58 protein-coding genes and 2 pseudogenes (1 of these 60 running past the window's edge) are annotated in these 57,671 nt (G+C 50.0%); 53 read left to right on the forward strand and 7 right to left on the reverse strand.

From position 1 onward, the window contains the following. The first annotated feature begins 131 nt into the window (after positions 1-131). The 13 genes from ADA01nite_RS08455 (at position 132) to aroA (ending at position 13,611) form a co-directional block, all read left to right on the forward strand. Positions 132-908, forward strand: coding sequence for a CheR family methyltransferase (locus ADA01nite_RS08455; RefSeq protein WP_146809516.1), 777 nt, complete (start codon positions 132-134; stop codon positions 906-908). A 244-nt stretch (positions 909-1,152) separates the two neighbouring features. Further along, positions 1,153-2,313: a chorismate synthase gene (gene aroC, locus ADA01nite_RS08460; protein WP_146809517.1), complete on the forward strand. Its 1,161-nt coding sequence runs from the start codon at positions 1,153-1,155 to the stop codon at positions 2,311-2,313. Positions 2,314-2,316: 3 nt separating this feature from the next. Further along, positions 2,317-3,417, forward strand: a complete 1,101-nt coding sequence (aroB, locus tag ADA01nite_RS08465; protein ID WP_146809518.1) for a 3-dehydroquinate synthase — start codon at positions 2,317-2,319, stop codon at positions 3,415-3,417. Next, positions 3,417-3,791, forward strand: coding sequence for a chorismate mutase (gene aroH / locus ADA01nite_RS08470; RefSeq protein ID WP_146809519.1), 375 nt, complete (start codon positions 3,417-3,419; stop codon positions 3,789-3,791). The genes aroB and aroH overlap by 1 nt, the downstream gene beginning before the upstream one ends. 243 nt (positions 3,792-4,034) lie before the next feature. Beyond that, entirely contained in the window at positions 4,035-5,555 is a 1,521-nt protein-coding gene (gene trpE, locus ADA01nite_RS08475) for an anthranilate synthase component I (protein WP_146809520.1), read from the forward strand. After that, a complete protein-coding gene (trpD, locus tag ADA01nite_RS08480; RefSeq protein ID WP_146809521.1) occupies positions 5,548-6,573 on the forward strand; it encodes an anthranilate phosphoribosyltransferase in 1,026 nt (341 codons plus the stop codon). The genes trpE and trpD overlap by 8 nt, the downstream gene beginning before the upstream one ends. Next, entirely contained in the window at positions 6,563-7,375 is an 813-nt protein-coding gene (gene trpC / locus ADA01nite_RS08485; RefSeq protein ID WP_146809522.1) for an indole-3-glycerol phosphate synthase TrpC, read from the forward strand. The genes trpD and trpC overlap by 11 nt, the downstream gene beginning before the upstream one ends. Further along, positions 7,372-8,046, forward strand: coding sequence for a phosphoribosylanthranilate isomerase (locus ADA01nite_RS08490; RefSeq protein ID WP_146809523.1), 675 nt, complete (start codon positions 7,372-7,374; stop codon positions 8,044-8,046). The genes trpC and ADA01nite_RS08490 overlap by 4 nt, the downstream gene beginning before the upstream one ends. Continuing rightward, positions 8,024-9,229, forward strand: coding sequence for a tryptophan synthase subunit beta (trpB, locus tag ADA01nite_RS08495; protein ID WP_146809524.1), 1,206 nt, complete (start codon positions 8,024-8,026; stop codon positions 9,227-9,229). The genes ADA01nite_RS08490 and trpB overlap by 23 nt, the downstream gene beginning before the upstream one ends. Further along, positions 9,226-10,047 carry a tryptophan synthase subunit alpha gene (gene trpA, locus ADA01nite_RS08500; protein ID WP_146809525.1) on the forward strand — a complete coding sequence of 274 codons (822 nt, stop codon included), beginning with the start codon at positions 9,226-9,228 and terminating at the stop codon, positions 10,045-10,047. Before trpB ends, trpA begins: the two co-directional genes overlap by 4 nt. A 36-nt stretch (positions 10,048-10,083) precedes the next feature. Then, the gene (hisC, locus tag ADA01nite_RS08505) at positions 10,084-11,163 is read left to right on the forward strand and encodes a histidinol-phosphate transaminase (RefSeq protein ID WP_146809526.1); all 1,080 of its coding nucleotides are present in this window, start codon (positions 10,084-10,086) and stop codon (positions 11,161-11,163) included. A gap of 52 nt (positions 11,164-11,215) precedes the next feature. Next, positions 11,216-12,313: a prephenate dehydrogenase gene (locus tag ADA01nite_RS08510; protein WP_146809527.1), complete on the forward strand. Its 1,098-nt coding sequence runs from the start codon at positions 11,216-11,218 to the stop codon at positions 12,311-12,313. 14 nt (positions 12,314-12,327) lie between these two features. Next, entirely contained in the window at positions 12,328-13,611 is a 1,284-nt protein-coding gene (aroA, locus tag ADA01nite_RS08515; protein WP_146809528.1) for a 3-phosphoshikimate 1-carboxyvinyltransferase, read from the forward strand. Between the two features lie 292 nt (positions 13,612-13,903). On the opposite strand, the gene ADA01nite_RS08520 is transcribed toward aroA, so the two are convergent. Continuing rightward, complete coding sequence (locus ADA01nite_RS08520) at positions 13,904-14,086, reverse strand: aspartyl-phosphate phosphatase Spo0E family protein (protein WP_146809529.1); 183 nt, start codon at positions 14,084-14,086, stop codon at positions 13,904-13,906. 175 nt (positions 14,087-14,261) lie between these two features. Between ADA01nite_RS08520 and ADA01nite_RS08525 the strand changes: the two genes are divergently transcribed. The 13 genes and pseudogenes from ADA01nite_RS08525 to ADA01nite_RS08580 all read left to right on the forward strand — a co-directional run bounded on the left by ADA01nite_RS08525 (position 14,262) and on the right by ADA01nite_RS08580 (position 24,141). Further along, positions 14,262-15,296, forward strand: a complete 1,035-nt coding sequence (locus ADA01nite_RS08525; protein WP_146809530.1) for a hypothetical protein — start codon at positions 14,262-14,264, stop codon at positions 15,294-15,296. Positions 15,297-15,370: 74 nt separating this feature from the next. Further along, positions 15,371-15,961, forward strand: coding sequence for an RNA polymerase sigma factor (locus ADA01nite_RS08530; RefSeq protein WP_146809580.1), 591 nt, complete (start codon positions 15,371-15,373; stop codon positions 15,959-15,961). 3 nt (positions 15,962-15,964) lie between these two features. Beyond that, positions 15,965-16,594 carry an anti-sigma factor family protein gene (locus tag ADA01nite_RS08535; RefSeq protein WP_146809531.1) on the forward strand — a complete coding sequence of 210 codons (630 nt, stop codon included), beginning with the start codon at positions 15,965-15,967 and terminating at the stop codon, positions 16,592-16,594. Positions 16,595-16,656: 62 nt separating this feature from the next. Next, entirely contained in the window at positions 16,657-17,739 is a 1,083-nt protein-coding gene (locus tag ADA01nite_RS08540) for a tetratricopeptide repeat protein (RefSeq protein WP_146809532.1), read from the forward strand. A 229-nt stretch (positions 17,740-17,968) separates the two neighbouring features. Beyond that, a complete protein-coding gene (locus ADA01nite_RS08545) occupies positions 17,969-19,066 on the forward strand; it encodes a hypothetical protein (protein WP_146809533.1) in 1,098 nt (365 codons plus the stop codon). Between the two features lie 206 nt (positions 19,067-19,272). Continuing rightward, complete coding sequence (locus ADA01nite_RS08550) at positions 19,273-19,476, forward strand: IDEAL domain-containing protein (RefSeq protein ID WP_146809534.1); 204 nt, start codon at positions 19,273-19,275, stop codon at positions 19,474-19,476. Positions 19,477-19,570: 94 nt separating this feature from the next. Next, positions 19,571-20,032 (forward strand): DUF2487 family protein, encoded by a 462-nt coding sequence (locus ADA01nite_RS08555; protein WP_146809535.1) that lies wholly within the window; start codon positions 19,571-19,573, stop codon positions 20,030-20,032. A 183-nt stretch (positions 20,033-20,215) separates the two neighbouring features. After that, complete coding sequence (locus ADA01nite_RS08560) at positions 20,216-20,740, forward strand: ubiquinol-cytochrome c reductase iron-sulfur subunit (RefSeq protein ID WP_146809536.1); 525 nt, start codon at positions 20,216-20,218, stop codon at positions 20,738-20,740. A 6-nt stretch (positions 20,741-20,746) separates the two neighbouring features. Beyond that, positions 20,747-21,418, forward strand: coding sequence for a menaquinol-cytochrome c reductase cytochrome b subunit (gene qcrB, locus ADA01nite_RS08565; protein WP_146809537.1), 672 nt, complete (start codon positions 20,747-20,749; stop codon positions 21,416-21,418). 36 nt (positions 21,419-21,454) lie between these two features. Next, positions 21,455-22,228, forward strand: a pseudogene (locus ADA01nite_RS08570) (c-type cytochrome); the annotation flags it as partial. A 129-nt stretch (positions 22,229-22,357) separates the two neighbouring features. Further along, positions 22,358-22,567 (forward strand): annotated as a pseudogene (locus ADA01nite_RS23035) (c-type cytochrome); the annotation flags it as partial. Positions 22,568-22,638: 71 nt separating this feature from the next. Continuing rightward, positions 22,639-23,244, forward strand: a complete 606-nt coding sequence (locus ADA01nite_RS08575; RefSeq protein ID WP_146809538.1) for a DUF1405 domain-containing protein — start codon at positions 22,639-22,641, stop codon at positions 23,242-23,244. Between the two features lie 54 nt (positions 23,245-23,298). Beyond that, positions 23,299-24,141: a sporulation protein YpjB gene (locus ADA01nite_RS08580; protein WP_146809539.1), complete on the forward strand. Its 843-nt coding sequence runs from the start codon at positions 23,299-23,301 to the stop codon at positions 24,139-24,141. Between the two features lie 51 nt (positions 24,142-24,192). On the opposite strand, the gene ADA01nite_RS08585 is transcribed toward ADA01nite_RS08580, so the two are convergent. Further along, a complete protein-coding gene (locus ADA01nite_RS08585) occupies positions 24,193-25,050 on the reverse strand; it encodes a YitT family protein (RefSeq protein ID WP_146809540.1) in 858 nt (285 codons plus the stop codon). A gap of 123 nt (positions 25,051-25,173) precedes the next feature. Here ADA01nite_RS08585 and ADA01nite_RS08590 point away from each other — a divergent pair, with 123 nt between their 5' ends. The 15 genes from ADA01nite_RS08590 (at position 25,174) to ADA01nite_RS08660 (ending at position 40,356) form a co-directional block, all read left to right on the forward strand. Next, positions 25,174-25,518 (forward strand): nucleotide pyrophosphohydrolase, encoded by a 345-nt coding sequence (locus ADA01nite_RS08590; protein ID WP_218029543.1) that lies wholly within the window; start codon positions 25,174-25,176, stop codon positions 25,516-25,518. A gap of 50 nt (positions 25,519-25,568) precedes the next feature. Next, a complete protein-coding gene (locus tag ADA01nite_RS08595) occupies positions 25,569-26,111 on the forward strand; it encodes a tetratricopeptide repeat protein (protein WP_146809541.1) in 543 nt (180 codons plus the stop codon). 2 nt (positions 26,112-26,113) lie between these two features. Then, the gene (gene dapB, locus ADA01nite_RS08600) at positions 26,114-26,914 is read left to right on the forward strand and encodes a 4-hydroxy-tetrahydrodipicolinate reductase (protein ID WP_146809542.1); all 801 of its coding nucleotides are present in this window, start codon (positions 26,114-26,116) and stop codon (positions 26,912-26,914) included. 14 nt (positions 26,915-26,928) lie between these two features. Beyond that, positions 26,929-27,348, forward strand: a complete 420-nt coding sequence (locus ADA01nite_RS08605; protein ID WP_146809543.1) for a methylglyoxal synthase — start codon at positions 26,929-26,931, stop codon at positions 27,346-27,348. Beyond that, positions 27,345-28,061 (forward strand): bacillithiol biosynthesis deacetylase BshB1, encoded by a 717-nt coding sequence (gene bshB1, locus ADA01nite_RS08610; protein ID WP_146809544.1) that lies wholly within the window; start codon positions 27,345-27,347, stop codon positions 28,059-28,061. Before ADA01nite_RS08605 ends, bshB1 begins: the two co-directional genes overlap by 4 nt. A gap of 16 nt (positions 28,062-28,077) precedes the next feature. Continuing rightward, the gene (gene bshA, locus ADA01nite_RS08615; protein WP_146809545.1) at positions 28,078-29,220 is read left to right on the forward strand and encodes an N-acetyl-alpha-D-glucosaminyl L-malate synthase BshA; all 1,143 of its coding nucleotides are present in this window, start codon (positions 28,078-28,080) and stop codon (positions 29,218-29,220) included. Beyond that, positions 29,205-30,428, forward strand: a complete 1,224-nt coding sequence (locus ADA01nite_RS08620; protein WP_146809546.1) for a CCA tRNA nucleotidyltransferase — start codon at positions 29,205-29,207, stop codon at positions 30,426-30,428. The genes bshA and ADA01nite_RS08620 overlap by 16 nt, the downstream gene beginning before the upstream one ends. Beyond that, the gene (locus ADA01nite_RS08625; RefSeq protein WP_146809547.1) at positions 30,425-31,402 is read left to right on the forward strand and encodes a biotin--[acetyl-CoA-carboxylase] ligase; all 978 of its coding nucleotides are present in this window, start codon (positions 30,425-30,427) and stop codon (positions 31,400-31,402) included. Before ADA01nite_RS08620 ends, ADA01nite_RS08625 begins: the two co-directional genes overlap by 4 nt. Before the next feature lie 304 nt (positions 31,403-31,706). Continuing rightward, positions 31,707-32,564, forward strand: a complete 858-nt coding sequence (panB, locus tag ADA01nite_RS08630) for a 3-methyl-2-oxobutanoate hydroxymethyltransferase (protein ID WP_146809548.1) — start codon at positions 31,707-31,709, stop codon at positions 32,562-32,564. Continuing rightward, positions 32,561-33,430 (forward strand): pantoate--beta-alanine ligase, encoded by an 870-nt coding sequence (gene panC / locus ADA01nite_RS08635; RefSeq protein ID WP_146809549.1) that lies wholly within the window; start codon positions 32,561-32,563, stop codon positions 33,428-33,430. Before panB ends, panC begins: the two co-directional genes overlap by 4 nt. Continuing rightward, entirely contained in the window at positions 33,415-33,798 is a 384-nt protein-coding gene (gene panD / locus ADA01nite_RS08640) for an aspartate 1-decarboxylase (protein ID WP_146809550.1), read from the forward strand. Before panC ends, panD begins: the two co-directional genes overlap by 16 nt. A gap of 120 nt (positions 33,799-33,918) precedes the next feature. Next, positions 33,919-35,349 carry a tetratricopeptide repeat protein gene (locus tag ADA01nite_RS08645; RefSeq protein WP_146809551.1) on the forward strand — a complete coding sequence of 477 codons (1,431 nt, stop codon included), beginning with the start codon at positions 33,919-33,921 and terminating at the stop codon, positions 35,347-35,349. Between the two features lie 104 nt (positions 35,350-35,453). After that, positions 35,454-38,306, forward strand: a complete 2,853-nt coding sequence (dinG, locus tag ADA01nite_RS08650) for an ATP-dependent DNA helicase DinG (protein WP_170230202.1) — start codon at positions 35,454-35,456, stop codon at positions 38,304-38,306. A gap of 83 nt (positions 38,307-38,389) precedes the next feature. Further along, entirely contained in the window at positions 38,390-39,007 is a 618-nt protein-coding gene (locus ADA01nite_RS08655) for a redox-sensing transcriptional repressor Rex (RefSeq protein WP_146809553.1), read from the forward strand. 50 nt (positions 39,008-39,057) lie between these two features. After that, positions 39,058-40,356, forward strand: a complete 1,299-nt coding sequence (locus ADA01nite_RS08660) for an amidohydrolase family protein (RefSeq protein WP_146809554.1) — start codon at positions 39,058-39,060, stop codon at positions 40,354-40,356. A gap of 121 nt (positions 40,357-40,477) precedes the next feature. On the opposite strand, the gene ADA01nite_RS08665 is transcribed toward ADA01nite_RS08660, so the two are convergent. Further along, positions 40,478-40,666, reverse strand: coding sequence for a hypothetical protein (locus ADA01nite_RS08665; RefSeq protein ID WP_146809555.1), 189 nt, complete (start codon positions 40,664-40,666; stop codon positions 40,478-40,480). A gap of 114 nt (positions 40,667-40,780) precedes the next feature. Between ADA01nite_RS08665 and ADA01nite_RS08670 the strand changes: the two genes are divergently transcribed. The 4 genes from ADA01nite_RS08670 to ADA01nite_RS08685 all read left to right on the forward strand — a co-directional run bounded on the left by ADA01nite_RS08670 (position 40,781) and on the right by ADA01nite_RS08685 (position 44,809). Next, complete coding sequence (locus tag ADA01nite_RS08670; protein WP_170230203.1) at positions 40,781-41,260, forward strand: cell wall elongation regulator TseB-like domain-containing protein; 480 nt, start codon at positions 40,781-40,783, stop codon at positions 41,258-41,260. Positions 41,261-41,436: 176 nt separating this feature from the next. Then, the gene (locus tag ADA01nite_RS08675; RefSeq protein ID WP_146809557.1) at positions 41,437-41,958 is read left to right on the forward strand and encodes a hypothetical protein; all 522 of its coding nucleotides are present in this window, start codon (positions 41,437-41,439) and stop codon (positions 41,956-41,958) included. After that, positions 41,951-43,480: an AAA family ATPase gene (locus ADA01nite_RS08680; RefSeq protein WP_146809558.1), complete on the forward strand. Its 1,530-nt coding sequence runs from the start codon at positions 41,951-41,953 to the stop codon at positions 43,478-43,480. The genes ADA01nite_RS08675 and ADA01nite_RS08680 overlap by 8 nt, the downstream gene beginning before the upstream one ends. Positions 43,481-43,630: 150 nt before the next feature. Further along, positions 43,631-44,809, forward strand: coding sequence for a pyridoxal phosphate-dependent aminotransferase (locus tag ADA01nite_RS08685; protein WP_146809559.1), 1,179 nt, complete (start codon positions 43,631-43,633; stop codon positions 44,807-44,809). Between the two features lie 152 nt (positions 44,810-44,961). Here ADA01nite_RS08685 and ADA01nite_RS08690 read toward each other — a convergent pair whose 3' ends face one another. Together ADA01nite_RS08690 and ADA01nite_RS08695 are read right to left on the reverse strand one after the other, a co-directional pair. Further along, positions 44,962-46,110 carry a PP2C family protein-serine/threonine phosphatase gene (locus ADA01nite_RS08690; RefSeq protein WP_146809560.1) on the reverse strand — a complete coding sequence of 383 codons (1,149 nt, stop codon included), beginning with the start codon at positions 46,108-46,110 and terminating at the stop codon, positions 44,962-44,964. A 316-nt stretch (positions 46,111-46,426) separates the two neighbouring features. Continuing rightward, entirely contained in the window at positions 46,427-46,963 is a 537-nt protein-coding gene (locus tag ADA01nite_RS08695; RefSeq protein WP_146809561.1) for a hypothetical protein, read from the reverse strand. 293 nt (positions 46,964-47,256) lie between these two features. Between ADA01nite_RS08695 and asnS the strand changes: the two genes are divergently transcribed. From asnS to ADA01nite_RS08710, 3 genes are all read left to right on the forward strand, one after another. Further along, entirely contained in the window at positions 47,257-48,546 is a 1,290-nt protein-coding gene (gene asnS / locus ADA01nite_RS08700) for an asparagine--tRNA ligase (RefSeq protein ID WP_146809562.1), read from the forward strand. 100 nt (positions 48,547-48,646) lie between these two features. Continuing rightward, positions 48,647-49,375: a DnaD domain-containing protein gene (locus tag ADA01nite_RS08705; protein WP_146809563.1), complete on the forward strand. Its 729-nt coding sequence runs from the start codon at positions 48,647-48,649 to the stop codon at positions 49,373-49,375. Between the two features lie 29 nt (positions 49,376-49,404). Continuing rightward, a complete protein-coding gene (locus ADA01nite_RS08710) occupies positions 49,405-49,818 on the forward strand; it encodes a hypothetical protein (RefSeq protein WP_146809564.1) in 414 nt (137 codons plus the stop codon). Positions 49,819-49,944: 126 nt separating this feature from the next. On the opposite strand, the gene ppdK is transcribed toward ADA01nite_RS08710, so the two are convergent. Then, positions 49,945-52,635 (reverse strand): pyruvate, phosphate dikinase, encoded by a 2,691-nt coding sequence (gene ppdK, locus ADA01nite_RS08715; protein WP_146809565.1) that lies wholly within the window; start codon positions 52,633-52,635, stop codon positions 49,945-49,947. A 238-nt stretch (positions 52,636-52,873) separates the two neighbouring features. Here ppdK and ADA01nite_RS08720 point away from each other — a divergent pair, with 238 nt between their 5' ends. Together ADA01nite_RS08720 and ADA01nite_RS08725 are read left to right on the forward strand one after the other, a co-directional pair. Further along, complete coding sequence (locus ADA01nite_RS08720) at positions 52,874-53,659, forward strand: enoyl-CoA hydratase/isomerase family protein (protein ID WP_146809566.1); 786 nt, start codon at positions 52,874-52,876, stop codon at positions 53,657-53,659. Positions 53,660-53,701: 42 nt separating this feature from the next. Then, on the forward strand, positions 53,702-54,544 hold the full coding sequence (locus ADA01nite_RS08725) for a sulfurtransferase (protein WP_146809567.1): 843 nt from the start codon (positions 53,702-53,704) through the stop codon (positions 54,542-54,544). A gap of 66 nt (positions 54,545-54,610) precedes the next feature. Here the strand turns inward: ADA01nite_RS08725 and ADA01nite_RS08730 are convergent, their stop codons facing one another. Continuing rightward, positions 54,611-55,432: a serine/threonine protein kinase gene (locus ADA01nite_RS08730; protein WP_146809568.1), complete on the reverse strand. Its 822-nt coding sequence runs from the start codon at positions 55,430-55,432 to the stop codon at positions 54,611-54,613. A gap of 404 nt (positions 55,433-55,836) precedes the next feature. Between ADA01nite_RS08730 and ADA01nite_RS08735 the strand changes: the two genes are divergently transcribed. The 3 genes from ADA01nite_RS08735 to yfmF form a co-directional block, all read left to right on the forward strand. Next, positions 55,837-56,025 carry a hypothetical protein gene (locus ADA01nite_RS08735; protein ID WP_146809569.1) on the forward strand — a complete coding sequence of 63 codons (189 nt, stop codon included), beginning with the start codon at positions 55,837-55,839 and terminating at the stop codon, positions 56,023-56,025. Positions 56,026-56,294: 269 nt separating this feature from the next. Further along, positions 56,295-56,456 carry a hypothetical protein gene (locus tag ADA01nite_RS21980; RefSeq protein WP_170230204.1) on the forward strand — a complete coding sequence of 54 codons (162 nt, stop codon included), beginning with the start codon at positions 56,295-56,297 and terminating at the stop codon, positions 56,454-56,456. A gap of 63 nt (positions 56,457-56,519) precedes the next feature. Next, positions 56,520-57,671: the 5' portion of an EF-P 5-aminopentanol modification-associated protein YfmF gene (gene yfmF, locus ADA01nite_RS08740; protein WP_146809570.1), read on the forward strand. Its footprint extends 132 nt past the window's final position; the window shows 1,152 of its 1,284 coding nt (coding positions 1-1,152); it begins with the start codon at positions 56,520-56,522; its stop codon lies beyond the right edge, outside the window.

A 57,671-nucleotide genomic window follows, 5' to 3' on the forward strand; every position in this document is an offset into this window, starting at 1 on the left:
ATGATTTTCATGTCGGGGTTGCGGCTGAGACGCCATGGTGGTTTTCACAGAAATAATGAAGGAAAAAAAGCGCAGGTCGCGAATACTATCCTAGTAATGTTTGTGAGGAGTAGAAGGGGATAGATAGGACAATGGAAGACAGAGACTTTTTGCAGTTTATTGATAAAGTAAAACGCAAGACCGGTATCGATCTTGCACTGTATAAGGAAGCTCAGATGAAACGCAGACTAACCTCGCTGCGCGTAAAGAGAGGATACCATACATTCGAGAGCTTTTTTGAAGCGATGACGAAGAATCAGGAACTGTTTGACGAGTTTCTGGATCGCATGACGATAAACGTATCGGAGTTTTTCCGCAACCCGAGCCGCTGGGAAGTGCTCGAGAAGAAGATTTTGCCGCGTTTGCTGCAAGAAAAGAGCAAGATCAAATGCTGGAGCGCCGCTTGCTCGACGGGTGAAGAGCCGTATTCGCTGGCGATGCTTCTCTCTCGTTTTATACCGCTGCACGAAGTGGACATCACCGCAACGGACATTGATGAAGGCGCAATTGCCAGGGCCAAGCGCGGCATCTACACTGAACGTTTACTGCAGGATGTGCCGAAAGATTTGGTTGCCAAATATTTTAAAAAAGACGGTATTATGTACAGCATTTCGGATGATATCAAGCGCTTAATTAAATTTAAGCGTCACAATATGCTCGCCGACCCGTTTGATCAAAACTATGATTTAATTATTTGCCGTAACGTGATGATTTATTTTACAGAAGAGGCAAAGCATAATTTGTATCATAAGTTTGCCGCCTCTTTGCGTACCGGCGGCGTACTATTCGTCGGAAGTACAGAGCAAATCTTTCAGCCTCAGCAGTACGGATTTGAGCCGGAAGATACCTTTTTTTATCGCAAAATGTAGCTTCTGAATGAAAAATACACGCCGCGCGTGTTCCGGTATGGCGAGCGCGGCGTTTTTGCTGAATTTTGTCTAGGATTTTCCCGGCAGCTATACTATAATAGCATGTAAAAAATAAAATGAGCCGCCGAGAGACCGGACGGCTGTGTTTTATACCAAAAGAAACAGACGCAGGAAACGCCGGCAATACAAAAAGCAGTACAGTATCGTTGTTTTCCGGCGTAAATTAAAAGGGTGGAGGAAGATTATGCGCTATCTCACAGCAGGAGAGTCACATGGACCGCAATTAACGGCAATTATCGAAGGAGTACCCAGCAACTTGCCTCTTTCCATTGAAAAAATTAATGAGCAGTTGCTGCGCCGCATGAAAGGTCATGGACGGGGCCGCCGCATGCAAATCGAGAAGGATCAGGTAAAGATTGTCGCCGGCGTACGTCACGGTAAGACCACGGGTGCCCCGATTTGCCTTGTGGTAGAAAACAAAGACTGGACGCACTGGCAAACGATTATGAGTCCGGAGCCGGTGGATGAAGGGGAAGACAAACGCCGCGTCTCACGTCCGCGTCCGGGCCATGCGGATTTAAACGGTGCGCTAAAATACAACCAGCGCGACATGCGCAACATTCTGGAGCGTTCCAGCGCGCGGGAGACTGCAATTCGCGTAGCAGTTGGCGCAGTGGCGCGTCAATTATTAGAACAATTTGACATTACGGTCGCAGGTCATGTACTTCGCATCGGAGAGGTGCAAGCGAAACCTGTAGACGTAAGTCTGGAAGAAATGATTCGTATTACGGAAGAATCTCCGGTACGCTGTTTGGACGCTGACGCCGCGAAGAGAATGATGGACCTGATCGATAAGGCGAAAGCCGACGGCGATTCGCTTGGCGGCGTGGTAGAAGTGCGGGCAGAAGGTCTGCCGGTGGGGCTTGGCAGCCATGTGCAGTGGGACCGTAAGCTTGACGGCCGTCTTGCCCAGGCAATAATGAGCATTCAGGCATTCAAAGGCGTGGAGATTGGCATCGGATTTGAAGCGGCTGCCCGCCCCGGGTCGCAGGTGCATGATGAGATTATTCTTGATGAGCAGGGGAACTACTCTCGCAAAACGAATCGTGCCGGCGGATTGGAAGGTGGCATGACAACGGGAATGCCTGTTGTTGTACGTGGCGTCATGAAGCCGATCCCAACGCTGTATAAGCCGCTGAATAGCATTGACATTGATACGAAGGAGCCATTCGCCGCCAGCATCGAGCGTTCGGACAGCTGCGCCGTGCCGGCCGCCAGCGTCGTGGCGGAGGCAGTTGTGTGCTGGACACTGGCCGACGCGCTCTGTGAGAAATTCGCGGGCGATTCGCTGGAAGAAATGAAAGCCAACTATGATAAATACAACCGTCATGTAGAGGAGTTTTAATCGATGAAACAGTTGACGGTAGAGTTGGGGGAACGGTCATATCCAATCTGGATTGGACCTGGCGTAATCGAGCAACTGCCGCGTCTGCTCGAAGAAGCGGGCATCGACAGCGGCCGCAAGCTGTTCATCGTTACCGATGAGCATGTGGCTCCACTGTATTTGGACCAAACGAAGAGTCAACTGCAGGATGCCGGTTATATGGTATACCATAGTGTAGTGGAAGCCGGAGAGAAGGCGAAAAGCCTGGCTGTCTACGAACGGGTAATGACCGAGGCGCTTGAAGCTGGATTGGACCGCAAGTCGGCGTTTCTTGCCCTGGGCGGCGGCGTGGTTGGAGACCTGGCCGGATTTGCAGCGGCTACGTATATGCGCGGCGTAGCGTTCGTACAGATTCCGACGACGTTGCTGGCCCATGACAGCAGCGTGGGCGGTAAAGTGGCGGTAAACCACCCGCTCGGCAAAAACATCATCGGTGCATTCCATCAACCGCGTCTGGTCGCGTATGATACGGAATTTTTGAAAACACTGCCGCCGCGCGAAGTGGCTGCAGGATTTGCCGAAGTGATAAAGCACGGATTGATCTGGGATGAGACATTCGTGACGTGGCTTGAGCAGAATGCAGAGGGTCTGCAGCGTTTTGAGCATGATCTGCTGCAGGAAGCGCTGCTTCGTGCCTGCAGTGTGAAGGTGGCTGTGGTCTCCGAAGATGAGAAAGAGCGGGGTCTTCGCGCGATCTTGAATTTGGGCCATACGTTCGGCCATGCGTTTGAGGCGCTGTGCGGCTATGAGACACTGAATCACGGCGAAGCGGTCTCCATCGGTATGGTTGCCGCTGCCATGCTCGCAGAGAGATTGGGCATCGCAAGCGGCATCAGCGCCCGTACACGGCATATTCTTGAGAAATATCGGCTTCCGGTTATGCTGCCGCACGCAATGAACGCAGATGAGATTATCGAAGCAATGCGGCGTGATAAAAAAGGAGAAGGCGGCAAGCTTGTATTTGTGCTGCCGACTGCAATTGGCAAAGTAGAGATTAGAAAAGATGTGGCAGAAGAGCCGGTGCGTGAAGTGCTTCGCGCACTGCAAGAAGGAGGGGAGTCGTAATGGCAGTTCGTGGTATCCGCGGGGCGATTACCGTTACCGTAAACGAAGAGGCCGCTATTCTCGAAGCGACTGAAAAATTGATACGTGCTATGGTGGAAGTCAATGGCGTGGACCCGGAAGACATAGCGAGCGTTATGATTACAGTAACACACGATTTGGATGCGGCGTTTCCGGCGCGTGGAGCACGCGCACTTCCGGGATTCGAGCTGGTTCCGCTTATGTGTTCGAACGAGATTCCGGTGCCGGGCAGTCTTGAAAAATGCATCCGGGTAATGATGCTTGTCAATACGGAGAAATCAAGCCGAGAAATCCGCCATGTATTTTTAGAAGGCGCGTCGGTTTTGCGCCCCGATTTAAATTCGCAGGTAAAGTAGAGGGCGGAATGGTTGACAGCCGGATGAAAAGCCGCTATGCTGAGAATAACCAAGATAGATTGAGTTAGAGTTGAGAGCAGAGAGAAGATTTGAGTCTGAGAAGAGCAGAGCCTGAGAAGAGACGAAGATCTGTTGATTAAGTATGTACGGAACAGACATTTCGAATCCAGGGCTGTGTTAACCCTGGATTTTTTGCGTCCTCTTTAGGCCCTCTTCCCCGATGAGAGGAGAGGTACAACCAATATGTTTACCCCAACATTGGCGGAGGTGCGCGAGTTTGCCCGAAGCCACAATTTTATTCCCGTTTCTTATTCCCTTCTGGCCGATCAGGCTACTCCCATTCATTTGTATCAAAGTTTGCGCAGACCCGATTCGTTTTTGCTTGAAAGCGTAGAGGGGGCAAGCCGTCTCGGCCGCTATTCGTTTATTGGGCTTTCGCCGTTTCTTAAGTGCCGAACGGTCGAATCCGGTCTTGAGCTTTCCTATCGTTCGGGAGAGCGCGTACTTGTGGAAGGCAACCCGCTGGATGTGCTCCGCCGTCAGCTTGGACAATTCCGCAGTCCCAGCATAAAGGGCTTACCTCCGTTTACCGGCGGTGCGGTTGGACTGCTTGGGTATGAGACGGTGAGATTCATTGAAGAGCTTCCCCGGGCTGAGCATGATGAACTGCAACTTGATACGATGCATCTGCTGTTCGTGGACGAAGTTATCGCATATGACCATGTGAAACAGGAAGTAAAAGTGATTGCCAATATGCAGGTACACGAGAATATGACGGACGAAGAGTTATCCGCGCTGTACGAGAAGGCGTGCGGCCGGATTCGCGAGCTGGTGCGTGAGATTGCCGAATCAGAGACACGGGCGTTTGCCCGCATCGACAACATTCCCATGGAAGGCAAGGAACTTACCGTAACAAGCAATATGACGAAAGAAGCGTATATGCATAAGGTGAACCGGGCTAAGGAATACATAGCAGCGGGGGATATTTTCCAGGTAGTGCTCTCCCAGCGGTTTGCCGTTGAATATACAGCGGATCCGCTGCTTGTCTACCGCATTCTTCGTCTAACCAATCCTTCGCCCTATATGTATTATTTCGAAATTGACGGTGTAACGGTCGCCGGAACGTCGCCTGAGTTGCTGGTTAAGGTCACTGACGGAGAAGCGGAAACGCGGCCGATTGCCGGAACGCGTCGCCGGGGTGCGGATGAGGCGGAAGACGCGGTGCTTGCGGCCGATCTGCTGTCCGACGAAAAAGAATGCGCCGAGCATTTGATGCTGCTCGATTTGGGGCGTAACGACATTGGGAGGGTTGCCCGTTTCGGAAGCGTGGAAGTGACGCAGCAAATGGAAATCGAATATTATTCGCGGGTGATGCACATGGTCTCGCATGTCCGCGGTACGCTGGCTGAAGGAAAAGAGCCGTTTGATGCGCTTACTTCCTGCTTCCCGGCTGGAACGTTATCCGGCTCACCGAAAATCCGGGCGATGGAGATTATCGCAGAGCTGGAAGGAGAGGCACGCGGTTTTTACGGAGGTGCCGTTGGTTATTTCAGTTTTGGCGGCAATCTGGATTCATGCATTGTCATTCGGACCATTGTATTCCGAAACGGAAAAGCGTACGTACAGGCGGGAGGCGGCATTGTGGCCGACTCTGTGCCGGAGGATGAATATGAAGAGTCAAGAAACAAGGCGCGGGCTATGCTGCACGCGTTGAGCTTAGCTGAGAAAATGGCGAGCGTAGAGGAGATGAGAACCTATGTTTAAACAATTGCTCAGGCAAGTTGCAGAGGGAGAGTCGCTGACACGGGAAGAAGCGCGTAACGCAATGCGGCTGATTATGGAAGGCGAGGCACAGCCGATGCAGATTGCCGGATTTTTGACGGCACTGCGCATGAAAGGCGAGACGGTGGACGAAATCGTCGGGTTTGCGGAGACGATGCGCGAGAAAGCGGTCCGCCTGAATACGGATGGTGAAGGGTTGTTGGATACATGCGGTACGGGCGGTGACGGCGGCATTTCATTCAATATTTCTACGGCGGCAGCACTTGTTGCGGCGGCGGGCGGCGTCCGCGTCGCCAAGCACGGCAACCGGGCCGTATCAAGCAAGAGCGGCAGCGCGGATGTATTGGAAGCGCTCGGTGTGACCATTACGACGACTCCGGAAGCGGCAGAGCGCTGCCTCGAAGAGACGAATCTCTGCTTCCTGTTCGCCCCACAGTATCATCAGGCGATGAAGCATGCGGTCGAACCGCGCCGCCAGCTCGGCTTCCGTACCGTATTTAACCTGCTGGGTCCGCTTACCAATCCTGCCCGTGCCGATCGGCAATTGCTGGGCATTTATGATAGAAATCTCGGACTGAAGATAGCGGATGTGTTGAACGAGATGGGCGTCAAACGTGCGCTTGTCGTGGCCGGTGCGGACGGCTTGGACGAAATCAGTGTCAGCGAGCCGACATACATTGTGGAAGTGGATCATGGCGCAATTTCTTCGTATACGATCCATCCGGAAATGTTCGGCCTGTCTTCCCACCCGCTGACTGACATAGCAGGCGGGGATGCGCGGGAAAATGCGGGAATTATCCGCCGTATACTGGACGGAGAGCCGGGCGCATACCGTGATGTTGTCGTATTGAATGCAGCCGCCGCGTTCTATCTGAGCGAACAGGTCGGCTCCATCGCGGAAGGTGTCCGTTTAGTAGAGGAACTGCTGGACACGGGACGGGCAAAGCACAAACTAGCGCAGCTGATTCAAGTAACGGGAGGTGTCAGTCATGCTTTCTAAAATCGTAGAGCAGAAGCGTCGGGAAGTTGAGCAATTGTATGAACGCACTTCAATTGCGGATTTAGAAAAACAGATTGCAGACCTGCCTGCCTGTCTCTCGCTTAAGCAGAGATTTTTGCAGAGGAGGCGCAAAGTCGGCGTCATTGCCGAGGTAAAAAAAGCATCGCCGTCACGCGGATTGATTCGGGAGCCATTCGATCCGCTTGCCATTGCGCATGCATATGAAGAGGCCGGTGCGGAAGGGATATCCGTGCTGACGGACGAGGTGTTCTTCCAGGGCAGTCTGGACTTTTTGCGGCAGATTAAACAGACGCTTACGAAGCCGATTCCGCTTCTGCGCAAAGATTTCATGATTGATCCGCTGCAGCTATATGAAGCACGGGCGTATGGGGCGGACGTCGTCTTGCTCATCGCAGCTATCCTTGACCGCGAACAGCTGTACACACTGGCGAATGAAGCGCGCTCGCTTGGATTGGAAACGCTGGTAGAAGTGCACACGGCGGAAGAATTGGATACGGTATTGGATACAATTGAACCCGACCTGCTGGGCATTAATAACCGGGATTTAAAAACTTTTCAGACCTCTCTTGCCACGACGTTCACTCTGTTGGAACAGCTTCCGGATTCGTTTGTTACGATCAGCGAAAGCGGTATTCATTCACCAGAGCAAATCGCACAGTTGGCCGAAGCGAACATCGACGGCGTGCTGGTGGGTGAGCACTTTATGCGCCAGGCAGAAATCGAGAGTGCCGTATACGATTTGGTAGGGCCGATACGCAGTACGGAGGAGGCACGTTCATGAAGCCGCTGCTGAAAATTTGCGGCATTACCGATACGGAAACGCTGGTGGAGATGAACGCTGAAGAACTCATGGCCGACCAGCTCGGTTTTGTATTTGCCGAAAGCCGACGACAGATCGAGCCGGAGCAATGGAAGCGCCTTTCCTATCTTATACCGGATAAGGTAAAAGCGGCAGGTGTATTCGTAAATCCCTCCCTTAAAGACATTGAGGCAGTATTTGAGGCGGCTCCACTCCATATCGTACAGCTGCACGGCGAAGAAACGCCTGCGTTTTGTGAACAGGTACGCAATCGGTTCGGCTGTGCGGTGACCAAAACGTTCAGCATTCGGGAGAACGAGACGGACCGGCCGCAAGCGGAGCTTTCCGCCTACGTCGGAAGCATGGACTATATGCTGTTGGATACGGCGGTGGGAGACAGATACGGCGGTACCGGAAAAACATTTGACTGGAAGCGGATTGCCCCATACCTTGCATGGAGCCGTACACACGGCATTCCGCTGCTGGTGGCAGGAGGAATTGGTGCGGACAATATGCTTGATTTACTAGAACGACATCGCCCGGATGGTATCGATATTTCAAGCGGCGTAGAAACAAACGGACGCAAAGATATCGAGAAAATACGAAGAATTATCGAGAGGATGAGAGAGTATGAGCAGAGCGCAGTTGAGTAAGCAGAGCAAAGGAAGATTCGGATCGTTTGGTGGCAGGTATGTGCCGGAAACGCTGGTGAATGCCCTGGATGAACTGGAGGCAGCGTATGAAGATGCGCTGCAGGACAGGGCGTTTCAAGAGGAGTTAGCCGATTTGCTGCGGCAGTATTCCGGACGCCCCACCCCGCTGTATTTTGCGGAGCGGTTGACGGAGAAGCTGGGCGGCGCTCGCATTTATTTAAAGCGGGAGGACTTGAATCATACCGGCGCCCATAAAATCAACAATGCGCTGGCTCAAGGGCTGCTGGCAAAACGCATGGGCAAAAAAGAAATCATTGCCGAAACCGGCGCAGGCCAGCACGGCGTGGCGGCGGCAACCGTTGCCGCACGCCTGGGGCTCAAGTGTAAAGTGTTTATGGGTGAAGAAGATATGAAACGCCAGAAGCTCAACGTATTTCGGATGGAACTGCTGGGGGCGGAGGTCGTTCCGGTGTATTCGGGTACGCGTACATTGAAAGACGCGACCAGCGAAGCGATCCGTTTCTGGGTAAGCAAAGTGGATACGACGTTTTATATGATCGGATCTGTAGTCGGGCCGCACCCGTATCCCAAAATGGTCCGTGATTTTCAGCGCATTATCGGCGATGAGGCGCGGGCGCAAATTCTCGAATTTGAGAATCGTCTGCCGGACTATGTCGTGGCGTGCGTAGGCGGCGGCAGCAACGCAATGGGCATTTTCTATCCGTTCCTTCAGGATACGACCGTTTCGCTTATCGGCGTAGAAGCGGCGGGACACGGCATAGATACGGACAAACATGCGGCTACCATTACGAAAGGCAGCCAAGGTGTTATTCATGGAACAATGACGTATTTGTTGCAGGATGAGTTCGGACAGATTATCGAACCACATTCCGTCTCAGCCGGTCTAGACTACCCGGGTGTAGGACCGGAGCATGCGTATCTGCATGACAGCGGTCGTGCCACCTATCACGCAATAACGGATGAGGAAGCGTTGGACGCGCTGCGTCTGCTCTGCCGCGAAGAGGGAATTATTCCCGCATTGGAAAGTGCACACGCAATTGCCGAGACGATTAAGCTTGCACCGACGCTCACATCGGACGATATTATCGTCGTCTGCCTGTCCGGCCGTGGCGATAAGGATGTAACGCAGATTTACGAACGGGAAGGGGAGAAGCAGGCATGAGTAGTATAAAAACAGGAGCCGAGCGTATTGCGGCGGCGTTTGCAGAGGGCGAGCAGGCATTCATTCCATTTATTACAGCGGGGTATCCGGCTCCCGAATTAACGGTAGATATCGCACTTGCGATGCAGGAAGAAGGCGCGGCAGTCATTGAGCTGGGCGTACCGTACTCCGACCCGCTGGCAGACGGCCCAACGATTCAACATGCCTCGGCACAGGCGCTATCACACGGCGTTACGATCCGTCGCACACTGGAGATAGCAGCGGATATGCGCAGGTCGGGCCTTACTGTTCCGCTGGTGCTGTTTACGTATATCAATCCGGTATTACAGTATGGTCCGGAACGGTTGTTTAAAGAGATGGAGGCATCCGGTATAGACGGCATTCTTATCCCGGATTTACCGGTGGAAGAAGCCGGAGACATCGAAACGCTGGCGGAAAACTTCTCGCGTCCGTTGATTCAGCTTGTTGCCCCAACTTCTGAACAGCGTGTCGAAATGATTGCTTCACGGGCAAAAGGGTTCCTGTACTGCGTATCTTCGCTTGGCGTAACCGGCGCCAGGGATGCGCTTGATGAAGGAGTCACCCGCTTCCTTGCCCGTGTGCGTCAGCACGCTTCCGTCCCTGTGGCGGTAGGCTTCGGTATTTCGAGTGCCGAACAGGCACAGATGGTTGCCCCGTACAGCGATGGATTTATCGTCGGGAGCGCTTTGCTCGAGAAGATTCGCGAGGCAGAGCCGATGCTTACGAAAGAAGAGGCGAAAGAGGAAGGTTTTCGTATAGTAAAAAGATTTGTACAACAGTTGCGATCTAGGGTATGATGGATGAAAAAGTGAAAACAAACATGAGGTGAGAGCATGATTCCAAAAACCCGGATTGTCGACCTGCCTGTATACGAGCCGGGCAAGCCAATTGAAGATGTAAAACGGGAGTTAGGATTGACTGAAGTTATAAAGCTGGCATCCAACGAGAATCCGTTTGGTTGCTCAAAGAAAGTAAAAGAGGCGATTGTAGCCGAGCTTGACCAGTTGCAGATTTATCCGGACGGCGCTTGTCTGGAACTGCGCGGTTCGCTGGCCTCGTTCCTGGGTGTGAAAGAGCAGAAACTGATTTTCGGAAACGGGTCCGATGAGATTGTAATGCTCATCGCACGCGCCTATCTGGAAGCGGGAACGAATACGGTAATGGCGACGCCGACGTTCTCCGTTTACAAAACAAACGCCACCATTGAAGGGGCGGAAGTGATTGAAGTGCCGTGCATAGACGGTTCTCACGATTTGGATGCTATGCTGGCACATATCAATGAGCAAACGCGCGTTGTCTGGGTGTGTAACCCGAACAATCCTACAGGGAAGATGATTGCCGAGGACGAGCTGGTCCGCTTCCTTGAACGAGTGCCGACGCACGTACTTGTTGTGCTGGACGAGGCATACATAGATTACGTAAAAAATGAGGCGTTTCCAAAATCGCTTAATCTCCTCGAAAAATATAACAATATGATCGTACTGCGCACGTTCTCGAAGATTTATGGTATTGCGGCGTTGCGTGTCGGCTATGGAGTGGCTGCAGAAGAGATTGTTGACAAGCTGAACCGTGTACGTGAGCCGTTCAACGTAAACCATCTCGCACAGAAAGCCGCGCTGGCCGCGCTCTCGGATCAGGAATTCGTCGCGCAGTGCAAAGCGGCCAATGCCGAAGGCCTGGAGCAAGTGTATACGGAATTGGACGCACTCGGCGTACCGTACTACCGTTCCGAAACAAATTTCGTGTATATAATGCCCGAACGTGATCCAAGAGAGATTTTTCAGGAAATGCTCAAGCAGGGCGTTATCATCCGCGCGTTCCCGGAAGCGATTCGCGTAACGATCGGAAGCAAGGATCAGAACGAAAAAATGCTGGCTGCACTGAAGTCTGTACTGACTCCCACGAGAGGATAAATCCTTCGCGGGTCTGCGGTCTTTTTGGTAGAGTGGAGGAGAAGGCAGAGGTATGACTGAGATTGCGATTCTAGGAGTGGGGCTTATCGGCGGTTCGCTGGCCCTTTCACTAAAGAAAAACGAAGATGTACATATTACCGGATTTGATGTGGTGGAAGACAATCTGCGCATGGCGTGCTCACTCGGCGTAATCGATAGAGGAACGACTCATCTCGCCGAAGCCGTGGCGCAGGCTGATTTCATCTTTTTATGTGCTCCTGTAGGCAAACTGCAGGAGTTGATTTCGTTTTTGCGTTACACGCCGTTAAAGGAGGGCGCAGTCATTTCTGATACCGGCAGCACAAAAGTATCGGTAATGGAACATGCGTACGGATTTGCACAACGAGGCGTGTATTTCATCGGCGGACACCCGATGGCAGGTTCGCATAAATCGGGGGTAGAGGCCTCGCACGACCGTCTGTTTGAAAATGCGTATTACGTGCTGACGCCACCTGAAGGTACGCCGAATGAAATAGTAGAGCGTTTGAAAATACTGCTTGCACCGACCCATGCCAAAGTCGTAATAATGGATGCACAGAAGCATGACGAAGTCGTGGGAGCGATTAGCCATTTTCCGCATATTATTGCCTCCGCGCTGGTGAACCAGGTGGCTTCTTATAATGACGAGATGGATTGGTACCGCTGTCTGGCTGCAGGCGGATTCCGCGATATTACGCGTATCGCATCCAGCAACCCGGGTATGTGGCGCGATATCCTGCTGAACAACCGCCCGGTAATGAAGAAGCTGGCGGAAGATTGGAAACAGATACTAGATCAAATCTCCGAGCTGATTGAAAAAGCGGACGGAAAAGGTATCGAGCGATTCTTCGCAGAGGCTCGTGCTTTCCGTGACGGATTGCCGGAGAAGAAGAAAGGCGCCTTGCAGCCGTACTTTGACCTCTATGTGGACATTCCGGACGAGCCAGGGGTTATTGGTCGTATTACGACTCTTTTGGGTCAGGAAAATATTAGCATTACGAACATTAGCATATTGGAGACGCGCGAAGATATTCTCGGCGTCCTGCGCATTTCATTCCGCAGTCACGAAGATATGGAACAGGCGAGCCGTGTTCTGCAAGAAAAAGGCTACGGCGTATACGAGCGTGAGTAGGAGGTGCTTATAAAATGACGACGATTCAAGGGATAAAGCAAGTGCGGGGAGACATTACGGTCCCCGGTGATAAATCGATTTCACACCGTGCCGTAATGTTCAGCGCGCTCGCCGAAGGGACGACTACGATCGAAGGATTCCTTCCGGGTGCTGATTGTTTGAGTACAATCTCCTGCTTCCGCAAGCTCGGAATCACGATTGAGCAGGAAGGAGACCGGGTACGGGTAGAGGGCAAAGGATGGTATGGCCTGACGGAGCCGTCTGAGATTCTCGATATTGGCAACTCCGGTACCACGATTCGGTTGATGATGGGCATTCTTTCGACTCAGCCGTTTCACAGCGTACTGATTGGCGACGAGTCGATTGCAAGAAGACCGATGAAGCGGGTAACAGGTCCGCTGCGCCGGATGGGCGCAGATATCGCAGGACGGAACAACGGAGAATATACTCCGCTCTCGGTGCGCGGCGGTAAGCTTACAGGCATCGAATACCGATCGCCGGTCAGCAGTGCACAGGTCAAGTCTGCCGTACTGCTCGCCGGTCTTGCGGCGGAAGGAGAGACGACGGTGTATGAGCCGGAGGTATCGCGCGATCATACGGAGCGGATGCTGCGCTCATTCGGCGTAGATGTCGAGTCTTTCAACGGAGGCGTACGCGTGCGCGGTGGGCAGTCTCTGCAATCTCCAGGCCACATCCAGGTACCGGGCGATATTTCCTCGGCGGCATTTCCACTGGTCGCAGCAGTGATCATTCCGGGAAGTCATATTGTCGTGCGGAATGTGGGCGTAAATCCCACCCGCTCCGGCATTATCGATGTATTAAGAGAGATGGGCGCCGATTTGACGCTTGATAACGAGCGGGAAGTAAATGGCGAACCTGTAGCCGATATCGAAGTGAAATATGCCCCGCTCAAGGGCATCGAAATTGGCGGAGCGATCATCCCGCGCCTGATCGATGAAATTCCCGTTATTGCGGTTCTTGCTACACAGGCGGAGGGCACAACCGTTATTAAAGATGCGGCAGAGCTAAAGGTAAAGGAAACCAATCGAATTGATACGATAGTGGCGGAACTCAGCAAGATGGGCGCTCGCATTGAGCCGACTGAGGATGGGATGATTGTCTACGGCAGGACGCCGCTTCGCGGTGCCGTGTGCGACAGCCATGGAGACCATCGTATCGGTATGGCGGCGGCTATAGCAGGTTTGGCGGCTTCCGGTGAAACGATAATACAAAACGCAGATTCGATAAACGTCTCGTTTCCAGGGTTTTTTACAACCTTACGACAAATTAGCGAATAAATCGTTAAAAAATAAAATAAGTCTGAATAAAATATTGACTTTTCATAGAGAGACTATATAATGAAATTCATAGTATGGTTTCTCTCCACTCCTATCCATATATGGGAATTTTCCATACCGCTTCGCGTAACGTGCCGGGGCGGCTTTTTTTTGTATAGGAATATAGGAAAGTGTAAGCGAGGAAAAACGCCCGCGAGTTTTTCTTACTCTTTTCCATCAAAAAATCTTTCAATCTACGATAAAAGCGAAGCGAACCCGGAAATGACTTGAATCATTCCGGGTTCATCGTTTTTTAACAGTGAACTTTATCGCGTGTTGACATCCGCTGCTTCATAATCGTGTTAATCAAATGGTCGACTTCCTTGCTTGCCGCAAGCACTTTCTCATCGCGCAGATTCTTGTTGGCCTGTATATAAAGAGAGTGCATTGAACGCCTTTTTTCTGTGATTAATTGAATTAATCTTGTCTCTTCCACAGCCACTCCTCCTTATCCGATCACATGACCAGTCATATTCCGCATCTACATGTTCCATTGTAGTACGCTAAAGAATTCCAGAAAAGACCTAATTAATCGACAAATTTTAACATATTATTTTTCTGCGCATGTTTTTTTCGACCTCACATATGCATGTAAAAAGGAGGGCGATAGGATGGAAGTGATTGTGCGGGGCGCGACCCTGGTTAACCCGGAACGCTGTTTTGTAGCTGACGTTTGGATTAAGGAAGAAATAATTCATTATATCCATGAACATATCCCCAAAAAAGGACCGATAAAAGAGATAGACGGGAGCGATTATTATATGCTGCCGGGTTTTTTTCGTTTCGGCACTTCGCTTGGCAGCAACAGGACAAGCCTATCGGAATTTAAAACGATACAGGAGCAATGGTTCAAAAACGGTTATACCGCGTATGTGGACGATCTGACCATGCTCCATACGTCGGCCTGGCGAACGGTTCTTGGCTATGAATTGGCCATGCATCATAACAGTCGTCTTACGCATCGGGTGCGTCTGCGTGTGCCATATCGTTCGGTGAATGAAACGGTAATCCGCGCCGTGCTTACCCACCGTATTCCTATGATGGAGATGATTTTACTTCCGGAAAATTCGCTTTCCGCATCGTTTTGGTCGCTGCTTTTAATGGGCTTCTCCCGCTATCGGCTCTCCGTTAAACTGTCATTTGCGCGAGAATGCACGCTGCGAGAGAGAAAGCGGTGGCTTACGGATAATCTGCCGCAGGTTGTTTCCATGCTGGAATATCGTGGAATACCACTTATATTGGATGAACACCCGGAGATTGTAAAGGTCGTTTGCAATAATAAAAGCCCATACGGTGCGTATATCACATGGGAAGTTAATAGGGACTGCCCGGTGGTCTATGATAGAAAGCAATTTGGAGAGCTTGCACTATCCGCTGCAAATTTTCCATCGTCCGGGATAGATGAGCGGATGCTGCGCCGCATGGTAGAGGTTGGCTCCCGCTTGCCGGCGAGGCTGTTTGGCGCTTATCCGCAGAAAGGTGCGCTTGTAGCGGGCTCGGAAGCCGACTTTTTTCTTATCCCTAAAAATTTTTTTGGAAACCCTGCAACTTTTTGGACCCCTTCCTTCGTCTATACAAAAGGAAGAAGAAACAAATACTTACTTTTTACAGAAAAAGATGCAAATACATGTAATACAGCTCTCTGAATGTCTGGCTGTAATAAGACAGAAACGCCCGGCGCGGAAGAGAGCAGGAGTCAACGAGGGGGTAACGGATGTTAATCACTGATTCTCAGTTAATTCGCGAAATTAAAGACGGGCGGGTAGAGTGTTATGCAGAATTAATCAACCGATACGAACGAAGGATTCTTGCTTTTATTCTGCACATGCTCAAAAGCTACCATATGGAAGATATGGCGGAGGATTTAGCACAGGAAACGTTCTATAAAGCGTTCCGCAGTCTCCAGTCGTTCCGGGATGCGGAAGCATCTTTCTCCACCTGGCTTTATACCATTGCCCGCAATACCGTGCTGAGCGAATTACGAAAGAGCCGGAACTCGGAAGTTTATCTCGAAGATAGCAAGCAGCAACCGGCACGCATTTCTGTTGATAGGCTGCCGGAGCAGGAACTGCTGCGCATCGAACGAGTTCATCTTGTACGCCAGGCGATTAACAAGCTTCCAGAAAAACAGCGCACCGCCCTTGTCCTGCGGGAATATGAACAGCTTGATTATAAAGAAATTGCTGTTATTCTCGATTCGACGGTCAGTTCCGTAAAGTCGCTTTTATTCCGTGCTCGCCACAGCATTAAACAGCAGCTTGAACCGTATATGCTTGATGCTTCGTTCGATGAAGCGGAAGGAATGGGGTAACCGATGGACTGTAAGACAGTTCAGCGGCTGCTTGCAGACTATACGGAAGGCAAGCTGCCTTTAACAGTGGAGGAAGAAGTGGAAAAGCACCTTGAGGACTGTGAAGCCTGTCAGGAAGAGCATGCATTTTACATAGATTCGACCCAGCAGGCTCTTCTTCATTCACCCGTCTTGCCTGCGAGGTATGAGCATTTGACGGTTTCTGATAGAGTGATGAATCGAATTCTTGAAGAGAATAAATGGGCTGCCCCTGCTCCGGAACGAGCGCGCGAAATTCCGCAGCCCATGCGACGCTGGATTACCGGTCTGGCGGTTGCCCTGCTGTTTGCCTGTTTTTTGCCTATTTTTATGTTAGGCAGGCAGTTGAATGAAGTCATGAACCCGACACCGGCCGATACGGCTACTGATATCGTCGTCTCGGCGGAAGCGCTGCGTTTTTCGCCGAATGATGCGAATAATATTCGAACAACTCAATATGGCATTGTTGCCAGCGCCAGGAACCCCATTTCATACAGTTTGCCGCCGGAGCAGCCGTCGCGTGTTCACTATGGCTTGCTCTCGGCATTGTTTGGTATACTGATTAGTGTGGTTAGTATGAGTTGGCTTTCACGCTTAAAGAAACATGCAGGCTGACCGTTCGTTCCGGACGGTTTTTCTTTTTGCCGGAGGGTGAACAGCAACAGGGAGGTTTTTTCATGAAGCAACAATGGCAAACGCAGTTGGACAGAGCCATCGCTTTATTGGAAGCAGGAGATATCCAAGGGGGCCTGGAGACGCTTGCATCCGTTCGGAAACACCAAACGGATGATCCGGTGCTTGGATTACAGCTTGTCAATATTTATCACGAGTTAGGACATCATGATGCGGCGCTTGACATTTTAGAGGAGATGGAGAAGGACCAGAAGGAATGGGGCAATGAGATACAGCAGGAGATGAACGTATACCGGGCTTCGCTTTATATTGATTTGGATAGATTGCAGGAAGCGATGGACACGCTGCTTACTATCAAAGAAACTGGAACGGACGATTACCGCGTCTATGCGCTGCTGGGAGAGCTGTTTCTTATTGAAGGACTTGAAGAGGTGGCGATTCGCTATTTCGAGCAGGCCATCGAAATGGAACCGAATAATGAAGAAATTCAGTATTTGCTGGGCAAACTGTATGCGGAACAGGGGGAGAGCGAGCGTGCAATGGAGAAATGGCAGATGATCGAAGGATTTGAAGAAGAAGCGCCGATCTTGCATGAACGCGCCCGTCTGGCGGCCCGGCAGGGAGATTTCGAAGCCGCTCTTACATTGTATGAGAAGCTTGGAGAAGATGATAGCGATACGGAAGCCTTATACGGGGCAGGCATGACTGCCTATCAAATCGGCGATTGGCAGCGGGCTGTACGCCATTTGGCGCGCCTTATCGAAGCGGATGCGGATTACATAGCCGCCTATCCGCTGCTCGCTGAAGCATTATGGAAGTTAGATATGCATGAGCAGGCCCTGGTAATCTACCAGCGGGCGTTGTCGCTGCATATTGAAGAAGAAAAGCTCCTGCACGGCTACCTTGGCTTTTGCATTGAGCTTGGTAAATGGAAAGAAGCTGAAGCAGGAATTGCGCGGCTGCGAAATCTGGACGAAGATGACCCGATATATTGGTACTGGCAGGGTCGGCTTGCGGAAGCGAGAGGGGAGACGGAAGATGCTCTCGCTTACTACGAGCAGGCGTTGGACGGAGGCGAAGTAGTGGCCGACGCCCAGCAGCGTTACCAAAATTTAATGCGGCATTGAATAGTAAGCGAATAAGCCACAGGTACCTGGAATTCAGGTGCCTGTGGTTTTTTAGAATCGGAAGCGGGGAAGTTAGAGGTTCGACTTGATGAAAAAAAGCCAGTCGCCTTTTCGCCCTTGATATTTTCCCTTCTCCTTCTATACTTTTTTCTAGCTCTTAAGTATACGTTACTTTTCTTTCGGTCAATACTGACAGGTAACAGTATCGCCTAAGAAAGGGGCAATTCGCGTGAATCTTGCTGATACGCTTGTATACGCCGATATCCGACAATTGCGTCAACTCGCCACCTCTTGCGGGCTTACGTGCAATCTCCATTCAAAACACGACCTGATACAAAATCTGCATAATCGTTTGACTTCCCTTCCCTTTTGCCGGGAGATGCAGGAGAAGCTGACATGGGAAGAGAAGCGGTTCTTGCTTTCTTTGATATTCGAGGCGCGAAAGGAATATTCGCGTGAAGCGCTGTTGAGCCGGGCGAGAAAATCGTTTAAAGAAGATATACAGCATGATGAACACGAGCGATTGGTAGAGCGAGTGCTTAAGTGCGGGTGGCTGTTCCGCATGCAGAAGCCCCATTCAACCGTGTATGCGATCCCGAGCGATTTGCAGCGGCGGTGGCGGGATATTTTTGTTAAAGAAGTGCGTGATGCTGCATATGGTAATTATACGAAGCCCGATTTATACCGCGACGACACGTATGTTATGGCACATGATGTACAGCAATTGCTTCGTTTTGTGCAGACGAATCGCGTACCGTTGTCCAAAGAAGGAGTTATGTACCGCAGGCAGCAGCAGAAACTGATGGATTTGATGGCCGTGCGTGAGAACCCGGTCGATGGCAAAGAGTGGCGTTTTGGATACGGACGAAGATTCCGGAATTATCCGGACCGTCTTGCGCTGTTGTATGACTATACGTATCATCAGCAATGGTTAAGGGAAAGGGCAGAAGGGCTAACGCTGACGGAAGAAGGAATGAGGCAGGCATTGGCGCAAGAGTGGGAGAAAGAAGAAAGAGCGAACAGTCTCGTAACGTTTTGGCTGCTATCTTACAAAAAAGCGATCCCTGCAATTGAAAGTCTGTGGATGTTCATTGTCTCTATCTGTGAACCGGAATGGCTTGATGAAGAAAGCCTTGTTCATGCGCTGCAAAATTGGGTGTGTCCTTTTTATTATGACACTGAAGAAGAGGTGGTTCGCCGCCGTCTACTATCCATGATGGTATATCTGGGAATCCTAAGCCGCGGAATGGTTACCGCAGATTCCCCTGTTTATCTGGTAACAAACTGGGGTAAATCTTTATTAAATAGGACACAACATTGTAAATAGTTAAGGACACATCACACATCCCACGGACGAGAATATGATGAAGTAATAGAAACTGATTCTCTTCCGGCTCAAGGAGTGAGATAACATTAAAGATAGTTAATTCTGAATATTTAAACAACTATGCAGTTGGTCACATAGGCCGCTCGTTAATCAAGCATGCATACAAAAAAGAAGCAAAGCGGTACTATCGAATGGAGGGAAAACAAATGGAAAAGCAAAAGCAAAACATTGTAAATCCTTCGACACTTAGCCTTATGGCCGAAATGATTTTAGATGAAGCCATCCGTAAATATCGAATTGAAAATCTTTATAAGCATATTGATGAAGCGTTAGAAGCAGGTGACAAGAGCAGATTCAAGACATTGACTAGCGAGCTTAAAGAAGTGCTCGGAACGAAAGCGGTCAAGTAGCGCAACGAAAAAAGATATGGTAAGCTAAAACCCGGAAATTCCGGGTTTTTTGCTTTTTGAGAACCTGAATAGTAAAAGGAAAGAGGGAAGAAATATGCGCTGGAAAGCGGAGGACATGGAACAGATCATTGCGATGCAGGAATATGTGGATACGCTCCTGTATCCCGTATGCGTATCTGGAGAAGAATGGGACGAGAGCTGGATTAAAAATCAATTCTGGCTGGAGAGAGTATGCGGCTATGCGGAAAGACAGTTGACGGGCCGTTTATTTTTATTCCAACCCTTATGTGTAGCGCTTACAAAGGAAGCGGATGAAGAAATTTCTTATATGTTTATCCAACAAAATATCCAGGCGCTTTCACGGCGCTTCACTCATTGTATAGTAGTTACGAATGATAACACTGTGTCTATAGAACTTACAAAAAGGGGAATCGAAACCTACCTTGTTTCTGATCCGCCGGAAGAGAAAGCGGATACGAAGGCTTTCCTCGAAAAAGCTTTGAGCGAAAGCAACCGCATTGTAAAGCGCTGCATTGCACTCTGGCAGAATAATTAAAGGATAAATTGTGACAAAATATATAACAATAAGAAGAAAGGCACAGGAAACTACAGTGTTTCCTACGTTGCAAATTCTTGACAGTATATAACCCTTCCATTATGATGGTTATGTCCTAGTAAAGATGTGTAGTAATGCTTCTGTCCGTGCGGACGTTATCATAAGGATAGGAGGTTAGAGAGCATGAGTGAACGTAACAACAAAGGGGTATCCAGAAGGCAATTCCTCAACTATTGTCTTACTGGAGTCGGCGGGTTTTTGGCAGCTGGGATGTTAGCGCCGATGGTTAGGTTCGCAATCGATCCGGCCCTGCAGAAAGCAGATGCAGCCGGTGACAAAGTTCCCGTAGCGAGCTTAAGCGAGATTACTGAAGAGCCGAAAAGCATCAGCTTCAAAAAGAAGATTAAAGATGTGTGGACCGGCGAACAGGAAACTCCTTTAACAGCTTGGGTGTACAAGCAGGGCGATGAAGTGATTGCGCTTTCACCAATCTGCAAGCATTTGGGCTGTACGGTGAACTGGAATGGGGATGAAAAGCACAAAAACGAATTCTTCTGTCCCTGTCACTTGGGACGCTACGAGAAGAATGGAAAGAATGTTCCGGGTACACCGCCAATGAAGCCGCTTGATCAGTACGAGGTCGAAATTAAAGACGGTAAAGTACTGCTCGGTGAGGTTAAGCCAAACAAGATTGCAGAGGGGGCATAGTGTAACATGATCCGCAAAATGTACGATTGGGTCGATGAGCGTCTGAATGTTACCCCGATGTGGCGTGACATTGCGGACCATGAAGTGCCCGAACACGTAAACCCGGCCCACCATTTTTCGGCGTTTGTTTACTGTTTTGGTGGACTTACTTTCTTTATTACCGTTATTCAGATTTTGTCCGGTATGTTCCTGACCATGTATTATGTTCCGGACATTATTAACGCGTATGAATCCGTGAAATACTTACAGAACGAAGTGGCTTTTGGGGTTATCGTTCGGGGTATGCACCATTGGGGTGCGAGTCTGGTAATCGTAATGATGTTCTTACATACATTACGGGTGTTCTTCCAAGGAGCCTATAAGCGTCCGCGTGAATTGAACTGGGTTGTTGGGATGTTAATTTTCTTCGTCATGCTTGGACTGGGCTTCACAGGGTATCTGCTTCCATGGGACAACAAAGCATACTTCGCTACGAAGGTAGGCATTCAAATTGCGGAGCAAGTTCCGCTGATCGGCGGCTTTATTAAAACGCTGCTTCAGGGTGGACCGATTGTCGGGGCCGAAACGCTCGCACGTTTCTTTGCAATCCACGTATTCTTCCTGCCTGGCGCGCTGCTTGGTCTTCTGGGCGCACACTTTATTATGATTCGGAGACAGGGAATCTCTGGACCGCTATAAGATGGAGTTCGATCCATTGACAAGGGGGGTAATTCAATGGCTAAGCATGACAAGACGATAGAGTATGTCGGCGACTCGCGCGTACCCGCGAAACGAATGCCGAACATCGCTCCGTCTTATTCAGAATTTCCGGGCAAATCCGAAGCGTTTTGGCCGAATTTCTTATTGAAAGAATGGATGGTTGCCGCGGTTGTCTTAATCGCTTTCCTTATTCTTACTATCAGCCATCCATCGCCGCTGGAAGCGAAAGCGGACCCGAACAACGCATCGTATATACCGCTTCCAGACTGGTATTTCTTGTTCTTGTACCAATTGCTGAAATATCCGTGGCAATCCGGCCAGTGGGTTGTATTCGGGGTAGTGGTTGTGCCGGGTATCGCGTTTGGCGCGCTGCTCTTGGCTCCATGGCTGGATACGTCACCGGAGCGCAAGCCGTCGAAACGTCCGGTAGCGACAGGTCTTATGCTTCTCGCACTCGTAAGTATCTTCTATCTTACGTGGGCTGCGATTGATGAACACAACCGTCTGCATCCGAAACCGGCTGCAGGCGCTGGTGGCGAAGCGGCGGCCAAACCGCCGGCTGATTTCAAACCGGATGCAATCTGGACGAAGCAGGCAAGCTGTCAGGGATGTCATGGTGCGAATATGGAAGGCGGAAGCGGGCCTGCATTGTGGAACGTGGGAAGCCGTCTTGATGAAAAACAAATTCATGAAGTTATCATGAACGGACGCGGCGCAATGCCGAAGGGCATGTTCAATGGCTCTCCGGAAGAGCTTGACCAGCTTGTTAAATATCTTGCCAGCCTGAAAGGCGACGGCAAAGGTACAGCGGCTGGCGGTGCTGCTGCTCCTGCTGAGGAGAAGAAGCCGGAAGGCGGAGACGCGAATAAAGGCGGCGAAAGCGCAGCGGCTCCAACCGGGGGAACGGCTGAAGAAGGCAAGACGATGGCAAATCAATGTATGGCTTGCCATGGCCAGGATTTGAAGGGCGGCACGGGCCCGAGTCTGGCTGGCGTTGTTGATAAGCTGAAGCCGGAGGGAGTAGCGGATGTTCTGAAGAACGGACGCGGTGGGATGCCTCCGCTGGGTGCGTCCTGGTCCGATCAGCAAATGAGCTCGATGATCGAGTATTTGAAAACGGTGAAGTAATGAGTGAAAAGCCAGACGGATGAACGTCTGGCTTTTTCTGTGAAAATCATGGAAAAAAGGATGAATACGGTATGACAACATTATGGAGCTGGTTTATCGCTTCCCTGCGTGCCCCGTGGTTTCTCTGGACGATGATTATTATTAACGGATTGGGGTCCGTGTACGGATTTGTCTGGTATGCCTACCAGCTAGAAATGACTTCACCTGCTTTTTTACGTGTTTTCGTGCCGGATAGTCCGACCGCGAGTACGCTCTTTACACTGGTATTGATTACACTGCTTGTCGGACGCAGTGTACCTGCACTGGAGGCGTTTGCGGCGGTTACGAACTTTAAGTATGGGGTATGGGCAGTTGCGGTAATTCTGGCGGGAGCGGCTGTGGGAGATGAGTTGAATTGGCAGCACTATATGCTAATGTTCTCACATGGCGGCATGGCGTTGGAGTCCCTGTTGTATGCGCGCTTCTACACATTGCAGCTGCGTCACATTTTTTATGTGGCAGCCTGGACGCTGCTGGGCGATTTACTGGATTATACACTGGACATTCATCCGTGGTTGGCGGACGAGCTGGAGCCCTATGATCACATTGTAGGATGGGCAACGCTGGGGTTAAGCTTATTCAGCTTATGGCTTATCTATGCTCTTGTCCGGTTCTTTCGGAGAAGAAAAAGATCATAAACATATCCTTGTCCTCTTCTTCATACATATGTGGTAAGAGGAGGAGGACGAGTCGTGAAAAAATTCATTGTTCTATTAAGTGTTGTTTTCCTCTGCGCAGTTCTTTATACAGGATGGTCCGTACTGGATAAGCGCGTCTTCTCCGCAAGAGTACCGGAGCAGACCATGTCAGTATATCAGAAGATGGATGTTCTGTCGCAGGATGTATACCAATTGACCAAGGAAGCCAAGTATGGAGAGGCAAAAAAGAAGCTGGCAGAGCTGGGTATATTGTTCGCCGGAACGAAGCCGCCCAAGGGGCTGTCGATTGAAGCGATGAATGCGCTGTCGGATACCATTGTCAAAGCGAAACGGGCGTTTGCGGCGGTTGAGGCTGAGCCTAATCGCCTGCTCTGGCATGCATTGCAGGTACGCCTGGCCATTGATAGTCTTACACACGAGAAGCAGCCGCTCTGGAAGAATTACTATAATTCGTATCAGGAACATATCAACAAGATGATGTTGCTTTCGGCCGGACGTAAACAGGCCGAATTCTCACGCGCGTTTGTGCAGAATCTGCAGCTGTACCAGACGCTAAAACCGGCAATTACAGTCGCCGCTTCCTCACAGCAATTGGAGATGCTGTCTTCGCTTTATAGTTTCTTGCTGCAGGAGACGCGAAAAGTCGAGTATAATTGGGACGCCATTACCAATGCGCTTACTGAATTGAACCGCTTAGTGGATGCCATTTTCATCGGAGAAGATCAATCTACCTTCGCGCCAGGCATGCCACCTGAGTCTCCGCTCCTCATTATTGCGCTCTTCGCTTCCGTCGTCTTGACCTCACTTGGGTATGTGGGGTGGAAAAAGTATAAAGCGGAGCAGAGTGCAAAGAAGCGAAAACGAAGAGAGCCATAAAAGAAGAGACCGGGTAAAACATTTTTCACCCGGTCTCTTCCCTATCTTCGCCTACTTCTGCAGCGGCTGTTTTTGCTCATCGAGTGTAAAGCCCTCTCCGAAGACCTCATGCACGTCGTTAATAATAATGAAGGCGTGCGGATCGGCACTATGAACGAGGTTTTTGAAACGGACGATTTCATTGCGGCTGACCACGCAATATAGCACTTCTTTATCGAGTCCCGTATAACCGCCTCGCCCTTTTAACAGGGTCGCGCCGCGTCCCATCTCCTGCATAATACGCTGCGAGATATCCACCGCATGGTCGGAAATAATCATAATTGCTTTAGCTGCATACGCGCCCTCCTGAACGAAGTCGATGACGCGTGCCGCTACAAACAGTGCAACCAGTGTGTACATAGCCAGATCCAGATTCAAATAGTATAATGATAACCCGATAACGAAGATATCGAAAATAAACATCGTACGGCCGATACTCCAGCCTGCATACTTATTCACCAATCGAGCTAAAATATCGACTCCCCCGGTTGTTCCGCCGAAGCGGAATACCAGACCAAGTCCAAGACCTACCGTGACACCGGCGTAGAGTGCTGCCAGCAGCGTATCATTCTCCATCGGATGACGGAATGAAGAAAATATCGTTAAAAAAAATGATACGGCGACCGTACCAATAATCGTATAAATGGCCGACTGTCGTCCAAGCAGCTTCCATCCGATAAACAATAGCGGAATGTTAAGTGCCAGGTTCGTTATGCCAGGGTCCCAATCGAGCGTATATTTCAAAAGCAGTGTAATCCCGGTAATCCCGCCTTCGGCCAGACGATTGGCGATATTGAAATAATTAATGCCGAACCCCATAATTGCGGAACCAAGAAGAATCGCAAAAATGTTGCGCACATGATAATTCATGAATGTCCTCCTATTATAAGTGCTAGATCCATGGATATTATACCTATAAATTTGTCAATCTTCCACCTCTGCGGTAACATAAGAAATACATAGCAAATATACTGCTGCAAAGGAGGGAACGATATGCCGGACGAGAAGCAACCGATGACGATTGCCGACATGCAGCGCATTGTCGATGAATACATCAGTCAATTCAAAGAAGGGTATTTTTCGCCGCTTGCGCTTATGGCCCGGTTGACAGAAGAGGCGGGTGAACTGGCACGTGAAGTCAACCATTATTACGGCGAGAAGCCGAAACGGAGAGACGAAGCTGAGAATACGATTGATATGGAGCTGGCAGATTGCCTTTTTATCCTTATTTGCTTCGCTAATTCTCTTAATATTGACTTAGAGGAAGCGTTTCATGCCATGATGCATAAGTTTAATACGCGCGACAAAGACCGGTGGACAAAGATTGACACCGAGTAAATGAATAGTACATATACTGTATACCATAGGCCAAAACGAGGTGTAAGCCAATGGATACAGAAAAAAAACAGGCGGGAAAGCAACATATAAAGGAAGCGTACCGCGCATTGTTCGCTAACGACTTTGCACGTGCAGTATGCGCATTCGAAAAGGCCATCCAATGCGATCCGACCAATGCGTCATATTATTTTAAGCTCTCCATTACCTACGCTCGGAACCAACAGCTCGATCTGGCCATACAGACAATTGAGAAAGCGCTGGTGTTGGAGCCTAAGAATGAAAAATTTATTATGCAGCATCAGCGTCTGAACTGCCGGAGATATACAGAGGAAGCGGTGCAATGTTTGGAGAAAGGGAGCATAGAACAAGCGCTTGTGCTTATTGAAAGGGCCGTAGAGCTTGATCCGCTGTATATGCAGGCGCATTATGTGGCCGCCCAAGTTTACTTTTTGCGCGGTCAGTACATTCAAGCCCGCAAAGCGGCCCGTCAAGCCGTACGCCTTGCCCCGAATTTTCTGGAGGCCAGAGTTCTGCTGGCGAGGTGTCGGGAACAGGTGTTGCTGGAGAAAAAAAAGAAGAAGGGGGAGACATAACAATGGAAAAAATTCGTGTGGCAGTAGCCGGCCCACGCGGTCGAATGGGCTCGGAAGCGGTAAAAATGATAAGCAAGGACGAAATGTTGCAATTCGTCTGCGGCATTGATCCAAAATACAACGGGGAGGATGTAGGCGCGTTCCTTGGGTTGGGCAACTTGTCGGCTCCTTTTGTATCGGACATAAGACAAGCCCTGGAGACGTACCGGCCTGATGTGCTGGTTGATTTCACAACGCCGCATGTGGTGAAGCAAAACATGCAGATAGCCATTGAGGAAGGGGTACGCCCGGTGGTCGGCACAACCGGATTTACACCGGAAGATATTGAAGAGCTGGATGCTTTGTGTCGCGAGCAAGGCATCGGCGGCATTATCGCCCCTAATTTTGCGATCGGTGCCGTATTAATGATGAAATTCGCCCAGGAGGCGGCTAAGTATATGCCGCATGTCGAAATCATCGAACAGCACCACGATCAGAAGTTGGACGCGCCGTCCGGCACGGCAGTCAAGACAGCGGAAATGATTCAGGCGGCACGCAGCGAAATGAAGCAGGGGCACCCGGAAGAAAAAGAAACGATAGAAGGTGCACGCGGAGGTTATTATGGTGGATTTCGCATTCACAGCGTTAGGTTGCCTGGTCTTGTAGCGCATCAGGAAGTAATCTTTGGCGCGGTGGGGCAAACTTTGACCATCCGTCATGATTCCATTAACCGCGAGTCGTTTATGCCAGGCGTAAATTTGGCAATTAAGAAGGTCATGGAGCATAAAGGTCTAATTTACGGTCTGGAAAATATTATGGTGTAAAAGGGGGAAGCTGGATGAATATTGCATTGATCTCCCATGACAATAAGAAAAATGAGATGGTCAACTTTACAATTGCCTACCGTGATACACTGGCCAAGCATAAGGTGTATGCAACCGGTACAACAGGAACGAGAATTATGGAAGCGACCGGGCTTTCCATTCATCGGGTGCTGTCCGGACCGATGGGCGGCGATCAGCAAATCGGGGCACTGATTGCGCAGGATGAGATGGATCTTGTTATCTTCCTGCGCGACCCGCTGACCGCACAGCCACATGAGCCGGACGTAACCGCACTGCTTCGGCTATGCGATGTCCACAGTATTCCGCTTGCCACTAACATTGCGACGGCGGAAATGCTGATTCATGCGCTCGAGCAGGGAAATTTTTCATGGCGGGAGATCGTTCATAAATACAAAGGAGAGGATTGTACATGACGGAGAGGCAGCCGGAACCGTTACATGCGCTGGCGTTTGGCGCACATCCGGACGATGTGGAAATCGGTGCCGGAGGACTGCTGCGCAAGTGGGCAAGCCAGGGAAAGCGCACCGGGATTTGCGATTTGACATATGCCGAGCTTTCTTCTAACGGATCGGTGGAGCGGCGCCAGCAGGAGGCGGCAGAGGCATCCCGTCTGCTTGATCTCTCTGTGCGGGTAAATCTCGGGCTGCCGGACCGAGGCCTTGCTCCTGTGCCGGACCAAATTCGGGCTATCACCCATGTCATTCGACTGTACCGCCCCCGTATCGTGTTGATGCCGTTCTGGGAAGATCGGCATCCGGATCACGGTATGTGCAGCGTGCTGGTCCGGGAAGCTGTATTTAACGCGCGTATTCGTAAATATGAGACGGACGGGCAGGAGAGTTTGCCTGCACATAAGTGTGAGCATGTGCTTGCTTATTTCATTAACGGGCAGACTGAACCGCAATTTTTGATTGATATTAGTGAAGAGATGGAAGTGAAAATGGCAGCGCTCGGCGCTTACCGCTCGCAGTTTGAAAAAGAAGCCGGCTCGGTGGTAACACCGCTGACCGAAGGATATCTGGAGCGGGTGCGTGCAAGAGAATATGTATTTGGCCAATCTGCCGGCGTAGCTTATGCCGAAGGGTTTGTCAGCCATACGCCGCTATTATTAAGGGACTTCCTATGATGAGAGGGAGCGAGCGATGAAAATCGGAATTACATGTTACCCTTCTGTGGGGGGCTCGGGTGTTGTGGCAACTGAATTGGGCAAACTGCTGGCCGAGCGGGGGCATACGGTGCATTTTATTACATCCGGCATGCCGTTCCGTCTCGGCAAGTATTACCGCAATATTTATTTTCATGAAGTGGACGTTAATAGCTATTCGGTGTTTCAGTATCCGCCGTACGACTTGACGCTGGCGAGCCGGATGGCCCAGGTCGCCCAGATGGAGAACCTGGATTTGCTGCATGTTCACTACGCCGTTCCGCATGCGATTTCCGCCTACCTTGCCAAGCAAATGGTGGGAGATCGCCTGAAAGTAGTCACCACGCTGCATGGAACGGATATTACAGTGCTCGGCTATGACCATACGCTAAAAGATATTATCCGTTTTGGCATTGAGCATAGCGACGCTGTAACCGCCGTGTCACAAAGTCTGATTAATCAGACGCGGGAAGTGCTTCAGATCGAAAAGCCGATTGACCTGGTTTACAATTTCATTGACAAGCGGGAATATTATCCGCGTGATATGTGTGATGTGCGCGAAGAATATGCACCGAACAACGAGAAAGTGTTTATTCATATTTCCAACTTCCGCAGCGTAAAACGAACGGATGATGTGGTGCGTATTTTCCATCAGATTAAACAGCGCATGCCGGCCAAGCTGCTGATGATCGGAGAGGGCCCGGAACTTCCGTTGGTGCGCGATCTGGCGGCAGATCTCGGTCTTAGAGAAGATGTAATCTTCCTCGGAAAACAGGAAGATATCGCCTGTGTCCTCTCCATCGCAGACGTGCTGCTGCTGCCGTCTGCGCAGGAAAGCTTCGGTCTGGTGGCGCTTGAGGCTATGGCCTGCGGCAAGCCGGTTATTTCAAGCGATGCAGGCGGATTGCCTGAAGTGGTGAAGGACGGAGTGACCGGATTTGTTCTGCCGATCGGTGATGTGAACGGAATGGCCGAGAAGGCGATTGAGCTTGTATCGGACGCAGCGATGTACGAACGCTTTTCACGTCAGGCGATGGAGAGAGCATATCATACGTTTTGTTATAAAGATATCACCCGTCAGTACGAAGCGATTTACCAGCGCGTACTGGTCCAAGAGACGGAGTCGTGTCCCAAATCATGAAACAGGATGTGTTGAAAGCCGGCAGACAGGTCTTACGCACGCTCGAAGAGGCGGGATACGCGGCATATTTTGTAGGCGGATATGTGCGGGATACCCTGCTGGGGCGGCCGGTACATGATCTCGATATCGCTACTTCCGCCCGGCCTGAAGAAGTGATGCGGCTGTTTACGAAAACGGTGCCGACCGGGCTTGCGCATGGAACGGTGACGGTGCTGCAAGACAGAATTCCGCTGGAAGTCACGACATTTCGGACAGAGAGCGGGTATGAGGATCACCGTCGTCCGGATAAAGTCCGGTTTGTCGATGATATTACGGAAGATTTGGCGCGGCGCGATTTTACGGTTAACGCGATGGCGCTTGATCTGCGCGGCGAAGTGATAGATCCGTTCGGAGGACGCGACGATTTGGATGCGAAGCTTATTCGCGCAGTCGGCAGGGCGGAGGAGCGATTTGCGGAAGATGCCTTGCGCATGCTGCGTTGCCTTCGTTTTGCAAGCCAGCTCGGCTTTTCGATCGATCCGGATACATATAAAGCGATAAAAGTATGCGCCGAAGATATCCGCTATGTGGCAGTCGAGCGAATTAGCATCGAATGGAACAAGGCACTGGCCGGCCTGTACCCGGATTGTACGGTAGCGGATGTGCTGAAAACCGGGCTTGTTTACGGTATGCCGGGAATTAACCGGCTGCTGGAGGGGAAGCGGGAACTGGCTATCGAAGAAAGGAAATGTTTACGTGCCGCTAATGACCTTGTCTCCCGTTGGGCCTATTTATTTCTCATTTGCGGCAGAGAAGCCGAAGTGGAAACGATTCTGCGTGCGCTGCGCTGCGAAAAAAAGCTAATCAAAGCATGCGAGCAAATGGTAGAGCTAACCCAGAGATTGAATGCCCTTCATGATACGGACAAGCGTATGCGTTGGATATTGGAGTTCGGATTCAATGCGGTACATAATGCCGCAGCGCTGTATGACATTATGTCAGGAGACACGAATGCGGTACAGGAACTTCTTCGGTTGCATGAGTCGATGCGGATAAAAAGCATGCAGGATCTGGCAGTCAGCGGAGCTGATTTGCAGCGGGAGATGGGACAAAAGGGCGGACCGTGGATTCGCGATTTGCTGTTTCAACTTGCGCTGGAAGCGGGCAGCGGCCAGATAGCGAATGAGCGGCAGGCGCTATTACTCCGAGCGAGGATGATACTTAGATGAAAATACGTGAAAATTTGTTGCAAATGTTTAAACAGGCGAAGGGAGAGTTTTTGTCCGGAGAGGAGATAAGCCGCAGGCTCGGTGTCTCCCGCACGGCAGTGTGGAAGCATATCGAAGAGCTGAGGGAAGAAGGATATGTATTTGAGGCGGTACGCCGATCAGGATACAGACTTATGTCCACACCGGATGTGATGATTGCAGAAGAAATCAAAGCCGGATTGAATACGCGTGTGTTTGGTAGTGAGGTTCATTATTATCCAACCATTGATTCTACACAGAATAAATGTCAGGAACTGGCCAAGGCGGGCGCTCCGGAAGGAACACTCGTTGTCGCGGATCAACAGGTAGGAGGCAAGGGGCGGCTCGGACGTGTGTGGCACTCGCCGCCAGGTACGAACATCTCCATGAGCCTGCTGCTTCGACCGACGCTCGAACTGCAGAAGTGTCCGCAGATCACTCTCCTGGCGGCGGTCGCTATCGTGGAAACGCTGCGCGATTTCTGCGCCATCGACGCGCAGATTAAATGGCCCAATGACATTTTAATTGACGGCAAAAAAGTGTGCGGTATTTTGACCGAGCTGAATGCGGAGTCGGATCGCATTCATTATCTTATTATCGGAATGGGCCTCAATGTCAATACGACTGCAGAACAGTTTCCGGAGGATGTACGGGAGGTTGCAACATCGCTGTATATTGCTAAAGGGGAGCCGTTGCGTCGGGTGCCGATTATTCAGCAAATCCTTTACCGGCTTGAGAAGTTGTACGATGTATATCTTGAAGACGGATTTGCTCCGGTAAAGGAACGCTGGGAGCGCTGCGCGATTACCATCGGAAAAAAAGTGACCATTCGTACATTGCAAGGCTCTTTTACAGGATATGCGGAGGGCATTGATGACAGTGGCGTGCTGCTTGTGCGTCGGGAGGACGGATCGATCACGAAGGTGTATTCGGCGGACGTCGAAATTCACGCGTAATCCACGGTGAATTTCGACAGAATGTGCAAAAAGGATTGCCAGTCCGATGGGGTTGTGCTTATAATGAGGGTGTCAGGGCTGTATCCGCACGGAGCGGCACCACGACACTTGATTATATGAAAAGGTACACAATACAGTAATCTGCTCTGAGCCGATGAGGACCGAGACAGAGGGAATTCAATGTTACCATATTTGCAGATAAATCATGGTTTCAGTACGCCTTCTTCTCTGTTGAAGGCGTTTTTATATGCCTTCACACCGCCATTCTCTTATCGGATCGCTCAAAGCGTAAGGAGGAATGAAAATGGCAGGCAGTTCAACAGTTACGGTTGTATCCTTAAGGGAAATGAAACGGAACAGAGAGCGAATCGTTATGCTAACAGCATACGATTACCCGTCCGCAAAAATCGCCGATGAAGCGGGGGTCGATATGATTCTTGTCGGGGATTCGCTCGGCATGGTCGTGCTTGGTTACGAATCAACGCTGCCGGTAACGCTCGATGACATGATCCATCATACGAAAGCGGTTACGCGTGGAGCGAAACGCGCATTTGTAGTTACCGACATGCCGTTTCTCACTTACCACGGCACGATTGAAGATGCGCTGCGCAGCGCGGGGCGCATTATGCAGGAAGGCTTGGCCAAAGCGGTTAAAATCGAAGGGGGTGCGGAGCTTGCACCGCTCATTCGCCGATGTACGCAGGCCGGCATCCCGGTAGTCGGACATATCGGACTTACACCGCAGTCCGTGCACCAACTCGGCGGTTATAAAGTGCAGGGCAAAACGCCGGAGGCAGCGCAAAAGCTGCTTGACGACGCGCTGGCACTCGAAGAGGCGGGAGCGTTCGCCCTTGTAATGGAGTGCGTACCGAAACAACTGGCAGAGCTCATCTCGCACAAATTATCCATTCCGACGATTGGCATCGGCGCCGGAGCCGGCTGTGACGGCCAGGTACTTGTGTATCACGATATATTATCTTACGGGGGCGGCCGTGTGCCGAAGTTTGTTAAACAATACGCGGATGCAGGCTCGCTTATAAAACAGGCAATTGCTCAGTATGCGGCCGAGGTGCGCAGCGGCGCGTTTCCTGCAGCCGAGCACACCTTCACCATGAAGGAAGAAACGCTGGAGAGATTATACGGAGAAGGGGTCAAAATATGAGAACGGTTTCTTCCATCAAGGAATTGCGCTCCCTCCTAAAAGAGGCGCGTCCAAAAACGGTTGGATTTGTACCGACTATGGGATATTTGCATGAAGGTCATTTGAGTCTTGTGGATCAAGCCAAGGAAAAAGCTGATGTAGTCGTTATGAGCATTTTTGTTAATCCGCTTCAATTTGGACCGAATGAAGACCTGGCGAAATATCCGCGGGATATAGAGCGGGATCGCTACCTCGCCGCATCCCGCGGCGTGGATATCCTATTCTTCCCTTCGGTAGAGGAAATGTATCCGGAAGGCAGCAAGACAATTGTGACAGTGAAAGACATTACTGATTCGATGTGCGGCGCATCACGGCCGGGTCACTTCGATGGCGTGGCGACCGTTGTTACCAAGCTGTTCAATATCGTACAGCCGGATTATGCGTTTTTCGGCATGAAAGATGCACAGCAGGTGGCGGTCATTACACAGATGGTGCGTGATTTGAATATGCCAATCGAGATTGTGCCGTGTCCGATTGTGCGTGAACCGGACGGATTGGCTCTTAGCTCGCGCAATGTGTATCTGTCCGCAGAAGAAAGAGAGCAAGCGCTTGTTTTGTCACGCTCGCTGAAGCGGGCGGAGGAGATGGTTGCGATGGGTGAGCGGGATGCGGCGGCCCTGCGCTCCGCAATCAAGTCTATTATCCAAGAAAGCCCGCTTGCGGAGATTGATTACATTGAGATTCGCAGCTATCCGGAGCTTATGCCGATGGAAGAGCTGCGCGGCCATTGTATTGTTGCACTGGCGGTCCGTTTCGGCCGCACGCGTTTGATCGATAATATTATGCTTGTGGCAAGCCAGGAGGAAACAGCATGTTCCGTACGATGATGAAAGCAAAGATTCATCGGGCGACCGTTACGGAAGCCAACTTGAATTATGTAGGCAGTGTAACGATTGACCGGGATATTATGGATGCGGTGGACATTCTGCCGAATGAAAAGGTACAAATTGTCAACAATAACAACGGTGCACGCCTGGAAACGTACGTCATCGAAGGGGAGCGCGGCAGCGGCGTGATTTGTCTGAACGGCGCGGCGGCTCGCCTTGTACAGCCGGGCGATATTGTCATTATTATCTCGTATGCGATGATGTCGGATGCGGAAGCCAAGATTCACAAACCAAAAGTCGCCATCATGGATGAAAACAACAAGATTGTAGAAATGCTCGGCGAAGAAATCCACGCGACCATATTTTAGTTGAATATATGAAAGGCATAAAGGGCGGAACCGTTGTTTTCCGCTCTTTTTATTCATAAATTCCACGCTGATGTGTCACACTGAAAGTAATACAGAGTGACATGAAAGGCGGGGGAGTCTATGCTGCTGTCTCATTATTTTGCCGCACTTACGGACCAGATTGAGAAAGTGAAAGCATGTATGGCGTCAGCGCCGGAAGCAGAAAAAGTGAAACTGTATAATACCGTGCTGCAACTTCGACAGATTAGTGACCAGATAGTGGAAGATTGGCTTGAATTTGAAGAAAAACTGGTTGAGGCTCAGCGCATGTTTGAGCAGGAAGAGAGCGGGCATGCGACGCTCCCTTCCGTCTCGCCACATAAAGCTGAATCAAAGGGAGAGAAAAAGCCTGAAGACCAGGATGTGGAAGAGATCCTTCTTCCCTATGCGCTGGCCGCTAAGTTTCGTCAAGGACAGGGGTATTTTACATTATCGATGTACCGGGAGGCGGTGGAATCATTCAGCCGTGTTCTTGAAGAGGCGCCCGATGTAACGGTAGCACGGCTGTATCTTGCCTTCGGTTTCTTTATGTCGCGGCGTCTTGATGTGGCATACCGGCAGTTTCGCCTGCTTACGGAAACGTGCGACAATGCCTTCATCTGTGCCGCCTCATACAACGCGTTGGGATCGATTGCAGTACTGGAGGGTCACCCTGAACAAGGGGTAAGCTGGTTTGAACGAGCGCTTAGAACGTTTCCAGACTTAACGGATGCGGGCTACAATCGGGCGCTGACATTGTATCATCTCAGACGATATGAAGAAGCAGCGCAGGCAGCCCTTTCACTCCTGAATAACGAATCAGACGATGTGGAGGTATTGCTGCTGGCAAGCACTTGTCATGCGGCAAACGGAAGGGAGAATGAAGCGTACGCCCTGTTGAAACGAGCCGAATCATTCGCATACAGAGCGAAGCAGCGTAAGGCGATTGCATGTACGTATGAGCGGCTGGGTCGATTTGCGGACGCGGCCCGTTGCTATCAGACGCTTCTGCCAGATTACAGAAATGATGCATCCGTCTGGCATGGATTGGGCTGGTCGCTATGGCAGGCCGAGCAGGGGGACAGGGTTATTCCTTATCTGAAGTATGCGTTAACGCTTGCGCCGGAGCAGCCGGATTATGCCTGTTCCTATGCCTGGGTGTTGCTTTCCCAGGGGGAGACGGAGCGGGCCGCACGCGTATTTGAGCATACTGCACAGCGGCATGATCACGCGCTTTCACGGGCAGGGCTGGCGTACGCTTACCTCAAACAGCACCGAATCGCAGAGGCGCAAGGATTGGTGAACGAGTTGCTGGCTGCGAAGGATGGTCATATACAGGCGTTGGGTCACTACTTACAGGGCAGAGTGCTGCTCGACCAGGGCAAAAGAGAAGAAGCGCTTACGCATTTTTCGGCAAGCCATGCGGCCGGCGTCATTCGGGAGAGCGGCTTGTACGCCGGGCTTGTGCACTACATAGACGGTGCACCCGAAGAAGCGTATAAGCGTTGGAAGGAGTTCATGCCGGCATTATGAAACGCCGGTTTTTCTTTTTTTGTATTGCACTTCCCTCCTAAGTAATAGAAAATAATAAGTGGATCCCTGTCTGTAAGATGCGCGATGAAGCGAAAGAGTTTGAGGTGAAACAGTTGGACACTTTTGTTGTGGTCGATTTTGAGACGACAGGCAATCGACCAAAAGAGGGAGACAGGATTATACAAATCGGAGCGGTGCTTGTTCGCGGAAGGGAGATTGTTGAACGTTTCTCTACGCTGGTCAACCCGCAGGTCGACATTCCCCCTTTTATCGAAAAATTGACAGGCATCAACAATGAGATGGTGGCAGACGCCCCTCCGATTGAAGATGCGCTGCCTTCGTTGCTAAAGATGTTAGACGGGGCCGTATTTGTGGCTCATAACGTTTTTTTTGATTTATCGTTTTTGCAGAACGCATTAAACGAGGCTGGCTATCATCCGTTCTCAGGTCCGTTGATTGATACGGTAGAGTTGTCGCGGCTTCTGCTGCCGGGTCAGGAAGGGTACCGGCTCTCCGACTTGTCTGTCGGACTTGATATTCTGCATGACCGGCCGCATCAGGCGGATTCCGACGCGGAAGCGACTGCATATATTCTTTTGCATCTGCTCGATAAGCTGGAGAATATGCCGCTTGTCACCATCCAGCACCTTCAGCGGCTGAGTCGTCCGTTCCATTCCGATGTACAGACGCTGCTTTCCGATATCGAGCAGCGGAAGATTCGTCAGGGTGCATACGAACCGGACGCGGATTTGGAAGTAGTGCATCAGATTTGCCTGAAGAAGCGGAAGGCGGTTGAGAAGGCAAGCGGACAAAGAATAGAAGAAGCGATGGAGTTTGAAACATTCATCGACAGTCTGTTCGGCGAGCAGGGCTTGCTGAAAGAGCATATGCCCGGCTTTGAATTACGTCCGGCTCAGGTCACAATGATGAAACAGGTGTATGATTCGTTCGAATCCGGCCGTCATTTGATGATTGAAGCAGGGACCGGTACCGGAAAATCTCTGGCGTATTTAATTCCAGCCGTATTCTGGGCTAAGCGGGAGGAAGAGACCGTCGTCATCTCCACCCATACCATTCAGCTGCAAGAACAGATGTATACACGTGATCTCCCGATTTTGCAGGCGATTTTTGGCGATGATGCCCCCCGCATTTCCATCTTAAAAGGAAGAAACAATTATCTGTGTCTGCGAAAGTTTTCACATAGTTTGCAGGAAGAGCATGATAATTATGATGTGCAGCTAAGCAAGTCGCAGATGCTTGTCTGGTTGACCGAAACGGAGACGGGAGATGTAGAAGAAATTAGTCTTCCGTCCGGCGGGCAGGTATACTGGAAACAAGTGCAAAGCGATGCAGGTTCATGCCTGAACCGGCAGTGTCCCTGGTTTTCGCGCTGCTATTACCATCAGGCGCGACGCCAAGCCCAGCAGGCTGAAGTGATTGTGACAAATCATTCGCTTCTGTTTACCGACATGAATGCGGAGCACCGTATCATTCCAACTTATAAATATGCAGTCATTGATGAAGCTCATCACTTTGACGATGTGGCGAGCCGCCATTTAGGGGATACCATTTCATCCTATCAGCTTGAAGGGATGCTGCACCGTCTGCATCCGGATCGTGGTCCCGGACTGCTTGAGGAAATCGAAGAAGCAGTACGGGGTTGGAGTGTGACCAGTTATGAGGAAAGCAAACACTCAATCGAGACGGCCTACCAGCAGATTCACGAAGGCAAGGAAACGATTCGCGAGATGTACAGCTTGCTCTATCAATGGTCGCACCAGCGCGCCAGGGAAGGCGAAGAGATCGGTCGTACCGTCATGCGTTATAAGCAGGAGAACCTCGAAAATCGGTGGGGTCGAGCCGTCGTTTCTGCTGTGCGCAACAGCGTCGACTTGCTGCTTGCCATCGGCAAAAAGCTGGAATCGATTTATGCAAACATTCACGGCGATGATGCGCCGATCGGCATGAAAGGATTGCTGATCGATTTGAACGGTATGGTTAATGATTGTCTGGAGTATGCTTCGCTGCTGCATGATATGCTGTTAACCGAGGATGACGGCTACGTCTATTGGGTCGAGCTGGATACGCGCAGCACGCGCAGAACGATGTATTTGCACCGGGTACCCATCGATGTATCAGAGCTTTTACGTGAACGCTTTTTTGATAAAAAAGAAAGCGTCATTCTTACATCAGCCACGCTGAGCGTGAATTCGTCCTTTGCGTATGCGACCGAACGCTTCGGACTTGCCGATTTGCTTAAAGAAAAGAGCATCGAAACAGTCGTGCTCGCTTCGCCGTTCGATTACAAAAAACAGACGCTCATCTGCATTCCGAGTGAAATTCCAAACATCAAAGGAGGTTCGGAGGGCCACTTCGTGGAAGCGTTGATCGATTCTCTCGCCCAGGTTGCGGTAACGACAAAAGGGCGCATGCTCGTTTTGTTTACCTCCTACGCCATGCTGCGCAGCGTATATGAGCCTTTGAAAGAGAAGCTGAAAGAAGTCGAGATTACGGTGCTCGGCCACGGAATGGATGGGGCAAGCCGCAGCAAGCTAACCAAGCAATTCCGCTCGCTTCCTGCCTGTGTGTTGCTCGGCACAAGCAGTTTCTGGGAAGGGGTGGACATCCCGGGGGAAGACTTGTCTTGCCTCGCGATTGTTCGCTTGCCGTTCGTGCCTCCGAACCATCCGCTTGTCGAGGCGCGCAATCAACAATTTGAGGAGCAGAATAAGAATGCATTCATGCAATTGTCCGTGCCCCAGGCCGTCCTCCGATTTAAACAAGGATTCGGCCGACTGGTGCGTACGAGTACAGACCGGGGGGTCGTGCTCATTTATGATCGGCGTGTCATCGATGCGCGATATGGCCGAGTGTTCCTTAAATCTTTGCCGGAGACGAATATGCTGGTGAAGCCGACGGCGGAGCTTCTGCCCGAAATTGCGGATTGGCTGGCATAAGTGTGGACCTGTCGGGAGAACGAAGACACATACAGTCAGAGGATGTTAAGAAGTGGGACTAGGGTAAGAAGGAGAGAACGAGAGTGAAAGTGCCAAAAATTTCTGAGGCCGTTGTCAAAAGGCTTCCCGTTTATTTGCGTTATTTAAACAACTTAAAGGCAATGAACGTTCGCACGGTTTCATCGCAGCAGCTTGGCGAAGCGCTTGATTTAAACCCGGCACAAATTCGTAAGGACCTTGCCTGCTTCGGTGAATTCGGTCGAAAAGGAATTGGCTATGAAGTGAATTATCTTGTAGAAAAGATTAAAAGCATTCTTAAGCTTGACCAGCAGATTAACGTGCTGCTGGTCGGTGCGGGGAATCTGGGACACGCCATTAGCAACTACAATGCATACTTGAAGGACAATATGAAGATTATTGCGGTTTTTGATGCCGATCCGAACAAAATCGGCAAAAAAATTGCCAACCTGACCATTCAGCCGCTGAGTGAACTAAAGGAGACGGTCAAAGAAAAAAGCATCCGCATCGGTATTATTGCGGTCCCGGCGGAAGCCGCGCAATCGGTGGCTGACTGTCTGGTGGATGCGGGAATTACAGGCATTTTGAATTTTGCTCCGACCAATCTGCGTATGCCGGAGGACGTACGTGTTCATGATGCGGATGTTACAATGGAGCTGCACAGTTTGGCTTATTATTTATAAAACACAGGTAAGGAGGCAAGGCGCGCTGCGGCAAGCGCGCCCTATACCATATGAGAACAATCGTCATTCATGCAACAGTGCTGACAGTAAACGAAACGAATGAGGTTATTTACGACGGAGCAATTGCGTTTGAAAACGGCGTATTAACGTATGTCGGACCGACGCCTGAAGCCGTGGATACATATGATGAAGTCATTGACGCAGAAGGCCGCATTGTCATGCCTGGCCTTGTAAATACGCACGGCCATACTGCCATGTCGCTTCTTAGAGGATATGCGGATGACCTGCCGCTGCAGGAATGGCTGGAGACGAAGATGTGGCCGCTTGAGGCCCAGTTCACGGAAGAGCATGTGCGCTGGGGAACGTCGCTTTCTATTATTGAAATGCTGAAGACGGGTACAACGACGTTTGTTGATATGTATGACAATATGGATATGGTGGCGGAATTGGTTACCGCTTCCGGAATGCGCGCACGCCTGTGCCGCGGCGTTATCGGTTTGTGCTCGGCGGAAGAGCAGACGAAGAAGCTTGAAGAGGCGAGCGCATTTGCCGCCAAATGGAACGGGACGGCAAATGGCCGCATCATGACGATGATGTCACCTCATGGGGCGTACACTTGCCCGCCGGATTATGTGGAGCGAATTGTAGCCCGTGCCCATGAGCTGGACTTGCCGGTACATATCCACATGTCCGAAACGGAATGGGAAGTACAGCAGAATGTCAACGATTACGGAACCCGGCCGGTGGAGCACTTAGAGAAGCTCGGTGTATTTAATCGGCCGACGCTGGTGGCACACGCCGTACATTTGACGGATGAAGAACTGGATACGCTTGCGAAGTACGATGTGAAAGTATCGCACAATCCGATCAGCAATTTAAAGCTTGGCAGCGGCATTGCCCGCGTACCGGAGATGATGGAGAGGGGGATTTGCGTGTCGCTTGGCACGGACAGTTCGGCGAGCAATAACAACCTTGATCTGTTTGAGGAAATGAAGATGGTGGCGCTTCTGCATAAAGGCCATCGTCATAATCCGGTGCTCGTGCCGGCGACGGAAGCGCTGCGTATGGCTACTATCTATGGTGCGGAAGCTGTATTTATGGATGATCAAATCGGCTCGCTTGAAGTGGGGAAACAGGCCGATTTTATCGTGCTTGATTCGCACAGCGTTTTCTTCCAGCCGAAGCATGACCCGATTTCGCATGTTGTGTATGCGGCGAGCGGCAGGGACGTTAAAGATGTATATGTCCAGGGTACGCAGCTCATTAAGGACGGCAAGTGCTTAACGATGGATGAGACCGCTGTTATCGAGAACGCCAACCGGATGTTTGAAAAATTGGAGAAAAAATAAAAGCGGATAAACAGGGAAGAGACAGGGGGATGAGTTCAGTGTGGAAAAAGGCTCCCTGCCGCATGCGGCAGGGAGAATGGAAGATGGATAGGTAGGGGAATTAAAATGTGAATGGTTGTTGTCATTGCGGCTGTTCCATAGTAATCCAGGAATGAAGGTTCGGCTGACGGAACGAAGCGAAAGTATCTTCTCCCTCGTAGCGAAACGGGGAAGACAGAAGCATCCAGGAAGGGCTTCGTTCATCCGCAAGAAGCCTTACTACTTCTTCCGGTATCGATTCCACAAGATGCGCAAGGTGCGGCTGCTTCACGCACGCTCACCTCCTCCTGCGCGTAACCTTAGTATCTCCGTGGATACGGGCAGTATGTTTAGCATTTTTTGATGTCCAGAAAATACGAAACACAGGTAAGGATAAGGAATGCCAATGAGAAAATCGTGGGTATACGGAGCGCTCGCGCTGTTATTGGTCGTGCTGTGTTCAGCGCTCGCTTTGTATTTGCATCTGCGCGGACAGCAGAGGGCAATCGAGGAGCAAGGCAAAGCACTGGCGTTATCGCGCACACAGATAACTGAAGTCACCTCTGTAGGCACGTATTATGGAAAACAGGACTATATTGTTATCGAAGGAAAAACGGAAGACGGCGAAAAGCTGGTGGCATGGTTTCATGGAGAGCAAGGAGAGGTGGAAAAAATGTCGCGCCTCATCCCCAGGGAGAATGTGCTCGAAGCATTGGCCAAAGACCATCCGGGCATGCAACTGATTCACATTATTCCTGCCAAACAGGATAACAGTAAGGCATGGGAAGTGTTGTTTGCAGAAGGGGACTACTTTCATTATTATTACATTGATATGTATAATGGTAAGTTTCTGAAATCGTACCAGCTGCAAAAGGCGGATACGTAGCATCGGAAGTATGGTACGATGGAGCGGAGGGGATCTTCGCTCCATTTTTCGTCTTTGGCCCTAACGTTGTCATTTTTGTGAAGGAAAAAAACGCTTACCCCATAACCAACATATTTATGATATACTACATGATATATAAACAATATATCACTTTTGTAGAAAGGGGTGGGTAGGGGATGAAGGTACGCGCATTGCCCATCTTTTTATCCGTTTTATTCAGCAGCTTGCTGCTGTTCGGGGGCTGGTATGTGTTTCAAAACCAATTTGTGAAAAAACCAATCACCAACGAAATCGCGACGATGAAAGGCGTGAAGCTCAACGATATCGCGATTGCCCGCGACGTGATTACTTTAAATGTAGCATTTAACAATCCGGACAAGTTTGCGGAAGACTATAAAAGAGTAAAGAAAATCGCTTCAGAGAAATCGAACGGAAGAGCAGTTAAAATCGAGTTCGATTCCCCGAATAAAAACCTGCAGAAAATTTGGGATGAGAACGCATTCGCCATTGCAGAGGCAATGGAACTCCATACTTATTCAAAGATTCCAGGCGTATTAGAGCAGATAAAGAAAAAGCATAAATTGGCCAACGTAGGCTCCCATATGGACGATCAGTATGTATATATCTATCTTAACGACGGCAAGAATCCGTATTATGCGGTGCTGCCGCGCGAACGAGAGGTGAGCCGGAATGGGTAAAGAAATAGTCATCGGTGCGATCCCGGTTTTCATCGCGTTTCTTGTATTTATCGGTGTGAACGTGGCTCCGTTAATCATTGCAGCGATCATTATCAGTTTTCTTATGTTTTTTGTAATGAGACAGGGTGGCGTATCCATTACTCAGAAGAAGACAGCGGCGGAAACGGTCAAGACAACGGTTAAGTTCAATCAGATCGGCGGCCAGGAGCGCGCTAAGAAAGAATTGAAAGAAGCGCTCGATTTTTTGATTCACAAAGATACGTTAAAAGAATATGGCATTCGCCCGTTAAAGGGAATTCTGTTGACCGGACCACCGGGCACAGGGAAAACATTAATGGCCAAAGCGGCCGCTAATTATACTAATTCCGCCTTTGTGGCGGCATCCGGCTCCCAGTTCGTAGAGATGTATGTCGGGGTCGGTGCGCAGCGCATTCGCGATCTTTTTAAAGAAGCGAAGCAAAAAGCGGAGAAAAATAATCAGGATAGCGCGATTATTTTTATTGATGAAATCGATGTGCTCGGCGGTAAGCGTGAAGGCAACCAGCATCGTGAGTATGATCAGACGTTGAACCAGCTATTAACAGAGATGGATGGGATTACGACGACCGAACATCCGCGTGTGCTGATGATTGCTGCTACGAACCGTGCGGACATGCTTGATGATGCGCTCGTGCGTCCGGGCCGTTTTGACCGTCAGATTGTGGTTGATCTGCCGGATATGAAGGCGCGTAAACAGATTCTTGAGATTCATGTAAAAAATAAGCCCCTTGCTGACGATGTGGACATTGAAGCCATTGCGCGCGATACGTTTAATTTTTCCGGTGCTCAGTTAGAAAGTGTAACCAATGAAGCGGCTATTTATGCATTCCGCGACAAAAGCAAGGTTATTACGCAGCGGCATTTTTCCCATGCGATCGATAAGGTCATGATGGGAGAGCAGACAGACCGTGAATCGACTGCCGAGGAACGGGAACGTGTGGCGAACCATGAGCTTGGTCATGCAATTGTATCCGAAGTGGTGCGGCCGATGTCTGTGTCGCAGGTATCGCTGCGTCCGCGCGGCCAGGCGCTTGGCTATGTCCGACAGAGCCCGCAGCAGGATCGCTATCTGTATACGCTCGAAAACCTTGAGCAGCAGATTATGATCGCGCTCGGCGGTGCTGTGGCAGAGGAGATGCTGTATGGTGGTCGCAGTACCGGGTCGCGCAACGACTTTGAACAAGCTTTGCGCCTTGTGAACACGATTATCGACAGCGGCTTGTCCCAACTTGGCATTGTGAAGATAGACATGGTCGGGAAAGAGGCGCTGCATGAAGAAAGACAGCGTATTCTTAATGAATTGCTGGATCGCACACGCCAGGTGCTGACCGAACACTTCCCGGTATTCCGTCATGCTCTGGATCATCTGCTGCGCGAGGAAGTACTAAGCGGTGAAGAATTCCGCGCCATGCTTGAAGAAGCGCGCGCGCTTCCGAAGCAGAGAAAAGTGGAAGAAATCGAAGCTCGTCGTATGAAGGCATGACAAAAGGAAAAAGGATAATCCGAATTGCACCGGGTTATCCTTTTTCTATGCACTTCAACTTCCCTTTTTGAAATAAGAGTTGTAAAATGGAAAGGTATTGAAAAAACAAAATAGGTGGATTTTTTTGTAGGAAGTAGAGGAGGAGCTCATATGAAATTAGCGAAGCGCGTAGCGCAAATTACGCCGTCCAAAACGCTCGCCATTACCGCCAAAGCGAAAGAGTTGCGCAGCGAAGGATACGACGTGGTCGGCCTGGGAGCGGGTGAGCCTGATTTCAATACGCCGCAGCATATTATCGACGCCGCAGTAAAAGCAATGAAAGAGGGCCAGACGAAGTACACGGCCGCCGCAGGGATTCCTGAATTGAAGAAAGCGATTTGCGAGAAACTGCAGCGCGACAACAATATTACATACAAACCTTCTCAGATCGTTGTATGCAATGGAGCGAAACATGCTTTGTATAACCTGTTCCAGGCGATCGTTGACCCGGGCGACGAGATCATTGTCCCGATTCCTTACTGGGTAAGCTATCCGGAAATGATTACGCTCGCGGACGGTGTTCCTGTATTTGTGGAAGGTTCGGAAGAAAACGAATTTAAAATTACGCCGGAACAGCTGCGTGCCGCGATTACGGATAAAACGCGTGCCGTTATCATCAACTCACCAAGCAACCCGACCGGAAGCGTGTATACACGTGAAGAGCTGGAAGGCCTTGCACAGGTCTGCATCGAGAAGCAAATCCTCATGGTATCAGACGAAATCTATGAGAAGCTGATTTACGATGGACAGGAGCACGTAAGCATCGCAAGCCTTAGCCCGGAAGCGTATGAATTAACGGTGGTTATTAACGGTATGTCCAAACCGTATTCCATGACGGGCTGGCGGATTGGCTACGCGGCAGGAAACGAAGCGTTGATTAAAGCGATGACGAACCTGTCCAGCCACAGCACATCGAATCCGACAACATTTGCTCAGTATGGCGCGCTGGCAGCGCTCGAAGGTTCGCAGGAGTCGCTGGAGATGATGAAAGCCGAGTTTGACAAACGCCGCAAAGCGGTTGTTAAACTGATGAATGATATTGAAGGCATTCATTGCGTGGAGCCGAAAGGCGCATTTTATCTGTTCGCCAACGTGAGCGAAGCGATGAAAAAAGGCGGTTATTCCGATGTGGACGAATGGGCGCAAGCGCTACTTGAGAAGGAATACGTTGCGCTTATCCCGGGTTCCGGATTCGGTGCACCGAACCATATCCGCATTTCGTATGCAACATCGCTAGAACAATTAGAAAAAGGCATTGCCCGTATCAAAAAATTCGTAGAAGAAAACTAAGAACAAAGCCTGGCGTTCGATGCACTCGAATTCCAGGCCTTTTTATGGTACTAGAGAACAGTATAGATAGAACATTGATCCATTACGTAAGGAATGTTCGTACATTAAAATTCATTTTATGATCGTATTGATTTGTGCAAAAAGCCTTTTTTCTATATTTTAAGGCGGATGGTCACCAGACAGATGTCATCTTCCAGATGGCGTAAATTCAGTGGATACCTAGAAAAAATATAATCGATGAATGAACGGCCGGATAATAACGGGAAAGAAGCGCATAGGCTGTGCAGAGAAGAAATATCGTTTTCACTATCCTCCATGGCTGCCAGCAATCCATCCGTATACAGGACCAACAATGTCTCACCGTCATACGGGATGCAGCCCTTTCGCATAGGTAAATTTGTGACGAGCCCGATGGGAAGGCATCCCTCTGTAAGCAGCTGTGGACGTTGGGTAGACGTAAGAAGGAAGCCGGCTGGATGCCCGGCATTTACATATTCGATGACTTGTGTTTGTGTATCAATCATGAGATAAATTGCGGTGAAATAATGTGGAATCGGATGTGCCGATCGGGAAAACAGTGTATGCATATGACGATTAAGTTCCGTCATAACCGCGATCGGGTCGCCGAGGCGCGTAATCATGCCGCGCAGTAGGGAGCGTACCGACATACTGATGAGCGAGGCGGCTACTCCATGTCCCATTACATCCAGTACAATAACGCCATACCGATGTTGATCGATCGGAAACCAGCTATATAAGTCACCTGCAAGCTGTTGGGACGGTTCATAAAACGCATCGGTTTCAATATGCGGGTTGGAGAGAGGAGCGCTCAGTACACCACGCTGAATATTTTTAGCCAATTCAATTTCATGCATAATTTTTTTGAATAGCACCTGCATGGTTTGTTCCCGCTCTTTGCTGGCATCGAGCATCAGTTTGAAACGAAGCGCGTTGCGTACTCTGGCGAGCAGTTCTTCAATACTGATTGGTTTGGTAATATAATCGGTAGCCCCCGCTTCGAACGCCCTGCTTAGATGCGTCCTGTTATCAAAAGCGGTAAGCATGATAATGGGTGTATCAATATAGGCTGGATGCTCCCGGATGCGTCGGCATGCTGTAATTCCGTCTATGTTTGGCATCATGATATCTATTAAGATTGAGTCGATGGAAGTGTTATGAATGTATGTGAGAGCAGTTGAAGCGGATTCAGCGGTTATAAGGTCATGATAGCCGGCGTGACGCAGAACTCGTTCCAATAGAGCAAGAATGCCAGGCTCATCATCAACAAGCAAAATCTTCATTATAGAGTTCCTTTCTACAAAAATGGTTTAGGAGTAATCACACAGTACATTCTAACTATAAAATGAGGAAAATGCTATACTTTATAAGAAAACCACCATGGCGTCTCAGCCGCAACCCCGGCATGAAAATGAGGGGAAGGGCGGCTGACTTTTGCGGTACGAAGGGAAAGAGAGAAGAGAACGAGGAGAGGATTTTAATGGTGAAAAAGGCGAAGGCCTTTTTCTTCCTTAGCTCTTTTTTCCTCACTCTTCTCCTTCTTTCCTCACGATTTTCACAGAAAAAAGCGGCACGTTGATGTGCCGCCTTTGTACCCGTCTATTTCGTTACTGCGAATCCGGTTTTAATCTGTTCAAACATGTCGTTTAACATGTCGGTAATTTCCGTCACTTCCTGGTCGCCTTCGTACAGCGTTTCTGAAGGGAAGAGTGCCGCATATATCGTGCCGTCTCGTTCTGCAAGTTTTAAGTAGAGAGATTCGTCATACCCTTCGCTTTTCCATATGTTCCCAGGAATTGTGACGATTTCCATAAGTTCGAATGAGTGCTTTGGATTGATAAAGATAACTGCCGGGAATCCGTCTATGTTTTTTTCTACTTGTTCCACAGTATATTTGTTCTCCCATGAGGCGGGCAGTTGAAGCGAGAAGCCCATCGCTTTATTGATATATATATCTGAAGCGACAGATTCAGTTGTCTGGTCCTTCACCGGAGCGGGGGGCGTCTGCTGCTGTTGGAATTGTCGGGACAGGGCACTATTATCTGCACGCACATCAGGTTGTGTAACAACCGCACCAGTCGCACCGACGAGGCCAAGTCCCAGAACAAGAGCCACAAGTTTTCTGGAAAGTTTCATCGCCGCATCTCCTACTTTCTAAATTAAAATGGAATGATATTGGATACTTACCACCGATTTTATGTATTCATTCCAAAAATCGCTTTCTTTTTTGTTTCCCACCCTCCATGGAAATACTGTGATATAGTTATTGTACCAACTTGTTTTCTATTATACCTCCGCCCTGAGGCTGAGAAAATTATGTGGTTTTGGGTCGAAAAAAGGGGAGCAGCAGCATTTGCAAAATCAGGGAATGGATAGTATAATTCTGTAGGTTTCTGATCCCGATTTCTTTAGATAGAAAGGATGACAATATGCTGACGACAATTTCTCAAATCGGAAAGCATGTAGGAGAAGAAGTGCGCCTTGGCGTCTGGCTCTTTAATAAACGTTCCAGCGGGAAGATTCAATTTCTGCAACTGCGTGATGGAACCGGTTTCATTCAAGGAGTGCTCGTCAAGCAGGAAGTCGCTCCGAAAGTATGGGAAGCAGCCAAAGCGCTTACTCAGGAAAGCTCGCTGTATGTGAGAGGAGTTGTCCGTGAAGACGAGCGTTCGAAATCTGGCTATGAACTGACCGTAACCGACATAGAGCCGATTCATATCGCAGAGGAATACCCGATTACGAAAAAAGAGCATGGTGTAGAGTTCTTGATGGATCACCGCCACCTTTGGATTCGTTCCATGCGCCAGCAGGCGATTCTCTCCATTCGTTCCGCTGTGATTCAAGCGGTATACGAGTTCTTCAAAGAGCGTGGATTTTATAAAGTGGACCCTCCGATTTTAACGCCAACTTCGGCGGAAGGAACGACGACGCTGTTCCATACACAATATTTTGATGAGGAAGCGTACCTGTCGCAGAGCGGGCAGCTGTATATGGAAGCTGCGGCCATGGCACTTGGACGGGTCTTCTCGTTTGGCCCGACATTCCGCGCCGAGAAATCGAAGACACGCCGTCACTTAATTGAGTTCTGGATGATCGAGCCGGAGATGGCGTTCGTGGATCATGAAGAAAACCTGCGCATCCAAGAAGATTTCGTTAGCTATATTGTGCAGTATGTGTTGAAAAATTGCCAATTGGAATTAAAACGGCTCAACCGTGATACAGCGAAGCTCGAAAATGTGAAAGCGCCGTTCCCGCGTATTACGTATACCGAAGCAATCGAAATGCTGCAAAAAGACGGGCACGAAATTCAATGGGGTGAAGATTTCGGCGCACCGCATGAGACGGCGATTGCTGAAAAGTTTGACAAGCCGGTATTCATCACTCATTATCCGGCCAGCATCAAAGCATTCTATATGAAACCGGACCCCGTGAATCCGGATGTCGTTCTGTGTGCCGACCTTATTGCACCGGAAGGATACGGGGAAATTATCGGCGGCAGCCAGCGGATTGACGATCTGGAATTGATGCAGAAGCGGTATGAAGAACATAATTTAAATCCTCAAGCGTATCAATGGTATCTGGACCTGCGTAAATACGGTTCCGTTCCGCATTCTGGCTTCGGACTTGGTCTTGAGCGTACCGTAGGCTGGATTTGCGGTACTGAGCACGTGCGTGAAACGATTCCGTTCCCACGTTTGCTGAACCGTCTGTATCCGTAATTGCCGAATCTAAGCCATAAAGGAAAAATGCAACTTTTGCAAGACTAAACTTGTCGGATCGATCCTGCTATAATCGTTCATACATGAGAGGTGGATTTCGATGAGTGATGTCTTATTGTGTATGTTAGAGGCCGGAACAACACCGCTGCCTAACCTGCTTCTACAGCATTATCGGCAGATCGGATTATCGGATGAGGAGATGATGGTCATTGTTCATCTTCTCGCTTTTAAAACGGAAGGTAAGCCGTTTCCGACAATTCATGAACTGGAAGAGAGAATGAGTGCAGACGCATCAACAATTGTCAAGCGTCTGCAGCGGCTTGTGCAGCAGGGATATATCTCGATCGAGGAGACGATTGACCCGTCGACCCGGGTACGCTCAGAGTGGTACTGTTTTACGCCCCTATATAAGAAGATTGTGGCCTGTTTACAAAGGGAAACAGTAGATGAAGATATACCGGGCATAGTCAGAACGGGCGAAAATGTAAAAAATCTGTATGCCGTATTCGAAGAAGAATTTGGCCGACCCCTGTCGCCGATTGAGTGTGAGAATCTGGCCATGTGGGTGGATCAGGACGGATATAGTGAGGCACTCATTATGGCGGCGCTTCGGGAAGCTGTCATCTCGGGCAAGCTGTTTTTTCGTTATATTGATCGGATTTTATTCGAGTGGCACCGCAACAATATTCGGACGCCACAGCAGGCACGCGAGTATAGCTTGAAGTTTCGCAAGCATCAGCAGCGCGGCGAGCGCAGTGGACAGGCGCTCGGTGGGATGCCGCAAGAATTTCCGTTTTACAATTGGCTTGAAGAAGAAACCGATTCATAAAAAGATAATGAAAGCAGGGGGATCTTGCGATGGGCAATTTGGATGACTTATTCTTGTGTACCAATCCGACACGCCGCGATGTAAAGAACATCTATCGGGATGAAAAATATGCGCGGGGGATTTTGCTGAAGAACGGGGACATGATTGTCTGGAACGGCGATGTGATGCATACGAAGGTGATGCCGTTTCTGACCGAGACGGGTGTGCATTTCAGCGTGTTTAACGACAAGCTGGAGATTTGCTGGCAGTTCGAGTCATGGACGGAGATTCAGAAGCGCCTTGTGGAAGCAAAACACTATCTGGACAATCTGGGCTTTCCGGAAGATGGCCGTATCGTAATTGACACGCGCTACTATACGCATACAGATATGGCGTTTCCGGAGATTCGATATTCACAGTTATTTGAGGAAGGTTTTGAGCTGAAGCCGCTTGAAGAAAAGTAGAGAAAAAATAAATATGCCATCAACAAACAAGCCGCACGCCGAAGGGTTTCTTTTCAGCACAGGAGCTGCACTGAGTAGAAAAGAAAAAAATTGGCGATGCGGCTCGTTTGTTTAGGATAGACAAATTCATTCTTCTTTCGTAAGCGAATTTTTCTTATTGCTGGCAACAGCGTTTTGTTGTCGGGTGCGGATGGCGGCCTGAGCGGCAGCAATGCGTGCGCATGGGACCCGCTGCGGAACCGAGGAGATGAAATTCATGTTCAAGTTCTGCAGGAAGAATACAGAGTCTTTCTCGCTCGTATGCTCGCCGCATACCCCGATCTTCAGATCGGCCTTGCATTTGCGGCTCCGCTCGATGGCAATCTCAATCAAATTGCCCACCCCTTCTTCATCCAGATAGATGAACGGGTTTTCCGGTAAAACATTGTGATCCAGGTAATAAGCAAGATATTTGCCTTCCGCATCATCGCGGCTGAATCCGTAGGTCGACTGCGTCAAGTCGTTCGTGCCGAAGATGAAGAAATCGGCATATTCCGCCACCTTGTCTGCCGTAATGCATGCGCGCGGCAGCTCGATGAATGCACCGATCGGGATCTCGATTCGATCACGGTATACGCTGAATACCTGTTGCAGTGTTTCTTCTACCGTTTCCCGCACCGCTTTCATCTCGCGCCAATCGCTGACGAGCGGTACGATAATGCGCGGGTAGACGGTAATCCCTTCAGCCTTTAGTTCCAGCGCTGCTTCCGCAATCGCACGTGTCTGCACTTCGTAAATTTCCGGATACGTAATGCCGATCCGGCAGCCCCGGTGTCCGAATGAAGGATTTAGCTCATGCAGAGTTTCGATTCGCTGTTGTAGCGCCTCTTTTTCCTCTACCACTTTCTTGTCGCCCGCTACGCGTGCTCTCTCTAACTCGAGCGCAAGTGTCGCCGGGTTTGGCAGAAACTCGTGCAGCGGTGGATCGATTAAGCGGATGGTGACCTGTTTGCCCTCCATCGCCCGAAAAATACCATGGAAGTCGGATTTCTGTAGCGGAATTAGCTCGTTCAGCGCTTTCTTGCGCTCGCGCTGATTGTGGGCAAGAATCATTCGGGTTACACGAGGCAGGCGTTCCGGGTCCATAAACATTAGCTCCGTACGGCACAAACCGACGCCTTCCGCTCCCATACGGCGCGCCAACTCTGCTTCCTGCGGGGTATTTACGCTGCTGTAAACGCACATCGTTTTAAATTCGTTCGCCCATTCGAGCAGTGTGCAGAATTCTTTGGAGAGCTTCGGTGGCACCAGTGGCACTTCACCGAGGATGATCCGGCCGGTCGATCCGCAAATCGTAATGACGTCGCCTTCTTTTAATGTAATGGAGTCCGTACGCAGTTCACGCTGCTCCATATCCACTTTAAACGATTCACAGCCGACAACGGAAGGCGTACCCAGATCGCGTGCTACAACCGCAGCATGGCTGGTCACTCCGCCCCGGGTGGTCAATACTCCGGCGCTGGCCAGAATGCCATGAATGTCTTCCGGCGTCGTCTCCTGGCGCACCAGGATAACCGAATGCCCTGTTCTATGCTGGCGCTCCGCTTCTTCGGCGTCGAAAACAATGATGCCGGTTGCCGCTCCGGAACTGGCATCAAGCCCTTTGCCAATCACATTCAGCTCCGCGTTCGGATCGATCGTATGCTGCATTAGTGGCACGATGGAAGCAGGATCAACGCGCATAATGGCCTCTTCACGTGTAATAAGGCCCTCGTTTGCCATATCAACCGCAATTTTGATATTGGCTTCTGCAGTTCGTTTGGCGGAACGGGTCTGCAGCACATACAGTTTGCCTTCCTCAACGGTAAACTCGATATCCTGCACATCACGGTAATGTTTTTCCAAATCCTGAGCTATTTTTTCAAACTGGATAAATGTCTCGGGCAGCCTCTCCTGCAGCACTGTCATCGGCTGGGGCGTCCGGATACCTGCTACGATGTCTTCTCCCTGTGCACTAAACATAAACTCGCCGAACAGCTCGTTTTCTCCGGTGGACGGATGGCGGGTAAAAGCGATACCTGTTCCGGAGTTTGGACCCAGATTGCCGAATACCATCTGCTGAACGGTGACGGCGGTACCGATGTCATCCGGTATTTTATGGATGCGCCGGTAAAACGTTGCCCGCGGATTGTACCAGGAATCGAATACAGCCCCGATCGCGGTGATAAGCTGCTGTTTAGGGTCCTGCGGAAACTTCTGCCCCGTTTCCTTGAACACGATTTCTTTGAAAATTAAGATTAAATCGAGCAAGTGATCGGCTGTCAACTGGGAGTCCTGCTGTACGCTTGCATGGCGTTTCATCTTCTCCAGTTCATCTTCGAACAAGTCATCATCCACGCCGAGCACAATAGAGCTGAACATCTGAATAAAGCGACGGTATGAGTCGTATGCAAAATGCTTATTTTCTTTATGCTTGGCAAGAGCGGCAACCGTGTAATCATTCAGCCCCAGATTCAGAATCGTATCCATCATGCCGGGCATGGAAGTAGATGAACCGGAACGAACCGATACGAGTAGTGGATTGCTTGGATGACCAAAGCGTTTTCCCGTAGTCTTTTCCAGTGTATGAAGAGCCGTGTATATCTCTTTTTCGATATCGGGATGAACGATTTTACCTTCTTCATAGAAGCGACGGCAGGCACTCGTTGTAATCGTAAAGCCGGACGGGACCGGAAGACCAAGTCCTGTCATTTCCGCCAGGTTGGCGCCTTTCCTTCCGAGAAGCTCATTCATGCTTGCGTTGCCTTCGTGAAATAGGTAAACGTATTTCTCACTCATGGTTATTGCCGGATACGGCGCACACCTCCGATTTGTTGGCCTGCATATTTGTGTCTACTCCCTTTTATTATAGTAGAAAAGTTGTATTGGTTTGTGAACAAACGTTGACTTTATTGACAAACCTTTGCTACGATAAAAGACAGTAAATTCAAACGATTCGGTAACGCATCTTGACTTTAGTATTCACTTCTAGCCAGAAACAAAAAATCCTGCAAATTAATAAAAGGGGGCAGTACATATGAGCATCCGGACGTCGGTTGTCAGTGCGGCAATCGAGCAAGGAGTTATGTCAATCGTTTTACAGCGTCCTGAAGTATTAAATGCTTACAGTGAAGAGATGCTGAACGGCCTTGTTCAGGCGATGGAGGAAGCCGGTCGTAATCGGGAAGTGAAGACGGTCGTTATCTCGGGAGCAGGACGGGCTTTCTGCGCCGGCGGTGATGTAAAAAGCATGAGCGATTTCACTCCCCTGGATATTCACGATTTTGTAGGCAAGCTGAACTACCTGGTGCGTTCCATGAGCAAACTGGAGAAGCCGATTATCGCGGCAGTGCACGGATACGCAGCGGGTGCCGGCCTGTGCCTTGCATTGGCCTGCGACATGATTGTAGCCTCAGACGATGCTAAGTTCTCGGCAGGGTTTGCACAAATTGGCCTGGTGGCTGATGGAGGCGGCATGTTCTTCCTGCCGCGTACACTGGGGACGTACAGGGCAAAAGAAATGCTGTTTACAGGCAAAATTCTTTCGGCGGCTAAGGCGCAAGAGTGGGGCATTGTAAATGAAGTGTTCCCGGCTAGTGCTCTCGCGGAAGAGACAAAAAAATTAGCCGTACAGTTAGCGAATGGTCCGTCGCGTACGTATGCGATGATCAAAAAGCTCGCCAATCAGGCGCTGACGGCAGATTTGGAAGCCATGCTGGGAATGGAGCAGACGGCCCAGACGGTTATGGCGAGCACGGCGGATCATCGTGAAGGAGTACAGGCGTTTAAAGAGAAGCGTAAGCCGATGTTTACCGGTGAGTAACGCATAAACAGAGAAGACGTATGAGGTGAAGGAGAGGATAGAATGGATACGCTTGTTTCAGTTTCATGGCTTGCGGAACATTTGCACGATAAAAATATTGTAGTGGCGGATTGCAGATTTGTGCTGGGCAACCCTGATAAAGGAAGAGAAGAATATGAAGCGGATCATATTCCCGGTGCGGTATATTTTGATTTGGAAAAGGATCTGTCAGCGCCAAAAGCCGAGCACGGCGGCCGCCATCCGTGGCCGGATGCTGATACATTCGCAGACAAGCTTGGCAGGGCAGGAATTGATAACGATACGCTGGTTGTACTGTATGATGACCAAAAAGGGGCGATGGCCGCACGCGCCTACTGGGTCCTGCGTTATGTCGGACATCGGAACGCGGCTCTGCTTGATGGCGGGTATGAGGCCTGGAAAGAAGCCGGCCACTCGATTACGAAAGAAATTCCTGAACGCTTGCCTGCAACATACATACCACATGTTCAAAAAGATTGGCTGTGCGGCGTAGAAGATATTCGCCGGAATCTTGGACTTGGAGAAGATGGAGCTGTGTTAATCGACTCTCGCGCATGTAACCGATATACCGGCGAAGCGGAAACCATCGATCCGATAGGCGGTCATATTCCCGGTGCGGTCAACTATGATTGGCAGGCGATTGTGGATGAGAAAGGATTTTTAAAGAGTGAAACGGCACTTCGTCAGCGCTTCGCCGAATTGCCTAGAGACCGGGAAATTATCGTCTACTGCGGCTCCGGAGTTACAGCATGCGCTAATTTATTCGTGCTGGAACGACTCGGGTATAAAAATGCAAAATTGTATGCGGGAAGCTGGAGCGATTGGATTTCCTATCCAGAAAATGAGAAGGCCAAAGGGGCTAGGTGACACATAATTTCATTATGTAAATAAAGGGTGGAAATAAGGCGGGAGGCACATGCTCTCCCGCTTCGTTTATTGGGTTTGCAAATACGCCTCAATGTTGTTTTTCAGCTCCTCCACCGTTTCATACGGTTCATCGAACTGAAGCATGCGCCTGAGCATTCGCACGGTCTCAGGTGCAAGCGAAAGTTCTTCTTCCCAGCTTCGCTCAGGCTCCTCCTCCTCTGCGTCGTATGTGCTGTACAGCATGAAGAGCATAAAATGTCCGAGCGCGTAAATGTCGCTGCGCGGGTGTACCTCCCGCTTTAGTTTTTTTTCAAGCCAGTAATGATCGCCTGTGTCTTCAAAATAGGAAGGAGAATCTCCCAGATAGCGGGCCAGTCCGAAGTCAAGCAGGTATACTTTCCCTTCATTCCAGATTACGTTTGGAATCCGGATATCACGGTGAACAATCCGCTTACTGTGCAGGTATTCTACAAGCGTAAGAATCTGAAGAATGATGCGCCACGCTTCCCGCTCAGTAAATGATGCCTTCTCTTCAAACAGCATGTCTTCCAGCGTGCTCCCTTTAATATAGCTCATGACGTAGTAGAGTTGCCCTTTTTCCTCAAATGAGTCAAACACACGCGGGAATTGCGGGTGGTGCAGCGAGGACAGCAAGCTGACTTCATATTCATACAGCGGACGGCCTTTTGGACTGTCCAGACGGCTGGGCCGCACTTGCTTCAGAACGCGTTCTTCTTGCAGGGTCCGGTCCATTACAAGATAAGAAATTCCATAGCTGCCCATACCAAGTGTGCGAATGACTTCATAGCGGGCTTTGATTAACGTACCCGCCTTATGCGGTTTATCGACCCACCATTCCCGCAGGCGCTGATACCATTGTTTCCACATGCGCACCGGTCCTTTATTTTTTCTGTGAAAATCATGAGAAAAGAAGGAAGGGAAAGAGGAAATAAGATCCAGAGAAGAAAAAGGCCTTCGCCTTTTTCACCATTGAAATCTTCTCCTCATTCTTCCCTCTCTTTTTCTTCATACCCCAAAAGTCAGCCGCTCCCCCATGATTTTCATGTCGGGGTTGCGGCTGAAACACCATAGTGGTTTTATTGGCTCATTATACGTTTCTACGAAGATAGAGGAAAATAGTTGCAACTTCCGGGAAATATACGGCATTTTGCCGGATAAAAACGAAATATTTTTGTGAGAGGGGCGACATGATTAGACAAAATGCGCCGGTGAAAATTTGTATAATAAACCTATTAAGCAAGCGAATAGGAGAAACAAGGAGGGGCTTCGCCGTGTTTCGAAACGAATTTTTGCGGATTGTGTGGGAAAAGGGACGAATCGATATCGGAGAACTTGCCACGCTGCTTAATACGACGGAAGACTTGGTTGAAGCGGAAGCGAGCGTTTGCGCAGCGCATGGTTGGATTCGGCTGCTGGATTCTCTTATTATGGCAACGCCTCAAACGGACATGGGACGATAACGACCCAAAAAATTCCCATGGCGTTTCAACTGCAACCCAGCCATGAAAATCATAAAAAGGGCGGCTGACTTTTGAGGTGTGAAGGGAAAAAGAGAAGAGAACGAGGAGGGGATTTTAATATAAAAAAGGCGAACGCCTTTTTCTTCCCCGGAACGTATTTCTTCTCCCCTTTCCTTCTTTCCTCACGATTTTCACACAAAAAGGATATGACATAAAACTTCTTTCGGCGTGCAGACTATAAACAACATAACGGGAAAGGAGTTTTTTTTATGTGGAAATGTCCGTATTGCGGGAGCGAACAGGGTATGCCGTATCAGGACAGCAACCTCACAGGAATGCTTTGCCTGGCGGAGACATGCGGCCGGTTTCATGCAATGACCGAGGAGGAAAGCAGACGGGTAGAAAGGCATGTCTTCGAGTCTGACATGTAGCCCGTGTTTGGTATCGTTTGTTAAATCGGGTACAATAGAAGGAAAACGGAAAGGAGCGGGCACATGAGTGAACTATCGTTTGTAAGCCGTGAACAGGACGGTCTTGGTATTCACATTTTGCCTACGCAAAAGTTCAAAACGACGACAATTTTGATACATATTCAACTGCCGCTTGAGGAAAATCTCGTTACCAGAGGGGCCCTGCTGCCGAATGTGCTGCAGCGCGGCACGGAGCGCTATCCGAATCCGGCGCATCTACAGCGCCACCTCGATTCGCTGTATGGCGCTATTTTCAATGCAGGCGTTATGAAGCGCGGTGAGAGACAAATCATTCAATTTTATCTTGAAATTGCCAATGAGAAGTACCTGACAGACTCGCGTCCGCTGCTGGAGGACGGCGTGCGTTTTCTAGGCGAGGTGTTGACACGTCCGTTGCTGGAGAACGGAGCTTTCGCGAAAAAAGTGGTCGACTTGGAGAAAGAGGCGCTTACCAAGCGTATTGAAGGTTTAATCGACGATAAAATGCGGTATGCCAACCAGCGGCTGACCGAAGAGATGTGCCAGAGCGAGCCGTACCGGTTGCTGTCGTATGGCATCCGCGAACAAATCCCACAAATTACGCCGGAAGCGCTGTATGCTTTTTATCAGGAGGTACTGGCTTCATACCCGGTGGATATGTATGTCATTGGAGACGTGCAGCCTGAGAAGGCGGCGGAACTTCTCCGGCAGCATATTCCTCTGAAGCCGTCCGGCGTAAAAGAGCTTCCCCCGACTTCGTATAAAAAAGACGTAGCCGAAGAGCGTGTCATAACGGAAGAGCTTAATGTTGCCCAGGGCAAGCTTAACATTGGCATGCGTACACAAACCGGGTATGCGGACGATGACTATGTGCATCTGATGATGTATAACGGTGTACTGGGCGGGTTCCCGCACTCCAAGCTATTTATGAATGTACGGGAGAAAGCATCTCTTGCGTACTACGCGGTATCGCAGCTTGAGACGCACAAGGGATTGTGTATGATCATGTCGGGAATCGAGACGGGAAACTACGATAAAGCCCTTGCCATTATTAAAGAACAGTTGGAAATGATGAAGCGCGGCGAGATTACAGATATCGAGCTGAACCAGACGAAAGCCACGCTTTCCAATCAACTGCGCGAGACAAGGGACAATGCAGGAGCTATCGCCAACATGGATTACAACGGCCGTCTGGCC

The organism is Aneurinibacillus danicus (genome assembly GCF_007991215.1).
Taxonomy (GTDB): domain Bacteria; phylum Bacillota; class Bacilli; order Aneurinibacillales; family Aneurinibacillaceae; genus Aneurinibacillus; species Aneurinibacillus danicus.

Bases quoted from the DNA above. Each gene is read 5' to 3' on its own strand.
- ADA01nite_RS08725 (WP_146809567.1), top strand. From the start codon at position 53,702: ATGGATACGCTTGTTTCAGTTTCATGGCTTGCGGAACATTTGCACGAT.
- aroA (WP_146809528.1), top strand. From the start codon at position 12,328: ATGACGACGATTCAAGGGATAAAGCAAGTGCGGGGAGACATTACGGTC.
- trpC (WP_146809522.1), top strand. From the start codon at position 6,563: ATGCTTTCTAAAATCGTAGAGCAGAAGCGTCGGGAAGTTGAGCAATTG.
- ADA01nite_RS08490 (WP_146809523.1), top strand. From the start codon at position 7,372: ATGAAGCCGCTGCTGAAAATTTGCGGCATTACCGATACGGAAACGCTG.
- ADA01nite_RS08690 (WP_146809560.1), bottom strand. From the start codon at position 46,110: ATGAAGATTTTGCTTGTTGATGATGAGCCTGGCATTCTTGCTCTATTG.
- ADA01nite_RS08675 (WP_146809557.1), top strand. From the start codon at position 41,437: ATGAAGGTACGCGCATTGCCCATCTTTTTATCCGTTTTATTCAGCAGC.
- qcrB (WP_146809537.1), top strand. From the start codon at position 20,747: ATGATCCGCAAAATGTACGATTGGGTCGATGAGCGTCTGAATGTTACC.
- ADA01nite_RS08555 (WP_146809535.1), top strand. From the start codon at position 19,571: ATGCGCTGGAAAGCGGAGGACATGGAACAGATCATTGCGATGCAGGAA.
- trpA (WP_146809525.1), top strand. From the start codon at position 9,226: ATGAGTAGTATAAAAACAGGAGCCGAGCGTATTGCGGCGGCGTTTGCA.
- ADA01nite_RS08680 (WP_146809558.1), top strand. From the start codon at position 41,951: ATGGGTAAAGAAATAGTCATCGGTGCGATCCCGGTTTTCATCGCGTTT.
- aroB (WP_146809518.1), top strand. From the start codon at position 2,317: ATGAAACAGTTGACGGTAGAGTTGGGGGAACGGTCATATCCAATCTGG.
- ADA01nite_RS08550 (WP_146809534.1), top strand. From the start codon at position 19,273: ATGGAAAAGCAAAAGCAAAACATTGTAAATCCTTCGACACTTAGCCTT.
- ADA01nite_RS08595 (WP_146809541.1), top strand. From the start codon at position 25,569: ATGGATACAGAAAAAAAACAGGCGGGAAAGCAACATATAAAGGAAGCG.
- hisC (WP_146809526.1), top strand. From the start codon at position 10,084: ATGATTCCAAAAACCCGGATTGTCGACCTGCCTGTATACGAGCCGGGC.
- aroC (WP_146809517.1), top strand. From the start codon at position 1,153: ATGCGCTATCTCACAGCAGGAGAGTCACATGGACCGCAATTAACGGCA.
- panB (WP_146809548.1), top strand. From the start codon at position 31,707: ATGGCAGGCAGTTCAACAGTTACGGTTGTATCCTTAAGGGAAATGAAA.
- trpD (WP_146809521.1), top strand. From the start codon at position 5,548: ATGTTTAAACAATTGCTCAGGCAAGTTGCAGAGGGAGAGTCGCTGACA.
- aroH (WP_146809519.1), top strand. From the start codon at position 3,417: ATGGCAGTTCGTGGTATCCGCGGGGCGATTACCGTTACCGTAAACGAA.
- ADA01nite_RS08660 (WP_146809554.1), top strand. From the start codon at position 39,058: ATGAGAACAATCGTCATTCATGCAACAGTGCTGACAGTAAACGAAACG.
- bshB1 (WP_146809544.1), top strand. From the start codon at position 27,345: ATGACGGAGAGGCAGCCGGAACCGTTACATGCGCTGGCGTTTGGCGCA.
- ADA01nite_RS08645 (WP_146809551.1), top strand. From the start codon at position 33,919: ATGCTGCTGTCTCATTATTTTGCCGCACTTACGGACCAGATTGAGAAA.
- ppdK (WP_146809565.1), bottom strand. From the start codon at position 52,635: ATGAGTGAGAAATACGTTTACCTATTTCACGAAGGCAACGCAAGCATG.
- ADA01nite_RS08730 (WP_146809568.1), bottom strand. From the start codon at position 55,432: ATGTGGAAACAATGGTATCAGCGCCTGCGGGAATGGTGGGTCGATAAA.
- ADA01nite_RS08540 (WP_146809532.1), top strand. From the start codon at position 16,657: ATGAAGCAACAATGGCAAACGCAGTTGGACAGAGCCATCGCTTTATTG.
- ADA01nite_RS08590 (WP_218029543.1), top strand. From the start codon at position 25,174: ATGCCGGACGAGAAGCAACCGATGACGATTGCCGACATGCAGCGCATT.
- ADA01nite_RS08535 (WP_146809531.1), top strand. From the start codon at position 15,965: ATGGACTGTAAGACAGTTCAGCGGCTGCTTGCAGACTATACGGAAGGC.
- ADA01nite_RS08705 (WP_146809563.1), top strand. From the start codon at position 48,647: ATGAGTGATGTCTTATTGTGTATGTTAGAGGCCGGAACAACACCGCTG.
- ADA01nite_RS08720 (WP_146809566.1), top strand. From the start codon at position 52,874: ATGAGCATCCGGACGTCGGTTGTCAGTGCGGCAATCGAGCAAGGAGTT.
- ADA01nite_RS08560 (WP_146809536.1), top strand. From the start codon at position 20,216: ATGAGTGAACGTAACAACAAAGGGGTATCCAGAAGGCAATTCCTCAAC.
- ADA01nite_RS08625 (WP_146809547.1), top strand. From the start codon at position 30,425: ATGAAAATACGTGAAAATTTGTTGCAAATGTTTAAACAGGCGAAGGGA.
- trpE (WP_146809520.1), top strand. From the start codon at position 4,035: ATGTTTACCCCAACATTGGCGGAGGTGCGCGAGTTTGCCCGAAGCCAC.
- ADA01nite_RS21980 (WP_170230204.1), top strand. From the start codon at position 56,295: ATGTGGAAATGTCCGTATTGCGGGAGCGAACAGGGTATGCCGTATCAG.
- trpB (WP_146809524.1), top strand. From the start codon at position 8,024: ATGAGCAGAGCGCAGTTGAGTAAGCAGAGCAAAGGAAGATTCGGATCG.
- ADA01nite_RS08685 (WP_146809559.1), top strand. From the start codon at position 43,631: ATGAAATTAGCGAAGCGCGTAGCGCAAATTACGCCGTCCAAAACGCTC.
- ADA01nite_RS08695 (WP_146809561.1), bottom strand. From the start codon at position 46,963: ATGAAACTTTCCAGAAAACTTGTGGCTCTTGTTCTGGGACTTGGCCTC.
- ADA01nite_RS08455 (WP_146809516.1), top strand. From the start codon at position 132: ATGGAAGACAGAGACTTTTTGCAGTTTATTGATAAAGTAAAACGCAAG.
- asnS (WP_146809562.1), top strand. From the start codon at position 47,257: ATGCTGACGACAATTTCTCAAATCGGAAAGCATGTAGGAGAAGAAGTG.
- ADA01nite_RS08510 (WP_146809527.1), top strand. From the start codon at position 11,216: ATGACTGAGATTGCGATTCTAGGAGTGGGGCTTATCGGCGGTTCGCTG.
- ADA01nite_RS08670 (WP_170230203.1), top strand. From the start codon at position 40,781: ATGAGAAAATCGTGGGTATACGGAGCGCTCGCGCTGTTATTGGTCGTG.
- dapB (WP_146809542.1), top strand. From the start codon at position 26,114: ATGGAAAAAATTCGTGTGGCAGTAGCCGGCCCACGCGGTCGAATGGGC.
- ADA01nite_RS08710 (WP_146809564.1), top strand. From the start codon at position 49,405: ATGGGCAATTTGGATGACTTATTCTTGTGTACCAATCCGACACGCCGC.
- panD (WP_146809550.1), top strand. From the start codon at position 33,415: ATGTTCCGTACGATGATGAAAGCAAAGATTCATCGGGCGACCGTTACG.
- panC (WP_146809549.1), top strand. From the start codon at position 32,561: ATGAGAACGGTTTCTTCCATCAAGGAATTGCGCTCCCTCCTAAAAGAG.
- bshA (WP_146809545.1), top strand. From the start codon at position 28,078: ATGAAAATCGGAATTACATGTTACCCTTCTGTGGGGGGCTCGGGTGTT.
- ADA01nite_RS08525 (WP_146809530.1), top strand. From the start codon at position 14,262: ATGGAAGTGATTGTGCGGGGCGCGACCCTGGTTAACCCGGAACGCTGT.
- ADA01nite_RS08605 (WP_146809543.1), top strand. From the start codon at position 26,929: ATGAATATTGCATTGATCTCCCATGACAATAAGAAAAATGAGATGGTC.
- ADA01nite_RS08585 (WP_146809540.1), bottom strand. From the start codon at position 25,050: ATGAATTATCATGTGCGCAACATTTTTGCGATTCTTCTTGGTTCCGCA.
- ADA01nite_RS08575 (WP_146809538.1), top strand. From the start codon at position 22,639: ATGACAACATTATGGAGCTGGTTTATCGCTTCCCTGCGTGCCCCGTGG.